The sequence below is a fragment of the Acetonema longum DSM 6540 genome, assembly GCF_000219125.1.
GTDB classification, from domain to species: domain Bacteria; phylum Bacillota; class Negativicutes; order Sporomusales; family Acetonemataceae; genus Acetonema; species Acetonema longum.
The window spans coordinates 1-50140 of the sequence record NZ_AFGF01000079.1 but is presented as its reverse complement, the minus strand read 5'-3'; the positions used below and the strand labels follow the sequence as shown (position 1 = coordinate 50140).

At 52.9% G+C, this 50140-nt stretch carries 54 protein-coding genes and 1 pseudogene; 3 read left to right on the top strand and 52 right to left on the bottom strand.

The window, feature by feature from the left end; genetic code table 11:
• Positions 1-167: 167 nt before the first annotated feature.
• From ALO_RS09520 to ALO_RS09270, 51 genes and pseudogenes are all read right to left on the bottom strand, one after another.
• Entirely contained in the window at positions 168-482 is a 315-nt protein-coding gene (locus tag ALO_RS09520; protein WP_004573287.1) for a biotin/lipoyl-containing protein, read from the bottom strand.
• Between the two features lie 133 nt (positions 483-615).
• A complete protein-coding gene (locus ALO_RS09515; RefSeq protein WP_004573286.1) occupies positions 616-2040 on the bottom strand; it encodes a phosphodiester glycosidase family protein in 1425 nt (474 codons plus the stop codon).
• A gap of 76 nt (positions 2041-2116) precedes the next feature.
• Complete coding sequence (locus tag ALO_RS09510) at positions 2117-2515, bottom strand: rod-binding protein (protein ID WP_004573285.1); 399 nt, start codon at positions 2513-2515, stop codon at positions 2117-2119.
• A gap of 136 nt (positions 2516-2651) precedes the next feature.
• Positions 2652-3758, bottom strand: a complete 1107-nt coding sequence (locus ALO_RS09505) for a flagellar basal body P-ring protein FlgI (RefSeq protein ID WP_004573284.1) — start codon at positions 3756-3758, stop codon at positions 2652-2654.
• A gap of 186 nt (positions 3759-3944) precedes the next feature.
• Positions 3945-4523, bottom strand: a complete 579-nt coding sequence (locus ALO_RS09500; protein ID WP_004573283.1) for a flagellar basal body L-ring protein FlgH — start codon at positions 4521-4523, stop codon at positions 3945-3947.
• 10 nt (positions 4524-4533) lie between these two features.
• Positions 4534-5517, bottom strand: a complete 984-nt coding sequence (gene flgA / locus ALO_RS20820) for a flagellar basal body P-ring formation chaperone FlgA (RefSeq protein ID WP_004573282.1) — start codon at positions 5515-5517, stop codon at positions 4534-4536.
• A gap of 7 nt (positions 5518-5524) precedes the next feature.
• Positions 5525-6313 carry a flagellar basal-body rod protein FlgG gene (gene flgG, locus ALO_RS09490; RefSeq protein ID WP_004573281.1) on the bottom strand — a complete coding sequence of 263 codons (789 nt, stop codon included), beginning with the start codon at positions 6311-6313 and terminating at the stop codon, positions 5525-5527.
• Positions 6314-6495: 182 nt separating this feature from the next.
• Complete coding sequence (gene flgF / locus ALO_RS09485) at positions 6496-7257, bottom strand: flagellar basal-body rod protein FlgF (RefSeq protein ID WP_004573280.1); 762 nt, start codon at positions 7255-7257, stop codon at positions 6496-6498.
• 15 nt (positions 7258-7272) lie between these two features.
• A complete protein-coding gene (gene mreB / locus ALO_RS09480) occupies positions 7273-8307 on the bottom strand; it encodes a rod shape-determining protein (protein WP_004573279.1) in 1035 nt (344 codons plus the stop codon).
• Positions 8308-8558: 251 nt separating this feature from the next.
• Entirely contained in the window at positions 8559-8825 is a 267-nt protein-coding gene (gene spoIIID / locus ALO_RS09475) for a sporulation transcriptional regulator SpoIIID (RefSeq protein WP_004573278.1), read from the bottom strand.
• A 235-nt stretch (positions 8826-9060) separates the two neighbouring features.
• Complete coding sequence (locus tag ALO_RS20815; RefSeq protein WP_004573277.1) at positions 9061-9813, bottom strand: M23 family metallopeptidase; 753 nt, start codon at positions 9811-9813, stop codon at positions 9061-9063.
• A 152-nt stretch (positions 9814-9965) separates the two neighbouring features.
• Positions 9966-10955: a stage II sporulation protein D gene (gene spoIID / locus ALO_RS09465; RefSeq protein WP_004573276.1), complete on the bottom strand. Its 990-nt coding sequence runs from the start codon at positions 10953-10955 to the stop codon at positions 9966-9968.
• Between the two features lie 132 nt (positions 10956-11087).
• A complete protein-coding gene (gene murA / locus ALO_RS09460; RefSeq protein ID WP_004573275.1) occupies positions 11088-12344 on the bottom strand; it encodes a UDP-N-acetylglucosamine 1-carboxyvinyltransferase in 1257 nt (418 codons plus the stop codon).
• A gap of 190 nt (positions 12345-12534) precedes the next feature.
• Complete coding sequence (locus tag ALO_RS20810) at positions 12535-13284, bottom strand: YwmB family TATA-box binding protein (RefSeq protein ID WP_004573274.1); 750 nt, start codon at positions 13282-13284, stop codon at positions 12535-12537.
• A gap of 161 nt (positions 13285-13445) precedes the next feature.
• Positions 13446-13856, bottom strand: coding sequence for a F0F1 ATP synthase subunit epsilon (locus ALO_RS09450; protein WP_004573273.1), 411 nt, complete (start codon positions 13854-13856; stop codon positions 13446-13448).
• 3 nt (positions 13857-13859) lie between these two features.
• The gene (gene atpD / locus ALO_RS09445) at positions 13860-15269 is read right to left on the bottom strand and encodes a F0F1 ATP synthase subunit beta (RefSeq protein ID WP_004573272.1); all 1410 of its coding nucleotides are present in this window, start codon (positions 15267-15269) and stop codon (positions 13860-13862) included.
• A gap of 10 nt (positions 15270-15279) precedes the next feature.
• Positions 15280-16134, bottom strand: a complete 855-nt coding sequence (gene atpG, locus ALO_RS09440) for an ATP synthase F1 subunit gamma (protein ID WP_004573271.1) — start codon at positions 16132-16134, stop codon at positions 15280-15282.
• Positions 16135-16140: 6 nt separating this feature from the next.
• The gene (gene atpA / locus ALO_RS09435) at positions 16141-17682 is read right to left on the bottom strand and encodes a F0F1 ATP synthase subunit alpha (protein WP_040293082.1); all 1542 of its coding nucleotides are present in this window, start codon (positions 17680-17682) and stop codon (positions 16141-16143) included.
• A 6-nt stretch (positions 17683-17688) separates the two neighbouring features.
• Positions 17689-18255: an ATP synthase F1 subunit delta gene (gene atpH / locus ALO_RS09430; protein WP_004573269.1), complete on the bottom strand. Its 567-nt coding sequence runs from the start codon at positions 18253-18255 to the stop codon at positions 17689-17691.
• Positions 18249-18764 carry a F0F1 ATP synthase subunit B gene (gene atpF, locus ALO_RS09425; RefSeq protein ID WP_004573268.1) on the bottom strand — a complete coding sequence of 172 codons (516 nt, stop codon included), beginning with the start codon at positions 18762-18764 and terminating at the stop codon, positions 18249-18251. Before atpF ends, atpH begins: the two co-directional genes overlap by 7 nt.
• Positions 18765-18875: 111 nt before the next feature.
• Positions 18876-19124 (bottom strand): ATP synthase F0 subunit C, encoded by a 249-nt coding sequence (gene atpE / locus ALO_RS09420; RefSeq protein WP_004573267.1) that lies wholly within the window; start codon positions 19122-19124, stop codon positions 18876-18878.
• Positions 19125-19183: 59 nt separating this feature from the next.
• Positions 19184-19861 (bottom strand): F0F1 ATP synthase subunit A, encoded by a 678-nt coding sequence (atpB, locus tag ALO_RS09415; RefSeq protein WP_004573266.1) that lies wholly within the window; start codon positions 19859-19861, stop codon positions 19184-19186.
• 6 nt (positions 19862-19867) lie between these two features.
• A complete protein-coding gene (locus ALO_RS09410; RefSeq protein ID WP_139025365.1) occupies positions 19868-20257 on the bottom strand; it encodes an ATP synthase subunit I in 390 nt (129 codons plus the stop codon).
• Positions 20258-20291: 34 nt separating this feature from the next.
• Positions 20292-20528, bottom strand: a complete 237-nt coding sequence (locus tag ALO_RS09405) for an AtpZ/AtpI family protein (protein ID WP_004573264.1) — start codon at positions 20526-20528, stop codon at positions 20292-20294.
• Positions 20529-20951: 423 nt separating this feature from the next.
• A complete protein-coding gene (gene wecB / locus ALO_RS09400; protein WP_004573263.1) occupies positions 20952-22112 on the bottom strand; it encodes a non-hydrolyzing UDP-N-acetylglucosamine 2-epimerase in 1161 nt (386 codons plus the stop codon).
• An 83-nt stretch (positions 22113-22195) separates the two neighbouring features.
• Positions 22196-23227: a glycosyltransferase family 4 protein gene (locus ALO_RS09395; protein ID WP_040293081.1), complete on the bottom strand. Its 1032-nt coding sequence runs from the start codon at positions 23225-23227 to the stop codon at positions 22196-22198.
• Between the two features lie 414 nt (positions 23228-23641).
• Positions 23642-24652 carry a hydrogenase expression/formation protein HypE gene (gene hypE, locus ALO_RS09390; RefSeq protein WP_040293080.1) on the bottom strand — a complete coding sequence of 337 codons (1011 nt, stop codon included), beginning with the start codon at positions 24650-24652 and terminating at the stop codon, positions 23642-23644.
• Between the two features lie 76 nt (positions 24653-24728).
• Complete coding sequence (hypD, locus tag ALO_RS09385) at positions 24729-25826, bottom strand: hydrogenase formation protein HypD (protein WP_004573260.1); 1098 nt, start codon at positions 25824-25826, stop codon at positions 24729-24731.
• Positions 25816-26037: a HypC/HybG/HupF family hydrogenase formation chaperone gene (locus ALO_RS09380; protein ID WP_004573259.1), complete on the bottom strand. Its 222-nt coding sequence runs from the start codon at positions 26035-26037 to the stop codon at positions 25816-25818. Before ALO_RS09380 ends, hypD begins: the two co-directional genes overlap by 11 nt.
• A gap of 2 nt (positions 26038-26039) precedes the next feature.
• Positions 26040-28322 carry a carbamoyltransferase HypF gene (hypF, locus tag ALO_RS09375; protein ID WP_004573258.1) on the bottom strand — a complete coding sequence of 761 codons (2283 nt, stop codon included), beginning with the start codon at positions 28320-28322 and terminating at the stop codon, positions 26040-26042.
• A complete protein-coding gene (locus ALO_RS09370; protein WP_004573257.1) occupies positions 28315-28797 on the bottom strand; it encodes a HyaD/HybD family hydrogenase maturation endopeptidase in 483 nt (160 codons plus the stop codon). Before ALO_RS09370 ends, hypF begins: the two co-directional genes overlap by 8 nt.
• 23 nt (positions 28798-28820) lie before the next feature.
• Positions 28821-29522, bottom strand: a complete 702-nt coding sequence (gene hypB / locus ALO_RS09365; protein WP_004573256.1) for a hydrogenase nickel incorporation protein HypB — start codon at positions 29520-29522, stop codon at positions 28821-28823.
• Positions 29523-29864 (bottom strand): hydrogenase maturation nickel metallochaperone HypA, encoded by a 342-nt coding sequence (gene hypA, locus ALO_RS09360; RefSeq protein ID WP_004573255.1) that lies wholly within the window; start codon positions 29862-29864, stop codon positions 29523-29525. It lies immediately after the preceding gene.
• A 5-nt stretch (positions 29865-29869) separates the two neighbouring features.
• Positions 29870-30106, bottom strand: a complete 237-nt coding sequence (locus ALO_RS09355) for a heavy-metal-associated domain-containing protein (RefSeq protein WP_004573254.1) — start codon at positions 30104-30106, stop codon at positions 29870-29872.
• Positions 30107-30135: 29 nt separating this feature from the next.
• The gene (gene cybH, locus ALO_RS09350) at positions 30136-30918 is read right to left on the bottom strand and encodes a Ni/Fe-hydrogenase, b-type cytochrome subunit (protein WP_004573253.1); all 783 of its coding nucleotides are present in this window, start codon (positions 30916-30918) and stop codon (positions 30136-30138) included.
• A gap of 11 nt (positions 30919-30929) precedes the next feature.
• Positions 30930-32810: a nickel-dependent hydrogenase large subunit gene (locus ALO_RS09345; protein ID WP_004573252.1), complete on the bottom strand. Its 1881-nt coding sequence runs from the start codon at positions 32808-32810 to the stop codon at positions 30930-30932.
• Positions 32807-33910, bottom strand: a complete 1104-nt coding sequence (locus ALO_RS09340) for a hydrogenase small subunit (RefSeq protein ID WP_004573251.1) — start codon at positions 33908-33910, stop codon at positions 32807-32809. The genes ALO_RS09345 and ALO_RS09340 overlap by 4 nt, the downstream gene beginning before the upstream one ends.
• Positions 33911-34384: 474 nt before the next feature.
• Complete coding sequence (locus ALO_RS09335; protein ID WP_004573250.1) at positions 34385-34858, bottom strand: deoxycytidylate deaminase; 474 nt, start codon at positions 34856-34858, stop codon at positions 34385-34387.
• A 19-nt stretch (positions 34859-34877) separates the two neighbouring features.
• A complete protein-coding gene (gene upp / locus ALO_RS09330; RefSeq protein WP_004573249.1) occupies positions 34878-35504 on the bottom strand; it encodes a uracil phosphoribosyltransferase in 627 nt (208 codons plus the stop codon).
• Between the two features lie 21 nt (positions 35505-35525).
• Complete coding sequence (locus ALO_RS09325; RefSeq protein WP_004573248.1) at positions 35526-36764, bottom strand: serine hydroxymethyltransferase; 1239 nt, start codon at positions 36762-36764, stop codon at positions 35526-35528.
• 250 nt (positions 36765-37014) lie between these two features.
• Positions 37015-37563: a TIGR01440 family protein gene (locus ALO_RS09320; RefSeq protein ID WP_004573247.1), complete on the bottom strand. Its 549-nt coding sequence runs from the start codon at positions 37561-37563 to the stop codon at positions 37015-37017.
• 265 nt (positions 37564-37828) lie between these two features.
• Positions 37829-38269, bottom strand: coding sequence for a ribose 5-phosphate isomerase B (gene rpiB, locus ALO_RS09315; RefSeq protein ID WP_004095220.1), 441 nt, complete (start codon positions 38267-38269; stop codon positions 37829-37831).
• A gap of 51 nt (positions 38270-38320) precedes the next feature.
• Complete coding sequence (locus ALO_RS09310; RefSeq protein WP_004095219.1) at positions 38321-38794, bottom strand: low molecular weight protein arginine phosphatase; 474 nt, start codon at positions 38792-38794, stop codon at positions 38321-38323.
• 28 nt (positions 38795-38822) lie between these two features.
• Complete coding sequence (locus tag ALO_RS09305; protein ID WP_004095218.1) at positions 38823-39422, bottom strand: manganese efflux pump MntP; 600 nt, start codon at positions 39420-39422, stop codon at positions 38823-38825.
• A 49-nt stretch (positions 39423-39471) separates the two neighbouring features.
• Entirely contained in the window at positions 39472-40521 is a 1050-nt protein-coding gene (locus ALO_RS09300; RefSeq protein ID WP_004095217.1) for an L-threonylcarbamoyladenylate synthase, read from the bottom strand.
• Between the two features lie 131 nt (positions 40522-40652).
• Complete coding sequence (gene prmC, locus ALO_RS09295) at positions 40653-41537, bottom strand: peptide chain release factor N(5)-glutamine methyltransferase (RefSeq protein WP_004095216.1); 885 nt, start codon at positions 41535-41537, stop codon at positions 40653-40655.
• Positions 41538-41541: 4 nt separating this feature from the next.
• Positions 41542-42604: pseudogene (prfA, locus tag ALO_RS09290) on the bottom strand (peptide chain release factor 1).
• Entirely contained in the window at positions 42597-43514 is a 918-nt protein-coding gene (locus tag ALO_RS09285; RefSeq protein ID WP_004095214.1) for a DUF1385 domain-containing protein, read from the bottom strand. Before ALO_RS09285 ends, prfA begins: the two are co-directional and overlap by 8 nt.
• Before the next feature lie 102 nt (positions 43515-43616).
• Positions 43617-43820: a 50S ribosomal protein L31 gene (gene rpmE / locus ALO_RS09280; protein ID WP_004095213.1), complete on the bottom strand. Its 204-nt coding sequence runs from the start codon at positions 43818-43820 to the stop codon at positions 43617-43619.
• A 114-nt stretch (positions 43821-43934) separates the two neighbouring features.
• The gene (locus ALO_RS09275; RefSeq protein ID WP_004095212.1) at positions 43935-44561 is read right to left on the bottom strand and encodes a hypothetical protein; all 627 of its coding nucleotides are present in this window, start codon (positions 44559-44561) and stop codon (positions 43935-43937) included.
• 92 nt (positions 44562-44653) lie between these two features.
• Positions 44654-44968, bottom strand: coding sequence for a hypothetical protein (locus ALO_RS09270; protein WP_004095211.1), 315 nt, complete (start codon positions 44966-44968; stop codon positions 44654-44656).
• A gap of 198 nt (positions 44969-45166) precedes the next feature.
• Between ALO_RS09270 and ALO_RS09265 the strand changes: the two genes are divergently transcribed.
• Genes ALO_RS09265 through ALO_RS09255 form a run of 3 tightly spaced genes read left to right on the top strand, consistent with a single transcriptional unit; the run spans position 45167 to position 49967 of the window.
• On the top strand, positions 45167-45778 hold the full coding sequence (locus tag ALO_RS09265; RefSeq protein ID WP_004095209.1) for a TetR/AcrR family transcriptional regulator: 612 nt from the start codon (positions 45167-45169) through the stop codon (positions 45776-45778).
• A gap of 14 nt (positions 45779-45792) precedes the next feature.
• The gene (locus ALO_RS09260; RefSeq protein ID WP_004095207.1) at positions 45793-46878 is read left to right on the top strand and encodes an efflux RND transporter periplasmic adaptor subunit; all 1086 of its coding nucleotides are present in this window, start codon (positions 45793-45795) and stop codon (positions 46876-46878) included.
• Positions 46879-46880: 2 nt separating this feature from the next.
• Positions 46881-49967 carry an efflux RND transporter permease subunit gene (locus ALO_RS09255; RefSeq protein WP_040293071.1) on the top strand — a complete coding sequence of 1029 codons (3087 nt, stop codon included), beginning with the start codon at positions 46881-46883 and terminating at the stop codon, positions 49965-49967.
• On the opposite strand, the gene ALO_RS23115 is transcribed toward ALO_RS09255, so the two are convergent.
• Positions 49939-50140, bottom strand: a 202-nt coding sequence (locus tag ALO_RS23115; protein ID WP_238528244.1) for a hypothetical protein, incomplete at its 5' end; no start/stop codon positions are given. The two genes, ALO_RS09255 and ALO_RS23115, sit on opposite strands and share 29 nt — an antisense overlap.

Here is a 50140-nt window from a genome sequence, read left to right as displayed (position 1 = left end):
CGCGGGTACGTCGATACTAGAAAGATGCGAAGCATCGTGAGATCAGGAAGAAAGTAGGTCGCTTTTCGGCGTAGTCACAGCAAAATATCTATTGCCTAGAATCCGAAAAGAGGCGCTTCTGACTGAGCCCGCCCGCAGGAGGCTGAAGTGATGCAGATGGGCCTTCTTCAACGGTTCCCTTTACTGGGCTCTATGCGGACTGCAATCGTCCCCTGCCGGACATCTTGGCCCGGCTTGACGAGGATTTCTCTCACTACACCGTCTACGGTAGCCCGCACGGCGGGTGAAGGCCCGACAATGGTATTGACGACAACCAGGACATCGCCTTCCTTTACGGCAGAGCCAGGACCGACAACAGCATGCACTTTGCCGGACAGTACACTGCGTTGGTCCACCAGAACGCCGGCAGCTGAGACCCAGGCGCTAACCAAGATGATCATCAGAATACTGACGATCAAAAGCCTCTTTTGGTTGCGGGACATCGCATCTACCTCCCCGGCGCGCTCTCGTAACGAGAGGATGCGCCTGCATTATTGAGACGCTACAGGTACAGATCCTGGATATAATACATCGTATCGTGATCTATCGTCTTATTTTCATTATACCTGATTCACGCTAAATAGCAAGTTTATGCGGCACAACCAGCAACCCGCTGCCTACCCGGCGTTCTTTGCCATCCGAGGGTTTATTCATTACTTTTTGGTTGACAAGGATCTCACTGGAACCGCCGCCGTCCAGGTTCATGGCATGGACAGCGCCCAGTTCCTGCATCAGTATGGCCAGTTCCAGCAAGCTGAAGCCAACGCTGCGGCTCTGCCGGCCATCCACCACTACTAACAGGATTTTGCCATCCGGTTTGACGCCTATCGCTGTCCGCGGCGCCCTGCCGCCAGCCACATCGGCGCCAAATTCTTCGATTTTAGTGGTCAGGTAGATACTGCTGTCCTTGACCAGCATCGGTCCGGCTCCCAGGACATGGATGGTTTCATCCCACTGTTTGCCCAGAGTTTGGCTGATGTGGATTCGATCACCTACATTTAAATGGGCCAGTTTTTTCGCAGCTGTGCCATGAGCTGACAGAACCACCCCATTGGTGGGAATGGAAGAATTACCGTTTTGAATGGATACAACCGTTTCGGCAATAATCGTGTATTCAGCGCCGGAGTTGCTGGTACGGGTAGTTTGTCCATAATGGCGGTTATAGAGAATCAGCTCATTGTCCGGGCGCTGATAGTTGACCCCGTTGATAGCAACCAGAGTGCCTTCGGGCAACATGGCTGTTCCCTGATAGTTCACCTGATCAATAATCACGCTGCCGTCATTTAAGATCCCCGCTGCCGTACGCGGCCGGCGCGGCGTGCTGATGATTTCCCCGTCTATTTTCAATAGCCCGATAATCTCGCCGTTAGGGGCGAAATAGGAGCCGTTGACTGCTGCTATCGCATTATGGCGGTTGCTGATTTGGGTCAGTGGTTCTGTTCCCGGAATCATATCATTGGACAGAGCTGGCTTTAAAGCGAATCCGGCCTTGGGATCCAGTTCCAGGATGTAAATGCCCACAGGGCCTTCGGTCCGGCCCCGCACCCAGGAAGTATGGGTAAGGCCAGGTTGGATCTCATCCTGGTTTTTATGTTCATAAATTTTGGCAAGGTCAATGACCAGACGGTCCGGGTTGGTCAGGGTAAACACCTTGGGCGCCGCCACCAGTTTGCAATCGATGACGAAGCGAAGTTTGCCGGGCTCAGGATGACCTATCCGAATGCCTTGGATAAACGGATCCTGCAGACTCATCTGGGTGACGCCCGAATCGTTCACAGCACCGTCAATATCCACGACAATCCGGACCGGATTTGTCAATTGCATCACCTTATAAGTCGGTTTTCCGTTCAAATCAAAAACAACGCGCACCGATTCCGCTGACTCGGTAAACCGGATTTGCTGCAGGGCCAGCTGCTCGGGCGCAGCCCAGCCGGTAACCGCCAGCAAAAACATACATACTATCATTTGAATAAGAATCCATTTTTTGTGCAGTCGCACCATTCTATGTAATCCTCCCGTCTGAAAATCATAATAAATATTTGGGTCGTTCCCCGCATTCTATTAAGAAAGCCAGGCACTACCGTTGTGCCTGGCCCTTGTTAGATACGGTTACGCCGTTTAAGCTAAGCTGGCGGTATAACATATCCCCGAAGCCCGTTCCCCCTGCATGCGCCATGTTTTTTGTCATTTCAGCATCCAGCATGGAACGAAAAATTTCTTCCTGGGAGGTGTCCCCCAACAGGCTGGACTTTTGCACCGTTGCCCGCATGGATTTCATCATCATATTCAGGAAGACGGCTTCCATCTCCTGGCAGGCCTCTTTCAATCGGGGATCTTGTTGGGGGTCTGTCCTTTTCTCCTGCTTGGCGACCGCCGCGTCCAAGTGCTGTTTAAATCCTGCGGCACTGTTTTCTTCTATTGTTTGCCTGCCGGCAAACAAGCCTTCGTTGCCAAGGCCAAGACCGTTAATTTTCATATATCTCACCCGCTATTATAATTTCCTCTGCGAGGTTGCTGCAGGCGCGACGAGGATACGCCGCGCCGCATACGGAGTGGTATGCAAGCAAGTAACCGCAGGAGCAACAACGCAGATGGGCATTTTGCAGCAGCCTTTACATAATTTGAATTTCAGCATGCAACGCACCGGCTGCTTTCATCGCCTGCAAAATCGCGATTACATCCCGGGAAGTGGCGCCCACAGCATTCAAGGCATTTACCACATCTCCCACATTGGCCGTTGAGGGAAGAACTATAAAACTGGCCGGTTTGTCGGAGACAGTTATCTGCTGCTGCTCAGTGACTACTGTTTCGCCGTCTGAAAAAGGAGCTGGCTGGGAAACCTCCGGACGGTTGACAATGCGGACATTCAGACTGCCCTGGGCCACCGCCACTTCGCTGACAGCCACATGGGACCCCATAACAACTGTGCCAGTCCGTTCATTAATCACAACTTTAGCGACGCTGTCCGGTCTTACATATAATTCTTCAAGGGCAGCAACAAATCCTACTACATTTTGCTGGTAATAGTTAGGTATTGTTACAGCTACTGTTCCCGGATCCCGGGCTTGGGATATCGGTCCAAAACGACTTTCCACCGCTTCGGCGATCCGGTTGGCCGTGGTAAAGTCCGGTTGACGGAGACTTAGGGCAATCGTACCGTTGGCGCCGATTTGATTGGGAACTTCCTGCTCTACAATCGCTCCGGAGGGAACCGAGCCAACCGTGGGAAAATTCTTTTGGGTACGGGAACCACCGCCACTCACGGAAAATCCCCCGATAGACAAGGCTCCCTGGGCGACAGCATAAACTTGTCCATTGGCAGCCTTCAGAGGCGCCTGTAAAAGAGTCCCGCCCTGGAGACTCTTGGCATCTCCGATGGAAGACACGGCAATGTCAATGGTATCTCCCGGCTTGGCAAAAGGCGGTAATTCAGCCGTAATCATAACAGCCGCCATATTTTTCGGCCGAAGGTTATCCATGGGAGCAGTGATGCCGAAAGACTTCAGCATACTGGCAATAGACTGAATGGTATATTCCGCCTTATCGCTGTCGCCGGTCCCAGCCAAACCCACCACCAGTCCATAACCAACCAGCTGATTGCTCCTGACCCCCTGCACTTTGGCCAGATCCTTGATCCGGGTATTTACCGGCGCAGCCAGTGCGGCAGTCAGGCTGACTGCCAGCATCGCGATCAGCGATAAACATAATACTTTACGCATAGGCGTCTCGCCTCCAGTCCCTAAGAGACCGTTGAAAAAGGCCCATCTGCTTCGTTGTTCCTGCGGGCGGGCGTTCGACGTACCCTATGAACGCACAGTCTTACGCCCGTCCTCGTCACGCCTTGCACCTGAACCTTTTTGAACGGTCTCAGATTCGAGGCTGCAGATGAGTTTTGCAACAGATTCCTAGAATAAGAAATTAAAGAGTTGGGTCAGCACTCCCTGCTTCTGCTTTCTGGCAATGGGGCCGGACCCTTCAATATTGATTTCGGCGTTAGCTACATAAGTGGATAAAACCGTATTATCGGCAGTAACATCTTCCGGCCGCACCGTGCCGTTGATCAGGATTCGCTGTTCTTCACCGTGCTGCTTGATAGTTTGCTTGCCGCTCAAGACCAGATTGCCATTAGGCTTAATTTCGACAACCTGGACGGTGAGTCTGGCCATAACGGCGTTCTTGTTGGAAATGGAGCCTTTGGTGGCGAAGCTGTCCTTTGAATTGGCGCCAAAACCAGGCAGGAAATCCAAATCGCCCGTACCAGACATGGACATGCTGGATTCTTTGGAATTCGCGGCATCACCACTCCGCAGAGCCGTCATGCTTTCGCTGACAATAATGGTGATGGTGTCCCCCACGGCGTGAGCCTTGCGGTCAGTAAACAGAGTGCCTTTATCCACCCATAAAGATGTAGCACCACACAAGGCGGGAAAGAGAAGTATCAGCAGGCTGACCGTCAGAGTCAATCTTATTTTTGCCTGGTTCACGACTGTCACCTCAGTTCGTTTGATAGGTTAAAACTTGCACCATACCTGCGCTGATCACCTTAGCGGCAACAACCCGCTGGGAGCTTTGGTTGCGGACCTGAATGACCTGCCCGTTCCGACCGTCCTGCAACGCCACGCCTGCGGCAGTAATCTCAATGCCGGCAACTCGTCCCACAATGGTAACCGGGCTGTTGCGTTTCACCTGAACGGGCTGATTCAGCAGGGAAGCAGTAAGAACAGTGCCGGTCATCAGGGTCCGTTTGACCTCCAGTCCGATCACTTTTTCCATATCCGTAATATAATCGGCAGTAAGCCTGCCCACATCCCGCCGTTCCAGCTGAAGTTTTTCAGCCGTCAGCACTTCATGGGCTTTTATCGGCCGGACAGTAACCACTATCGGGGCGAATCTGCGAACGGTGCATTTTAACGGAATACGCTGATATAACGTACCTTCATGCTGCACTAAGAGATAGAAAGACATGGGTGTACTATAACGAATTGACGCGGGAATCTGAACATCAAAAGAAAAGGTTCCCGTCGGAGCCAACCTATCACCCACAGGATCAAGCAGGGTAACTTCAACATCCTCGGAAGCATCTATTACCAACTTTTTTTTCAGACCCGCCAGCGCCGCCTTTTGGAGCCTGTCGCCGGCAAGCAGCTGCGAGGCAGTTGTCACCTGAAATTCCGGTGGCACCTGCCAGACAATACCGTCATAGTCAGCCTGGGCAGCCTGCAATCTAATTCCCAGCAGTTCCCGGGTGAACAGGGTACGCTGCCCCGGGGCCGGCGCAGGTCCCAATTTAATTCTGCTCAGATATTTTATCCGCTGATTGTCAGGGCCCTTGATGGCGGCGATTTCTCCCAGGGTAATGTCCGGCCCTTTCACTATCGATTCGGCCGCGACCGTAATCGCAGTCGCACTATTAGCCCAGACCGTTTTCGGGACAATCAGCGCCATAAAAGCAACCAGCAGCAGCCATCTTTTAATCATACCCTGCCTAGCGTTTCAGCTGAGCTACCTGGGAAAGCATCTCATCAGAGGTGGTGATCGCTTTACTATTCATTTCATAGGCCCGCTGAGCCACGATCATATTCACCATTTCTTCCACGATCTGGACGTTGGACATTTCCAGGTACTGCTGCGCTATGCTGCCGGCACCCTCAGATCCGGGATTGGAAACCACCGGTGTTCCGGAGGCGGCAGTTTCCCGCAGCAGGTTGCGTCCTATATTTTCCAATCCGGCAGGATTGATAAACCGGGCCACTTCCAATTGTCCCAGTTCTTGGGGATCTACCTGTCCGGATATCTTGGCCGTTACAACACCGTTGGGAGAAATGCTGATCTCGGTAGCGTTGTCAGGAATGGTAAGTTCCGGTTCCAGCAAATATCCTTCCGATGTAACCAGCCTGCCGTCAGAATCCTTTTTGAAGGCGCCGTCCCGGGTATAGGCCACTGTGCCGTCCTCCATCATAATTTGAAAGAAGCCTTCGCCTTCAATGGCCACATCCAGTGGGTTGCCGGTATTTTGCAGATTACCTACGGTGTAGATTTTTTGTGTAGCCGCCTGCCGCACACCGTGGCCAATCTGAATGCCGGTGGGAATCTGAGTATCCTCGCCGCTGTTTGCCCCAGCCGCACGGACGGTTGCATACATCAAATCCTGAAAATCGCTGCGGCTTTTCTTATAGCCGGTCGTATTCACGTTAGCCAGGTTATTGGAAATAACATCGATGTTTGCCTGCTGAGCGGCCATGCCTGACCCGGCAGTCCATAAAGAACGCATCATAGTGTATCATTACCCCCATTTCATTATCCTTGTCCTACTGTTTGGCCGCGTCGGTCAATCGGCGGCCAGGAGGCTTCCCGCAAGGGGTCCGGCCTCCCATCTATGCTAAAGTATATCAGGGTTTTTTCAATATTTATGTAGTACTATTTACTCATTATGAGATGAGCCAGTGAAGCCGGGCATTACACCCTCCCGACTTCGTTAGCCGCCTTGTCAAGCAGTGTATCATGGGTTTGGACGACTTTGGCGCTGATTTCATAAGCGCGATAACCGGTGATCATGTTCACCATTTCGGTGACAACATTGACATTGGAGCCTTCAAGCATGCCCTGCTGGATGATACCGGAAGCCTGCGCCGGCGGCTGTTCCCCTTCATAGACGTAGAGACTGTCGCCGATTTTACGCAACTGTTTCTCATTGTCAAATTCGACAAACTGAAGCTGGCCTACTTCTATGGCTTCAGCCTGATCATCATCAGTCAGAGTGACCCGTACAGAGCCATTTTGTCCAATTATCGTCGAACCGTCCAATTGGATGGCGCCCCCCTGTCCCAGCACCCGGTAGCCATCCTGGGTCACCAATTGCCCCAGGCTGTCGCGGGTGAAATTGCCATTTCGGGTGTAGCAGACGCCGGTCGGAGTTTCCACGGCAAAAAAGCCTTTGCCTTCGATAGCCAGGTCCAAAGGATTGCCGGTCACACGGGTAACCCCCATGTCATGCATAGTGACTACCTCGTCTACCTGCACACCCACGCCCAGCCGGCCAATATTCTCTTCCTGGCCGTCATTGATCCGTTTAATCAAAAGGCTGGCAAAATCTTTATTCACCGCCACATCCTTCTTATAACCGGTAGTGTTGGCGTTAGCCAAGTTATTGGCGGTTACATCGGTACGGAGCGATTCTGCCAGCATGCCTGAAGCTGAACTGTAAACGCCTCTAATCATATCTTATCACTCCTTTTACATGCTTACCCCTTTATTGGAGTTAATAGAAGTCAGACTGTCCTGCAGACTTTCCAGGGCATCCAGCGCTTTACCCGTGCCCAATGCCACACAGGAAAGAGGATCGTCGGCCAAATAAGTAGGAATTCCCGTCTCCAGCTGAATGAGCTTGTCCAACCCGTTTAAAAGCGAACCGCCGCCGGTCATGACCATGCCCCGGTCGACAATATCCGCTGCCAGTTCAGGCGGAGTCCGCTCCAGCACGGCTTTAACGGTGTCCACAATACCCTGAATGGATTCAGCCAATGCTTCTTTAGTCTCGGCTGAGCTGATCCTCATGGTTTTGGGGAGTCCCGAAATCAAATCCCGGCCCCGAATCTCGACCACCTCGTTGCGGTCGGGAGGATAGGCCGTGCCGCAATTGATTTTTATTTCTTCGGCAGTACGTTCGCCAATCATCATGTTATATTCTTTTTTGATATAGCGGATAATGGATTCATCAAATTTGTCGCCGCCCACCCGCAATGACTCGCTTAAAACAATGCCGCCCAAGCTGAGTACAGCTACATCGGTAGTGCCGCCGCCGATATCAATAACCATGGAGCCGCAGGGCTGTGAAATATCCAATCCCGCGCCCAGAGCCGCTGCCAGCGGTTCTTCAATCAAAAAGGTCTTTCTGGCACCAGCCTGCATCGCCGCCTCCAGAACCGCACGTTTCTCCACCGTGGTAACGCCTGACGGAATGCAGATCATGATCCGCGGCTTGCCAAACCAGCTACTTCCGGATATTTTTTGCAGAAAATATCGCAGCATATTTTCTGTGGTGTCATAATCGGCGATGACACCTTCACGCAGCGGACGAATGGCTACGATATTTCCCGGGGTACGTCCCAGCATTCTGCGGGCTTCCTCTCCGATGGCCAATATGCGATTAGTATCCCGATCCATTGCGACAACAGAGGGTTCACGCAGTACGATACCTTTTCCCTTCACATACACGAGTACGTTGGCGGTTCCTAAGTCTACGCCAATGTCAGTTGTCATCCCGAACATGAAAAATCCCCTTTCACTACTGGTATGGTTTGTCCGCCGCTAGTCCAAAAAATTAGAGCAAATAGTAGCAACATGTAGACTAAGAAAACATTGTTTTTCGGAAATTTCGCAGTCAAACAGCCTTCTATGTAGTCGAGTCGAAAATCAATCTGTTTTCTTATTACGAGATGCTTCACATCTCTTTAGATTGGCGATTGAATAATACCAGTATCAATCTAGAAAAATAATTCTACATTTTACCTAAAATTCCTCTAATTTTCGCAGGTCGGTTTTCCTTCTTTATATTTTTTTCTCGTGGCTTCACCGCCGCGAATGTGACGTTCAGCCTTATTGGTCTCCAATACCGACTTGACATGCTGGGCCATATGCTCATTAATTGTCGGCAACCGCTCAATCATATCTTTATGCACCGTGCTTTTGCTGACTCCGAATACGGTTGCTGTCTGCCGGACAGTGTGCTTGCTGCCCAAAATATGATTTCCAATGTCCAGAACCCGTTTTCTTATATAGTCTTTCATATCATCGACTCCCCTCGCCGCTGTTTATCGGTACAATATATGCGGACAAAAGGAATTCATGCCAGGAGGTCGTTGAAAAAGGCTCATCTGCGTTGTACAGTCTCACGCGCGTCCCCGGCCTTCCCAGCATCTGAACCTTTTTGAACGACCCTCATATTCGAGGCTGAAGATATTTTTATTTACAAAAAAACAAAATGGCCTTAGCTGCTTTTCAGCCAAAACCATTTTTAGCTCATCAATTTCCAATGACTTCCCGAGGGTTGAGATACTCCCCGTTTTCTTTGATGCCAATATGTAAATGATTGCCCGGTTCGGTGAAACATTCTCCGGTTAAGCCCACCGCCTGTCCGGCGGTCAGTTTCTGCCCCTGTTTCACGAAGGCTTCGGACAGGGAACCGTAGAGCACCTGATAAGGTCCGGATTTCACCACCACTGTCAGTCCGGTCCGGGGATCGTCGCTGATTGTTTCCACTGTACCGTTGAATGCGGCTTTCACCGGTTCTTTCCCCTGGGTCAGGATATCCACTCCGGGATGATAGCGCCAATCTTTGAAGGCAGAGTGATACTGCCAGCCATAATCCAGGCCCGGAGAGCCTTTAACCGGACAAATTCCCTTTTCCGGCACCGAAGACGCCTTGGATGCCGGTTTTTCAACAGAAGCCGCTGGCGGCGGCTTAGCGGCCAGAAGATCCGCCGGTTCCTGCCCCGGAATCAAGCCGGTGACAGAGTGACTGCTCAACGCCTCGTTTTTGGTCACAGCCACTCCCGACTGAACCGCCCCTTGCTGCGCCGGTAAACCGGTTTGTTCTTTCTCCGATTGGCCGTTGGAGAGTTGGATACCGCTGACGACGGCGACTGTAAATATCAGAGCGATGAGAACCAGACCGGTAGCCGTAACGTCCCGCCGGCGCTCAAAGGCTGTAATAGCCGCCAGAATGCGTTTTTTCTTTGCTTGCCAATAATGAACAGGCCATAGTCTGTTGGACATACGATCACCTCTGAGGTGATTCTGCCCAGAATATGCCTGCCTTAAACATAGACCGTTGAAAAAGGCTCGTCTGCGTCACTTCAGCCTCCCACGGGCGGGTTCAGTCAGAAAGCGTCTCTCTCACCTAGCATCTGAACCTTTCTGAGCGGATATCAATGTAACTTTTCAATTACAACACCCGTATAGAAATAGGTCAATATTTCATTAAATGTTCTGCCGTCTTTGGCCATGCCGTTAGCGCCGTACTGGCTCAGTCCCACGCCGTGACCGTAGCCTTGGGTAACGAATTCCAGACCTGCCGGCTTTGGCTGAATGCTGAACCGGGTTGAGCGCAATTGCAGCTTTTCCCGTAAAGCCTGGCCGCTGAAAGTAGTCTCTCCGATCCGCACCCGATCCACTCGCCCGGACTCGGTGGATGATAGTACCTGGGCAATATTTTTGGCGTCGCTTTGGCTGACGGTTACGGTTTTAGTGTCAGTGCCCAGGCGTTTGTCAATGTCCTCCCAGGGAATCAGCCGGTTTTCGCTATAGCGGGGGGCATCCTTATCCCAAGCGCTGGGGACGCTTTGCAGATAGGGGTGGTCCGTCCCCCACACCTCTTTGGCGCTGGCGGTGCGCTCACTGCTGGTAGAATGAAACACGGCCTGGATGGGTTTCCCCTGGTAGGTCAGAATCATGCCCTGGGTTTCTTCCACTGCTTTATTGATCTTGGGCCAATACTTCTGAAAGCCCAGGAAGCCCCAACGGGCTTTCATCTTAGCCTCATCGGCCCATCCCTGGCCCAGACGCGGATCGGTGGTAACATCAGCCCCGGGACGGTCAGCCAAGCCCGCTCCGCCCATAGAGACCATGTTTTGCACCGCATAGGTCCGGGCTGCCACTGCCTGGGCCTTCAAGGCTTCCGGATGAAACTCGGCCGGCATTTCAGCCGCGACTACTCCCTTTACATACTCTTCCAGGTTCATAGCTTTGATCTCATCTGTTTCATGCAGATAGACCCGAACCGTCATTCCATCCTCCTTCTTCGGCGCCGGTCTTTCAGCCTGTACCCAGGCCGGACCGCTGAAAAAAATAATGATGAAAAGCGGCACAATAATTACCAGGAATGCCACACTGACGATCGCCAACGCAAAGCTCCGCATTGTCTCCCTCCGCATTGTACAAGTATATATCTATATCTATGCGGACAAAGTGTGGCATATGCCATAAATTAAAGAAAGGGACGCTGCGGCGTCCCTGCACTCTTGCTTGCCATATATTCATGAAATAAGTTCTTAATCATCCACCCGGGTAATATCGGCGCCCAGGGACTGGAATTTTTCCACCAGCTTTTCATAACCCCGGTCGATATGGTGCAGATGACCGATTTCGGTCTGTCCGCTGGCTACCAACCCGGCCAGTACCAAGGCAGCTCCGGCTCTGAGGTCAGTGGCTTTTACCGGACAGCCGGTAAGGTGGCTGACTCCTTCGATGACGGCGCTGCGGCCGTCGATTTTTATGTTAGCTCCCATGCGCTTGAGTTCATCCACATGCATGAACCGGTTCTCGAATACGGTTTCAGTAACCACGCCGGTGCCTTTGGCCACAGTCAGCATGGCCATGAACTGGGCCTGCATATCAGTGGGAAATCCGGGATAAGGCAGTGTTTTGATGTCTACGGATTTAAAATCGGCGCTGCCTTTGACCCGGATGCCGGTTACGTCTTCTTCGATATAGACGCCAGCTTCCTTCAGCTTGGCAACGACCGGTTTCAGGTGTTCACTGATTACATTTTCCAGACGTACATCACCACCGGTCATGGCAGCGGCCACCATATAGGTGCCGGCTTCGATCCGGTCGGGGATGACCGGGTGAGTCATGCCCCGGAGTTCTGTTACACCTTCGATTTTGATAACGTTGGTGCCTGCCCCCCTGATTCGGGCGCCCATAGCGTTTAGATAGGTGGCCAGATCCACGATTTCCGGCTCTTCCGCCGGGTTTTCCAGGATGGTCTGACCTTTGGCCAGACTGGCGGCCATGATGATGTTTTCAGTGGCTCCTACGCTAGGGAAATCCAGGTAAATCCTGGCGCCGGTCAATCCGCGAGGCGCACGGGCCTCAATGCTGCCATGCCCCATCACGATTTCAGCGCCTAAGGCTTCAAATCCTTTTAAATGCAGGTCAATGGGCCGGGTACCGATGGCGCAGCCTCCCGGCAGGGAGATAACCGCCCGGCCAAGACGAGCCAGCAAGGGACCCATCACCAAAAAAGAGGCTCTCATTTTCCGGACCAATTCATACGACGCTTCACAGCTTTTGATATCATGGGAGTCGATGACAAGTGATGAATGAGTTCGATTCACTGAAACTCCAAGCTGTACAAGCACTTCGGCAAATGTTCTCACGTCCTCCAGGTCAGGAATCTCCTCCAGAACGCTGGTCGAGGATCCCAGAAGGGAAGCAGCGATAATGGGCAGTACGGCATTTTTCGCTCCGCTGACCTTAACGGTCCCGGTCAGTTTTCTGCCGCCCCTGATGACTAATCTCTCCACAAGTAGCTCCTCCTACAACTGTAGCGCCTTGCGTCACCTAAAGCATGGATTATTTTGCAGTCTTTTTCCGCAGCGCGTCGTTGTCGTCGCCTTACATATGTCCGATATGCTCGGCTTCTTCGCCTCGCATTGCAAAAAAAATCCTCGCAAACTAATCCCCTGTTTTAAATGACGCAAGGTGCTCGCACTGCTAATACTCCCTGGTAATGACCGGGGAGCCGATGGTAATGTAAGTTCGGTTGTCATACGGACTGTAGCGCATTGCCAGATTAACGTTAATCCGGCGGCCTTCCACTGTCAGCCAGTCCTGGAGCAACGGCGAATATCCGGTGATACTCACAGTGCCGCCATCACACATGGTGGAAACAACCGTCGCATCCAGGACGTTCAGGACGGTATGAAATCGCTTCGTCCATTCGTCCCTCTCTAGTTTACCATCAAGCCAGCCAACCAGGCAAGTGCTTATGCGCGGTAACCCCCCCATATCTTTAATGATTTGCTCCGCCTTATTTTCCCATTCGCTAAAATTCTCTCCAGGATTTGCTGCCAGAATATTAATTACGATATATCGTTCCGGTGCTGCCGGCAGCCCGACAATCTGGACTGCTGCCGTCACCTGCGCGTGATCATTCCTGTATTCCGCCCTGATCATCCGCTGAGTCTGATCCAAATGACGGCTGACAGAATACTGCTTCCGATCCAGGTTCAGTTTTCCCATGGCAGCATGAACTGTCTCTTCCAAGTCCCTGTTCTCGCTCCCGGCATGCAAGGCTATTTGGGCCCAGCCATTAACATGGGCTTCCTGCACGTGTACCCCGGCGGTGCGCATACTATCCGCCAGCAGCCGGCTGCTAAAAGCCGTCCGATACGATAAGCCGCTTACCCACAGTAAGGAAACCACGGCCAATAGAGTAACAAACCACATTTCCCGACGCCCCATGGTTCTCCCGCCTTTACTCCCCTGTTGGCACGCCGTCTCGGCGCGCTGTATACGGTAATCCTATTTTCAGTGTTTCCAACATTTGGGGGAGTTATGCGTCAGGCTGCAGATGAACAAAACAGGCTGAACTTTGTCAACCTGTTCTAATCACAATATGATTTTTATTTTTCGGCTCCGGCGACTCTCAGACGCACCAAAGCACGCTGTAAAGCCAGTTCAGCCCTGACGACGTCAATATCGGAGCGATCGCCATTTAACCGGGATTCGGCGCGGGCTTTGGCGCCCCGAGCCCTCTCCGGGTCAATTTCAGCGGGAAGTTCGGCGCAACCGGCCAGGATTGTAACCTTGTCCGGCTGCACTTCCATAAATCCATTGCACAGTGAAACCTGATACTCTGTTTCATCCGCCCGTTTGATCTTCAAAGGCCAAATCGCCAAAGAGGTGATCAGCGGAGCGTGTCCGGGCAGAATGCCGATGTCGCCGTCAACAGCGCGGGCCACAACCATCGTGGCCTCTTCCGACAGCAGGACGCGTTCAGGGGTTACAATGTCCAGGCGAAAGGTCTTGGCCATTTGTTATTCCCCCTTCATTTTGCGCGCCTTTTCCACCGCTTCATCAATGGTACCTACCATATAAAACGCACTTTCCGGCAGGTCATCATGCATACCGCTTAAAATCTCCTTAAAGCCGCGAATCGTCTCAGACAGCGGCACATACTTGCCGGGAGAGCCGGTAAACACTTCGGCTACAAAGAAGGGCTGGCTCAGGAATCTCTGCACCCTGCGGGCGCGGGCCACGGTGAGTTTGTCTTCGTCAGACAGCTCTTCCATACCCAAAATGGCGATGATGTCCTGGAGTTCCTTGTAACGTTGCAGTACTTCCTGCACGCCGCGGGCAACCTGATAGTGCTCCTGACCGAGAATGTTGGGGTCCAGGATCCGGGAGGTGGAGTCCAGAGGGTCCACAGCCGGATAAATGCCCAGTTCGGAGATCTGACGGGACAGAACCGTAGTGGCGTCCAGGTGAGCGAATGTCGCTGCCGGAGCCGGGTCAGTCAAGTCGTCAGCCGGTACATAAACTGCCTGCACCGAAGTGATGGAACCGGTTTTGGTGGAGGTAATCCGCTCCTGCAAAGCGCCTACGTCGGTACCGAGAGTAGGCTGATATCCTACGGCGGAGGGCATGCGGCCCAAGAGAGCCGATACTTCAGAGCCGGCCTGGATAAAACGGAAAATATTATCGACAAAGAGCAGTACATCCTGACCGCCAACGTCACGGAAATATTCCGCCATGGTCAAACCGGTCAGACCTACCCGCATACGGGCTCCAGGCGGTTCATTCATCTGGCCGAACACCAGGGCGGTCTTTTCGATAACGCCGGATTCGGTCATTTCCATCCAGAGATCATTTCCTTCACGGGTACGTTCGCCTACGCCGGCAAATACCGAATAGCCGCCGTGCTCAGTGGCGATATTGCGGATCAGTTCCTGAATCAAAACGGTTTTGCCTACACCGGCTCCGCCGAACAGACCGATCTTGCCGCCTTTGGCATAGGGAGCAATCAGGTCTACGACTTTAATACCGGTTTCCAAAATGTTCGGAGTGGTCTCCTGCTGTTCAAACGTAGGAGCCGGACGATGAATCGGCCAATAATCTTCCGCCACGACTTTGTCGGGCTTGTTATCCACCGGTTCTCCCAGTACGTTAAACACCCGTCCCAGGGTTCCTTTGCCTACAGGTATTTTCACCGGCATGCCGGTGTCGGTGGCCTGCATGCCGCGCACCAGACCGTCTGTTGAACTCATGGCAACACAACGCACAGTGTTGTCGCCCAAATGCTGCATTACTTCCGCCGTCAGGCTGACCTTGACGTCCCCTGTTTGGCCTTCGATTTTAACGGCGTTGTATATGGCAGGCAATTGCTCCGGCGCGAACTCAACGTCGACAACCGGCCCAATGACTTGTATCACTCTACCGATATTCACAGGTACCTCCTTATTTCAAGGCCTCGGCACCGCCCACAATTTCTGTAATCTCGCGGGTAATGGTGGCTTGGCGGACTTTGTTATAGTTCAGAGTCAGTTGCGAGATCAGTTCCTGGGCATTGTCAGTGGCCGATCCCATGGCTATCATCCGGGCGCCTAATTCACTGGCTGCAGCCTGCTGCAGCGCACCGTAAATTGTGGTTTCCAGATACTTTGGCAACAGCGTCTCCAGCACTGCCTCGGCGGAAGGCTCGAAAATGTATTCCTGCATGCCGGGCTGAGACTCAGCCGCTTCCGGCGCCGCCAGGGGCAGCAGTTTTACCGTTGCCGGCGTAAAATGGGCCGGAGAAAAAAACTGGGTATAGACGATATGGATCTCGTCGTATTCACCGGCCAGGTAGGCTTGGGTCAGTTCCCGGGTCAGCATGACCGCATGCTGGTAGGTGGGTTTATCGGAAAAGCCGGTATATTCCCGCTCCACCGGATAATCGCGGCGTTTGAAGTAGTCCCGGGCCTTGCGGCCGACTGTGGCCAAGCCGATATCCTGACGTCCCTTCACCTGAGCCAGGGCTTCTTTGATCACATTGGAAGAATAGGCTCCGGCCAGGCCTTTGTCAGCGGCAATGACCAGATAGCCCACTTTTTTTACCTCACGGGCAGCCAGCAGAGGATGCTGCACCTCACCGGCATGAGCGGCTACACTGGCCAAAATTCCGTGTATTTTCTCCATGTAGGGCTTGCCGGCCATGGCCCGTTCCTGAGCCCGGCGGAGGCGGGCCGCCGCTACCATTTTCATGGCTTTGGTAATCTGCTGAATATTTTTTACACTGCGGATCCGACGGCGTATTTCCCGTGCACTAGGCATCTAGCATCACCTCGCCGCTTCTTGTGCCAGTGATTGAGGGTTGGTCACAAAGGTATCCTTGAACTCCTGAATCGCCTTTTTCAGAGCTGCCTCGGTGTCGGCATCCATGGCTTTCTTCTCGCGAATGATTTTGACGATCTCATTGTATTGGGTCCGCAGGAATTTCAGGTAATCCGCTTCAAATTTATTAATCATGTCTACCGGCACATCATCCAGATAGCCGTTGACACCGGCATAAATCGAAAGGACTTGCTCTTCAATGGGGTAAGGAGCGTATTGAGGCTGCTTCAAAAGTTCCGTCATGCGCTGGCCCCGCTCTAGTAAAGCCTTGGTAGCCTTATCCAGGTCGGAACCGAACTGGGCAAAAGCGGCCAATTCCCGGTATTGGGCCAAATCCAGGCGCAGACGGCCTGCTACCTGCTTGGTGGCTTTGATTTGAGCCGACCCGCCGACACGGGAAACTGAGATGCCGACGTTGATGGCCGGACGGATACCGGCGTAGAAGAGCTCGCTTTCCAGGAAGATCTGACCGTCGGTGATCGAAATCACGTTAGTGGGGATATAGGCCGAAACATCGCCGGCCAGAGTCTCTATGACCGGCAGGGCGGTAATGGAACCGCCGCCCAGGGCATCAGAGAGCTTGGCGGCCCGTTCCAAGAGACGGGAGTGTAAATAAAACACGTCGCCGGGGTAGGCTTCCCGTCCGGGAGGCCGGCGCAGCAAAAGCGACATAGCCCGATATGCCTGAGCATGCTTGGAGAGGTCGTCATACACACACAGCGCATGGCCGCCTTTGTACATAAAGTACTCGCCCATGGTAACGCCGGCATAAGGAGCCAGATATTGCAGCGGCGCACTGTCAGCGGCGGTAGCGGCTACGATAATGGTATATTCCATAGCGCCGGCCTGCTCCAGAGTATGAACCACCCGGGCCACAGTGGAGGCTTTTTGGCCGATAGCCACATAAATGCAAATAACGCCCTGACCTTTTTGATTAATAATCGTGTCAATGGCAATGGCCGTCTTGCCGGTGCCCCGGTCACCGATGATCAGCTCGCGTTGGCCGCGGCCGATAGGAATCATGGCGTCAATCGCCTTGATTCCGGTTTGTAGCGGTTCTTTAACCGACTGACGGTCGGCAATGCCGGGAGCCCGGTACTCAACCGGACGGAATTCGGTGGTATTAATCGGTCCTTTGCCATCAATGGGCTGGCCCAAGGCGTTGACTACCCGGCCCACCATAGCTTCTCCCACCGGAACCTGCATGATGCGCCCGGTGCGGCGCACGGTAGCGCCTTCTTTGATAGCAGTTTCGCCGCCCAAGATAACGGCACCCACATTGTCTTCCTCCAGGTTGAGGATCATGCCGTATACATTGTTGTCAAACTCCAACAGTTCACCGGCCATGGCCCGTTGTAGACCGTGAATATGGGCGATACCGTCGCCAACTTCGATTACTGTACCCACATCATCTACATTGAGGTCGACCTGGTAGCGCTCGATTTGCTGTTTAATAATCGCCGTGATTTCTTCCGGCCTTAGTTTCATACTCACCTAGCTTGTCACCCCAATCTTCGTCAATTGCGTGTTGGACAGTGCGGTTTCTAGTGATTTCAGCCGGCGGGCTATGCTGCCGTCAATCAGGCTGTCGCCGATCTTTACGACTACGCCGCTGATCAGGCTCTTGTCCACACTGGTTTTCAAAATTACGGTTTTACCGGTCATTTTGCCTAGCTTAACCGCCAAAGCAGTTTCTTGCTGCGAGTTTAACGGCATGGCGGTCTTGATTTCGGCCTCGATCATATTGCGGGCCGCGTTGGCCAACTGAGTATAGGCGTCAATCATGTCCGGCAAAGCGTTGATCCGGCGTTTGTCCACCAAAAGCAACAGAAAATTCAGGACAAAATCATGAAGATCAGCTTTAAAAATCTTCATAATCGTGTCTTTTTTCACCTCAGCCGGCACCTGGTAATGATACAGCAGGGTAGCTAAATCCTTATACTGCTCCGCAGTTTTCCGGACGATCCCCAATTCCTGCTCCACTTCATCCAGCAAATCCTTTTCCTTAGCCAGTTCGCAAAGGGCCTGGGCGTATTTCGTCGCTAATTGACCGCCTAGCATGACAGTCCACCCTGTTTGTCGTCCAATTTAGCGATAAAGTCATCCACCAGCTTGGCATTGACATCGCTGTTCAGATTCTGACTGATGATTTTGCCGGCGGCAGCAATGGAAATGGCCACCACCTCATTACGGATTTCATGTAAAGCCTGCTGTCTCTCCCGGACGATTTGCTCCTGAGCGCTCTTCAAGAGACGCTCGTGTTCGGCACGGGCAGCGGTCAGAATCTCATCCTTGGTCTGGTCAGCCAGCTTGATGGCCTTTTCCACAATAGCCTGGGCTTCCACCCGGGCTTCGGCCAAGTGCTTCTGATACTCAGCTTTCAGCTCGGCAGCCGCAACGCGGTTCTGCTCGGCTGAATCGATATCAGCGGCAATCTTGGCTTTACGCTCGTCAATGATCTGAATCAGAGGCTTCCAGGCCACTTTGGCCAACAATAACAGCAAAAGCAGAAAATTTATAATTTGCGCTATGAGCGTCGGATTTATAGAAAATAACGATGTTTCTTCCATTACCGAGGGTTCTCCCCTTTCTTACCTATTATGCGTGTTAAAGAAGCGACGGCGCGGAACCGTTGCCACAGTCCCGCAACAGCCCGCCGCTCCACACGACATAATAATTACTTAAATGAACGGATTGGCAAACACCAGTGCGAGAGCAATAACCGCAGCAATAATGGGTATCGACTCAATCAAACCTATCCCGATTAACATGGTCATCAGAATATCGTTCTTTGCCTCTGGTTGTCTGGCCACGCTTTCAACCGCCTTGGTAACAACACTAGCGTCACCTTTAGCGGCGGAGTTGGCGGCAACAGTGACACAAAGTGCGGCAGCCAGTGCGGAAGCCACAGCAATATAAACTTTCTCCACAGTAGTCTCCTCCTTTCCTTAAATCAATTCAGAATGGGACGGTAAAACTATATCAATGATTAGTGGTGGTCTTTGAAAGCGCCTGACAGGCTGACGATGGACAATATGGTAAAGATCAGCGCCTGCACTATGCCGACAAATACGCTGAACGCCAGCCAGGCGGTAGGAGCAACCCAAGGCACCAGCATGGACAGGATAATTAAAAGAATCTCACCGGCAAGAATATTGCCGAATAGACGCAAGGACATGGTCAAAGGCTTTGAAATTTCTTCCATAAGATTAATGGGCAAAAAAACCCAATGGGGCTGAAATAAATGACCAAAATGGGAGATGCCGTTTCGTGACGCGCCGATCACGTGCACCGACAAAGCAATCATAACCGCCATTCCCAGAGTTGTATTCAGGTCAACGGTAGGCGAGGAAAATCCTCCCGGAACCAGACCCAGCCAGTTGGCAAACATCAGGTATAAAAAGAGCGTGATAATCAGAGGGGCAATCGGCTTGGCCTTGGGGCCCGCCGTCTTTTCCAGCTGGTCGATCAGGCCTTCTACCACCATTTCGATAAAGACCTGCCAGCGCCGTTTGGGCACTCCTCTTTCCAGGCCGCGGGTAGCGATAAACACTACCAGAATCACCGCTGCCATAGTAATCCAGGTCATAATCAGGGTGTCCATGTGAAAAATCAGACCGCCCAGCGTAACTACCGTATGTTGTCCTATATGTTCGGTACCATGCATTTGTTTTTACTCACCCCTTTCATACTGTTTTTTTTCTTTCACGTTATCACAATGATTCGGAAAGCTGCGGAAGTAAAAAATGACGGCTCTGATCACAAGCAGAGTCTGAAACAGAAAAAAACCCGCCAGAGCAGCCAGAAAATTGATTTGAGCAAACAGTACCGACAGGACCAGCAGCAGGACTGCCACTGACATTCTGACTATCCAGCCGGACTGCACCGAAGCCACAGCCCGTTCAGGCGGCAAGACAGCGCTTTTTTTGAGCTGATGGCTCAATAACAAGCCATTGGACATACCTGCCGCTACCCCCAGAACAAATCCCGGCGCCAACCGGGAAAACCCGGCCACAGTTAAAAGCAGTGCAATTGCCCCGCCAGTCAGCATCATCTGTAGCATAATTTCTTTTACAGTAAGAAAAAAATCCTGTTCTTCAACGATGCCGCATCTTACCCTTCTTATCTTTGATAACAAGCTTGACTACCGACCACATGGCAGCGGAAAATCCCAGCAATGCCCCGGCAGCTGTGGCCCAAGGCCGGCTATCCAGCCAACCGTCAATCGCCCGGCCGGCCAAGACCCCTACGAGGAGATTGGCCGCAAACATGACGCTGATATTGCCAGCAGCCGCCAAGAGAGTCCAATAGGACCGTTTGTCCTCATCGTCCATCTGCCTCACCTCTGCCAAACTTTCCATAACTTTATAGTAGCCCGTTATCAGTTATTTTATCAAAACTCAGCACCAATGAAAAGTTTGCATTAATTAATTATTCAATTCATTTAATCAATCGAATCAGTTCAATTCTGAAATTTAGAATCCCTATAATATTCCTACAAAAAACAATGAGGCTTATTTTGTCCAATACAAAACAAACCCCCGGTTGTACCCAATTCGCCTGTTCAAAGGCCAGCAGCTACGTCCGTTTTACCGACATTCCCCCGACATTTCCGTTAGGGGCTATTGCCCGTAGCGCTTCGTCTTATAGGAATCTCTTGCATGTTATGTTTTTCTCTTACTTAACTATTTTAGATATTCGTTATACTTTTGCATATTCCTGCTTAGTCTAACAAGATAGTCGAAAATAATACAGTTTTAGTTTGTTTGGCAGGCGAAAGGCGCCGGTTGAGTGTCAATTAGTCCATAACGAAAGAGAATGGCTTTGACAATGCGAGAGGCCGTCAAACCATCGCCATAGGGATTGCATGCCTCGGCCATCATCCGGTAGTAAGCCGGATCAGACAATAACCGGGCTGTTTCACGATATACCGTCTCGCAGGATGTGCCAACCAGCTTCACTGTTCCGGCTGCCAGAGCTTCCGGCCGTTCGGTGGTATCCCTGAGTACCAGAACCGGCTTGCCCAAAGCCGGCGCCTCTTCCTGAATACCGCCTGAATCCGTCAGTATCAGGTAAGATCGGGCTATAGCATTGGCAAAGGGCTGATATTCCAGGGGATCAATCAGGTGCACCCGGGGATTATTCCCCAGCTCGGCCTGCACCACTTCCCGCACCCGGGGATTCCTATGCACCGGGAAGACCATTTCCACATCAGAAAATTCGGCCGTAATCCGGGCCAAGGCCCGATATACATGCCGCATAGGTTCGCCCAAATTTTCCCGGCGATGAGTGGTCACCAGAATGATCCGCTTCGCGGCAAAAGGAATGCGCGCTAAAGGATCGCAAAAGGTATACCGGGGGTCCACAGTGGCTTTTAAAGCATCAATGACCGTATTGCCGGTAACATAAATCGTATCCGGATTTACCGCTTCAGCCAGCAGATTGGCCTTGGCTGTAGCAGTGGGAGCAAAATGCATATCTGTCAGGGAACCGGTCAGTTTCCGGTTCATTTCCTCCGGATAGGGTGAATATTTATTCCCGGTGCGCAGTCCCGCCTCCACATGCCCTACCGGGATTTGGTGGTAAAACGCCGCCAAAGCGGCTACAAAAGTGGTGGTCGTATCGCCATGAACCAAAACAATAGAAGGCTTTTCTGACGCCAGTACGGCATTCAGACCGTTAAGAGACCGGCAGGTAATGTCAAACAGGGTTTGGCCCTGGCACATAATATCCAGATCATAGTTCGGTCTAATCTGAAACAGCCGCAGGACCTGATCCAGCATCTCCCGGTGCTGAGCCGTCACTGCTACTATCGGTTGGATCCACTCAGGATATTTCGCCAGTTCCAGCACCACCGGCGCCATTTTGATGGCTTCCGGCCGGGTGCCGAATATCGTCATGACTTTTAATTTCGCCAAACTCTCCCACTCCCTGACACAAAAAATAGATCATACAGGAACGGCGGGCAAACGCCCGCCGATAGATGAAAAGCGAAAAAAGCTCAATGGGTTCCCAAAGAATTGGAGCCTTTTAATACGCCGATCTTTTTGGCGCCAAGAACGGCTGATCCTAATAACGCCAGTAGGATCAACGCGGCGGATACTTGATTGACCAGTGTCAGTATGATGGCGCTGACGCCAAGGCAGCCGCTGATCAAATACATCAAGAGAACCGCCTGGCGCTGGGACAGCCCCATGGCCAGCAATCGGTGATGGAGATGACCTTTATCTGGCTTAAAGATAGGTTGTCCGCTTAAATAACGGCGTATGATGGCAAAGGCCGTATCCATAATCGGCAGCCCAAGGGCTACCGCCGGCACCACCAGAGCAATGGTAGCGGCGCTTTTCACCGTACCCAGAACCGAAACTGCCGCCAGCATATAGCCAAGGAACATACTGCCGGTATCACCCATAAAGATTTTTGCCGGATTGAAATTGTGCTGAAGAAATCCCAGAGCACTGCCAGCCAAAGCCGCGGTCAAAATTGCTACCGTCCAAAAGTTCTGCTGGGCTGCTACCAAGAGAATAGTAAGGGAAGCGATAGTGGATACACCGGCAGCCAACCCATCCAATCCGTCAATCAGATTCAAGGTGTTAGTCAGGCCCACCACCCAGAAGATGGTCAGAGGGATGGACAAATAGCTTAAATAAATTATATCGCCAAACGGATTCGTCAGCCATTCAATACGAATCCCGAACAGCACCAGTACTGCGGCAGCGGCAATTTGTCCCAGCAGTTTCGCCCTGGGGGAAATCTGCTTCATGTCGTCAACAATACCTACTGCCAAAATCACGGTACCGCCCAGCATCAGGCTAAGAATCTCCCGGTTTACGTACAAACTGGCCAGGCAAGCCAGAATAAACCCTGCATAAATCGCCAGACCGCCCATTCGTGGGATGGGTCTGGTATGCACTTTGCGTGCGTCCGGCGCATCCATGGCGCCGACCCGGACCGCCAATTCTTTTACATAAGGAGTTAATAAATACGTCGCCATCAAGGCTACGGTAAAGGCCAGAACATATACTTCTAACATGAAATGTTGCACCTCGTTTCTAACAAAACCCATTGTAGCTCATCCCATGAGTCGTGTCAATGCGAATCCTGCGACATAATATTCGCTGTTAGCGCTTGTCATGGCTAGTTTTGTCACCAACGGGAAACTATATGCACCATTCATCGGCAATGCTTTCATTTTAGCACAATTCTGCCGCCTTGTATATCCATCTTACAGCCATGCCGGCAGTTTAGTATAATTTTTCCAAATCAAATGTTTAATTATTTTGAACTGTACGGGGAAGTAATCCTTGGGCGTTTTCAAAAGCATGTGGGGGTTTACGCCCACACACTACCGGGAAATCCTACAAAAAAATATCTATCTATACATATATAATAAAAAGCTTTCGGAAACTTAACCTCCGGAAGCTTTTTGTTACATCTTTTATTGGACCTAACAAATTCGGGGAAGCTGATCGGCTACCGGCATATCCAAAAGCCTGATGCCGCCGATTAAGGTCCGCAGACCGACCTGTCCCGCCGGAGAGTCGGTAACCTTACCGATAATACCGGCCTCTTTGCCGTATTTATGCCCTTTCAAAATAGCCAGCAGCCGTTCACTGGCCTGAGGCTGGGAAAAAATTATCATTTTCCCCTCGTTGGCCAGATAAAGCGGATCAAAGCCAAGGATGTCACACGCCGCCGCTACCTCGGGCTGAACCGGAATCGCCGCTTCTTCGACGAGAATCCCTACAGCCGCCTGTTGGGCGATTTCATTAAGGGTTGTCGCCAGGCCGCCCCTGGTGGGATCGCGAAGTACGGCAACATCGGGAACAGCCGACAACAGTTCTTTTACCAGTCCATTTAAGGGCGCACAGTCACTGGTCACTGTTTGCGGCAGTACCAGGCCATGGCGCAGAGCCATAATCGCTACCGCATGATTACCCACCGGACCGCTGAGTATGATGTCCTGTCCCGGCCGAACCCGCGTCGGAGATATGCCGGTCCCATCGATGACCGCGCCAATGCCGGCGGTATTGATATAGATGCCGTCAACCGCACCTTTTTCCACCACCTTGGTGTCTCCGGTGACAATAGCAACACCCGCTTCCGAAGCAGCTGCCTGCATGGACTCGACAATCCGGATCAGGTCGGCAACCGGAAACCCCTCTTCGATAATAAATCCGGCGGAAAGGTAGTGGGGATCGGCGCCGCACATGGCCAGATCATTGACCGTGCCGCAAACCGCCAGCTTGCCGATGTTACCGCCGGCAAAAAACAAGGGCTTTACCACATAAGAATCGGTAGTAAATGCCAGTTTAACTCCCGGCATGTTAATCCTGGCGCCGTCATGGAGTTCATTCAGCGCTGCGTTGGCGAAAGCGGGCAGCATCACGCCTGTCACCAGATCATGGCTCAACTTGCCGCCGCTGCCGTGGGCCAGCCGAATCCGTTTATCATTTATATCATTCATATTATTCATACCTGCCACCTTCCACACTGCAGAAAAACACGCACTACCAGGATGTTAACCACACTATTCAAACTTGCCACTTTCCTGCTCCATATTTATACCAGGCCGCGCAGGTTCCTTCCACCGATACCATGCAGGATCCCACCGGATGCTCGGGAACGCAGGCTTTACCAAATAACAAACAGTCGGCTGGTTTAATGATGCCGCGCAAAACCTCACCGCACCGGCAGGCAGCCTGTTCGGAGGCCTTTTCCACCTGAAGCGGCAAAGCGGCCAAAGCGTTAAAACGACGATACCTGTCATTGACTCCCAGTCCCGAAGCCGGGATAACCCCCATGCCCCGCCAGGCCGCATCGACAGTTTCATAGACTTGGGTTAGTACCTGCCGCGCCGCCGGATTGCCTTCATGTCTGACGATACGGCGGTATTGGTTTTCCACTATGGCCGTGCTGGCATGGATCTGCCTGGCCAGCATGTATACCGACTGCAGGATGTCCAGGGGATCAAACCCGGCAATGACCCCCGGCAGGTGATATTTCTCTGCCAGGAAGCAATAAGGCTGTTCTCCGATCATTGCGCTCACATTCCCCGGCAATAAAAAGCCGTCCACCCTGACCTCCCGGTCGGCAAGCAGGGCACTGAGAGCCGGCGGCACCAGCTTATGCGCCGACAGCACGTAAAAATTCGCAAGGCCGCGTCTCTCGGCCTCCAGCACGGTAGCGGCAGCCAGGGGGGCCGTTGTCTCGAATCCGACCGCCAGAAAAATAATCTTCTTTTCAGGATGGGCGGCGGCAATATCCAGGCTTTCCAGGGGTGAATAAACAATCCGAATGTCAGAACCGGCCGCCTTTTCCGCGGCCAGGCTGGACGCCGACCCCGGCACCCGCAGCATGTCGCCGAAAGTGGTGATGATAACGTCTGGCAAGCGGCTATAGGCCACAGCAGTGTCGAGATAATCGTTGGGCGTGACGCACACCGGGCAGCCCGGCCCGCTGACCAGTTCCACCTGAGGCGGCAGCAGTTGACGGATGCCTGCCCGGAAAATGGCTACAGTATGGGTGCCGCACACTTCCATCAGTCGCACTGGTTTGGTGATCAGCCGATCAATTTCTCCGGTAAAAAATGCGGCGGCTTGCCGCATTGTCTCCTGCCGGTTATTCAGCATAGCCGGCCAATTCCTTAAGCAACTCCGTAGTACGCCGGGCTTCTTCCTGGTCTACCTTCTGAATGGCAAAACCGGCATGCACCAGGACAAAATCCCCGATTGTCACGTCAGGCAAGAGCATCAGGCTGATTTGACGGGTGATCCCGCCGACTTCCACCGTGGCTAAAAGATCAATGATATCGATAACCTTTGCCGGCACCGCTAGACACATTTTTATCTGCTCCTTTCGATCGCGACCGCCGCCTGGCCCAGGCATAAGCCGCCGTCATTGGTTGGCACCTGGCGGTGTATCAGTACGGTAAAATCTTTTTCCAGCAATCCGGCGACTTGCCGCAAAAGGGTCATATTCTGAAAAACGCCGCCGCTCAAGGCCACTTTGCGAATGCCCGTTGTTTTACTTAACCGCCGGGTCATATCGGTGATGGCCGCCGCCAGGGTTGTATGAAACGCCGCCGCCAGTTCGGCTGTTCCGCGCCCCTGCCCTATGGCCTGCACCATAGCGGCGAAGGTGGGTCGAAAGTCCAGTTCCCGGACGTTGCCGGCGGTGATATCATAAGGCAGAGTGTCCCCACGAGCGCCGGTTGCCGCCAGTTCGAGTTCTACCGCCGCCTGGCCTTCGTAATGGATATGGGTCCGGATACCGAGAATGGCCGCCGCAATATCGAACAGCCTCCCGGCACTGGAAGTGAGCGGGGCATTGATTCCTTTCGCCGCCGCCTGGATGGTCATTTGCCAGCCCTCCGGAAGCAATCGGGCCAGAGGTATGTCCAGATTCACAAAATCTGCATTATACAGTTCCTGGAGCATCCAGGCCGCCGGCCGCCAGGGCTCTTTAATGGCCCGGCTCGCGCCCGGCAGCGGCAAATACCGGCAGTGGGCCAGACGAGTAAATTCCCGGCAGTCGGCCAGCAAGAATTCACCGCCCCACAGGTGTCCGTCACTGCCGTAGCCGGTCCCGTCAAAGGCAATGCCGATAACCGGTTCCTCCAGGCCATGTTCGGCCAGGACGGAAGCGATATGGGCGTGATGGTGCTGCACGGCGATCCGGGGAAGATTCCAATGATCAGCATATTTCGTCGACAAGTATTCGGGATGTAAATCACAGGCCACGACTTCCGGCCGGATGCCCAACAGACCTTGGCAGTGTCCGATGGTTGCTTTATAAGATTCAAAGGCAGCCATATTCTCCAGGTCGCCCATATGGACGCTGACGAAGGCTTGGTCTCCTTTAGTCAAACAAAAGGCATTCTTCAGTTCGCCGCCGCAGGCCAATACCGGTGGACCTGGCCGTACCAGGCGGATTGGAGCCGGGGCCAGGCCCCGGCTCCGGCGCAGGATATAGGGTTTATCATTAAATATCCGGACCACTGAGTCATCGGCCCGGTAATGAATTTCGCGGTTGTGAATCAGAAAATAGTCGGCAATCCCCGCCAGTCTGGCTATGGCATCCCCATCAGTATAAGCTATCGGCTCGTCGCTGCTATTGCCGCTGGTCATGACCCAGACATCCTCAGGCGCCAGCAACAGCCAATGCACAGGCGCATAGGGCAGCATCACGCCAAGACAAGGATTGCCCGGCGCTACCGCCTCAGCCAGGCTGTAACCGGCTGTCTTGGCCAGTAAAACAATCGGACGAACAGCGCCGGTAAGAAAAGTTTCTTCCGCCTGTGACACCAGGCAGTGCCGCCGGACAGACTCCAGGCTGCCGCCCATCACGGCAAAAGGCTTATCTTCGCGAATCTTTCTGGTCCGTAAAAGTGTCACCGCTTGTTGGTTCATTGCATCGCAAACCAGGTGATAGCCGCCGATTCCTTTGACAGCCACAATGGCGCCGTTTTTAAGAAGACGCCGCGCCTCTGTTAAGGGCTGGCCCGCCGCTTCTTGGCCATCGGAGTTGAGCAGGCGATACCGGGGCCCGCACACCGGACAGGCATTGGGTTGGGCGTGAAACCGCCGGTTGGCAGGATCATCATACTCGGCCTGACAGGCCGGACACATGGCAAAGGGGTCCATAGTGGTACGCATCCGATCATAGGGAACACCGGTAATAATAGTATAACGGGGACCGCAGTTAGTACAATTGGTAAAAGGGTAACCGAACCGCCGGTTATTGGGGTCGGCCATTTCCCGGCGACAGTCGGGGCAGGTAGCAATATCCGGGGATATAGTTGCTGAATGAGTGACAGATATCAGGCTTGATTTAATTTCAAATTGTGTTTCGCCTTTTAACGGCAGCGCTATGATCATCATATCCGCAATCACGGCCAATGGTGGCGCCTCGGCTGTCAAGCCCGCCACAAATTCCCGCAGGGCATGACTCGCTCCCTCAGCTTCGATCCTAACCCCAGCCCCGTCATTCAGCACCCAACCCCTTAAATGATGCCGCCGCGCCAGATTATACACAAAGGGGCGGAACCCCACCCCCTGCACAATCCCGGCAATATGAATCCCGATCCGCTCAATGTTTCCCAGCGTGGCACCGGTCTCCTCAACCATTTTCCCACACCTCTGCCTGCCAGCCTTTGAGCTGAGCGATAACCGCCGCTATGGCCGGTTCGATCATAGCGACAACGGCGGGCGTCAGATCGAGACCCAGGTCAAGGACTGCCGGCTGCACTCCGATGATGACCACTTCCTCAACCGGCTCATCCAATACTTTGAGCGCGGCCAGCACATCTTTCAGGCCCAATTCGTGCAGTGATACCTTATCCTGAAAATAGGCCTGGACGGCCTCGCCGGTCAGGCGGTAGAAACTGCCGGGCGGCTGGCCGCCGTCAATGGCATCGATGACCAACAGCCGGGCAGACCCGGTAATAAAGTGCAGTAGCTCCATGCCCAGGGTACCGCCATCCAGAACCTGCACGGGTTCGGTAAACCGGTAACGCCGCTGCAGTTCCTCAATAACTCTGACGCCAAAGCCTTCATCCTGCAGCAGAATGTTGCCGATGCCCAACACTGTTATCCGTTTCACCGTTTTTATCTCCTATCTGTGTGTCATCCAAATTTGCCCTGACCGGCAGTGAATCGGCTTGGGGCCAGTCCCGCCCTTTTATGGGCTGTCTGCCGTTTTAGCCACTCTGTCCAGTCATTCAATCCGGCGCCAGTCCGGCAGGAAACAGGAGCAATAACAACCGCCGGGTTAAGACTGACAATATCTTCGGTTGCCCCCGCCATATCAAAACTGGTGTAAGGCAACAAATCAATCTTATTCAAAATCACTATCCCGGCTTCTTTAAAGACAAGCGGATATTTCAGCGGTTTATCCTCGCCCTCGGTAATGCTCAGGACCGTAGCTCTGGCGTCTTCACCTATATTAAATTCGGCCGGGCAGACTAAATTGCCGACATTTTCAATGATAATCAGATCAAGCCCGCTTAAGTCCAGCTTGGTTATGGCCTCTTGCACCATGTTCGCATCCAGATGACAACCGCCGCTGGTATTGATCTGGACCACCGGCGCTCCATGCCGGGCGATGCGGTCGGCATCCTTGGAAGTAAACAGGTCCCCCTCAATCACAGCCAGGCGCAGTTCGTTCCCCAATGCCGCAATCGTGTGTTCCAAGAGGGATGTTTTGCCGGATCCGGGGGATCCCATTAAGTTCAACGCGAAAATGTTATAACTGGACAAGAGAGCATTGATTTCGGCGGCAATTTGATCGTTTTTGCCCAGAATATTTTCTTTCACCTGAATTTCCAATTAGTCTACCTCCAGATAGTCCACTCTGAGTTCCCGGCCGGAGATGACCGCCACTTTGGCCGAGCCGCAGGCTGAGCAAAGAAACCGGTACCCTTCCACGTCAAACTTCCGCCCGCAATCCTGACACTCAGCCACCAGAGGCACACCGGTGATGGCCAGTTCAGCTTCAGCCGCTATGGTGCCTTGGGCAACCGTACTGAAACAAAAGCGCAGTGCTTCCGGTTCCACTCCGGTCATTTGCCCGATCAAAAGGTTTATTTTTGTTACTTTTTTCGCCTGATGACCAGCCGCGTTATCCAGCGTGATATCCAATACGCCTTGCGCAATCGCCATTTCGTGCATTTTGCTTAAACGACGGCCTGCAGGCCGCGCTCCGCCAATTTTGCGGTGATGTCGGACGGCGAGATCCGGGCCGGATTGTAATCAACGGTTGTCTGTCCGTCATGGGCATGAACGTGGACATGATATACTCCCGGTAATCCCAACAAACTCTTTTCCACTTCTTTGGCATTGCCAAAACCATTCACGATAAGCTTGATTTGCGTATTGCCGCCGCTAGGCCCGCAGCCGCAGAACTTACACATGAGAAATCCCCCCATTATTTAATGTGACGTCAATCTGTTGCCGGCGCAGCCTTGTTAGCGGAGTACGCAGGGGAAGCATCGCCCGGTTGCTCGACGCGATCAGGCCGTTCCTCCGCTTCATCCGCGATTTCTTTCAGGTCCACAGGTTCATGGCGCAGAAACTTCACTCCCGAGAACATGCTGGATATTTCCCCTTCCCGTTCTATAAAGTCGGCCCGCACCACCATATAGATATGGCCGATGGCAGACAGCATAATCATCCAAGCCGCATAATGATGAATGAGATGAACATAGTATTCACCACCCAGCCAGTCGTTCCAGGGCCCGAAGATTTTGGCGCCCCAACTGTCCGGGTTGACCATATAGTACATGGCGAAACCGGTAATGATTTCAATCGCTATCAGGGCATACAGGGCCACGTAGGAAGTCCGGGCCAGGGGATTTCTCAGGTAAGGTTTATGCTGGGGCAACAGAAATAAATAGTGAAGGGTCACTTCCTTCGCGCCCAGCCAGTATTCTTTGGTCCAGAAACGGGGAAACAGGCGGTCTCCCTTGTTCATGATAAAGCCGTAAATCCGCAAAATAAAGGAGCCGACAAAAACATACGCCGTGATAAAATGAATATACCGGATGGTTTCCATGGACAGAGTCTGGCGGAAGGCGTAAGTCGGCTCAATGCCCTGACTGCCGATGAAAAACGGGTTGCCGATATACAAACCGGTAAAGAAGAGAATGGGGACGCTGTACGCCATGATCCAGTGAAATATCCGCAGCCAAGGACTGAAAACATAATATTCTTTCGAACTGTTCATTGCTTTCCCTCCTATAGCTTTATGTAGGGATCAGTGTGCACAATACTAAGCTTGTTGCCCTGAACGTCATACAGGTGAGTCGCACAGGCGAGACATGGGTCAAAAGAACGAATAGCTTTTAGAACTTCCAGGGGTTTGTCGGCGATTTTAATTTTGGTATCGATCATACTGGCTTCATAGGCCCCATAACCGGCTTGGTCGTCCCGAGGGCAGGCGTTCCAGGTGGTAGGGACGATGGCCTGATAGTTGGCGGTTTTTCCGTCTTTGATAACAATCCAGTGTCCGAGGGCGCCCCGGGGGGCTTCGTGGAGGCCAATACCTCTGGCCTCTTTGGACCAGGTGGCTGGTTCCCATTTAGCGGTATTGGCCACGGCAGTGTCACCGCTCTTGATGTTTTTGATAAGTTTGTCGAAGTAATATTTGTTGATGTAAGCCCAGAGCTGGGCCTCCAGGCCGCGGACAGCCGTTCGTCCGACGGTGGTCGGCATCCATACCTCAGGCGGCGCGTTAAGGACTTTGGATACGGCTTCGATTTGGTCAACAATCATTTTTTCAGCCCAGGTCGGCTCAATCAGGCCTTTTTTCACCTTGGTATAGATAATGATGTAACGGGCCAAAGGACCGACTTCGGCCGTTTTTCCCCGCCATTTTGGCGTCTTGATCCAGGAGTACTTGCCTTGTTCGTCAAGATTCTTCCATTCTTTTCCGGCGGTATATTGGGGCTCGGTCGCTCCGGCCCAGGGATGGACGTCCTGGCCGGGTTCGGGATAAGTGTACCAGGAATGCTCGACGCCTTCTGCGAGAATGGCCGGGTCGGCATAATCCTTGCCTTCCAGGTTGAAGTACTCGGCTTTGGCCAGGCCTTGACCGAAATTTTCGACGACGCCGTTGCTGCGCAGCAGAAGTTTTTTATGAAAATCACCGTTGGTGATGCCGGTGTAGGGCTCGTCAGGAAAGTCACCGTAGCCCAGCACCCGTTCCTTGGCCAAACCGCCGCCGTCCACGTAGCCTTTTTTTACGTAAATGTCACCAATGGCCAGCAGGTCGGGCAGGTAGAAATAATTGACCAGGTTGAGGGTCAAATTGATCGATGTATCGACGACCGCCAACCGCTCGGTGTTGATCGGAGCATTCATATCATTCATGGAAATGGAAGAAGGCATACCGCCGACGATGAAATGCGGATGAGGATTCTTCCCGCCGAAGACGACATGAGAGACCACCAGTTCCCGCTGGCGATCCAGCATGTTCAGATAATGGGCCACAGCCATGAGGTGAACTTCCGGCGGCAAGAGGTTATAGTCGGGATGGTCCCACCACTGGCCGGCGAAGATGCCAAGTTGGCCGCTCTCGACGATTTTCCTGACTTTGTCCTGGATGGTTTTAAAATATAAGGTGGTTGCCTTGGGAAAGTCCTTGGGATAGGCGTCGGTATCCAATTCCACCGGACCGGCCAGCGGCAGGCGGTATTTCTCCAATACGGCGTTTTGCAGCGCAGCGACAGCCGCCGGATCGGCCTTAAGGGCTTCCACCGGGCTGACCCAGTCCAGGGCATGCAAGTGGTAAAAATGAACCAGGTGATCGTGGATATTCTGACTGGCAGCCATAATATTGCGGATGTAGTTGGCATTTTTCGGGATCTCAATGCCCAGGGCGTCTTCCACCGCCCGCAGCGATGCCAGGGAATGGACGGTTGTACACACGCCGCAGATGCGTTGGACATATGCCCAGACATCACGGGGATCCCGGTCTTTTACAATCAATTCGATGCCGCGCCAGGCAGTGCCGCTGGACAGAGCATCCTGAACCTTGCCGCTGGCTTCGTCTACTTTTATTTCCACCCGAAGGTGTCCCTCAATCCGGGTAACGGGATCAACTACCACTCGTTTCATGCTTCCGGCCTCCTTACGTTGTCAGCTTGTTCGTTGGTTTGTCGCGATTTTTTCTGGGCTACTGACAGGGCGGCATGAACCGCAACAGCGGCTGTGGCTGCACCGGCAACGACGGCGCCTACCATGTCGGCGTTGGCATTCGTGCCCGGAACGGGAATGTTGGGCAGTCTCTCATAGAAGGGATCTTGATCCCAAAAATTCTTGCTGCTGCAGCCAATGCAGCCGTGACCGGACTGAATGGGGTAGGATAACCCGTTCCACCAGCGCAGATTGCCGCAGGAGTTATAGGTTTCCGGTCCGCGGCAGCCGAGTTTATACAGACACCAGCCGGCTTTAGCCCCGGCGTCGTCAAATCTCTCCGCGAACATGCCGGAATCAAAGAATGGCCGGCGGTAACAGGTATCGTGAATGCGGTTGCCGAAAAACTGCTTGGGCCGGCCTTGGCTGTCAAGAGGCGGCAATTGGCTGAACAGCGCGTAGTGCATTACGACGGCGGTCATAACTTCGGGGATGGGAGGACAGCCCGGGACTTTAACAATGGGTTTGCCGCGCACAACATCGCTCACAGCCACCGATTTCGTGGGGTTGGGCCCGGCGGCCTGGATGCCGCCCCAAGCGGCGCAGGAACCATATTCAATAATAGCGGCGGCACCGGCAGCCGCTTCTTTAAGCACTGTCAGGAACGGCCAGCCACCCACCATGCAGTGGATACCGTTATCGGCGGTAGGCACACCGCCTTCGACAGCCAGAATGTATTGACCGGCGTACTTTTTCATGGTCTCCTGCAGGTGATGTTCAAATGGCTCACCGGCAGCAGCCGCCAGGGTGTCGGAGTATTCGAGGGAGATCATGTTAAGGATAAGGTCCGAAGCCATCGGCGAAACCGATCGGATAAAAGCTTCATCACAGCCGGTGCATTCGTGGCCATGGAGCCAGATGACGACCGGCAGGGCTTTTTTTTCGGCGGCTTCTACCACTTGGCGCACCATGGCCGCCGGTAATCCCATCAGGGCGGTAAGGGCTGTGCAGGTCTTGAGAAAAGAGCGGCGACTCATGCTTTTTTGCTCAAATAAATCCCATAAAGAAGTCCCTGTTGTCATGTGTTAACTTGCCCCCTTATGTACTATAATACAGTGCAAATTGCAACTCACGTTGTTTCCATTGTAATAAACATTTATTATTTATGCAAGACTCAAACCACGTCCAATCGCGAACGAAGTCTTGTTTTACAAGGATTAAACTGGTTAGTCCTTCATGTGTTATGTAATCATTTTATTGTATTAATATTCAATTGTGACAGTTCTATATGAATAAGTGTTAAACGATCACAATCCTCATCCGAATCGTATTGTGAAAGGATGAAATAGTGGTTGATTGCAAATTGGCATAATATTAGAATGGCATAAATAATACTGTGTAAAATATTTCACATTCCAGCGGATATTTGATCCGATTGGTCAATAATTTTTCGATATTTCAAAAAGAAAGCGGCAAAATATTAAAAATACCAAAAGGGCATTGCAATCCTGTGTTAAACCAAGACTTGCAATGCCCTTTTCAAAGTTTTATATATTCTACCGTTTATCTGACGAGGTAAATTTCGGTAATTCAAGGCAATAGCACTCCAACCCGGCTTCCTGAGCCAAGGTGACCGCCAGTTCATCCGGATAAGGATAGTGAAACACCACCCGCTTGATCCCGGCGTTGATAATCATCTTGGTACAGGCAGAACAGGGCTGATGAGTGCAATACAAGGTCGCCCCTTCAATCGTTACGCCGTAAAGGGCCCCCTGGATGATGGCGTTCTGCTCGGCATGCAGTCCCCGGCACAGCTCATGTCTCTGCCCGGAAGGAATTCCTTGAGCCTCACGCAGGCAGCCGGCATCCAGACAATGGACCAGCCCCTGAGGAGCGCCGTTGTAGCCGGTGGTCAGAACCCGCTTGCCCTTGACGATCACTGCTCCTACCTGGCGGCGGCAGCAAGTGGAACGAGTAGCCACCACCCGGGTGATTTCCATAAAATATTCATCCCATGTCGGACGCGCCATGCCACCACATCCCCTTTGGCTATTTCGTCCCGAAAATCCGGTCGCCGGCATCCCCCAGCCCCGGCACGATGTAGCCATGGTCGTTGAGCTTCTCGTCCACTGCGGCTGTATAGATCTCTACATCAGGGTGGCTTGCGTTGACGACCTGGACGCCTTCAGGAGCAGCTACCAGGCACATCAGTTTAATCGACTTGGCGCCTCTGGCTTTGAGCATGTCGATGGTGGCCTTGCTGGAGCCGCCGGTGGCCAGCATGGGATCAATGATGATAAAATCCCGTTCAGCCACATCGGTAGGCAGTTTGCAGTAGTATTCCACCGGCTGGAGAGTTTCCGGATTGCGGTATACGCCCATGTGGCCCACTTTAGCGGCCGGAATCAGCCGCAGTACGCCGTTGACCATCCCCAGGCCGGCCCGCAGGATGGGTACAACTCCCAATTTTTTGCCGGCCAGCATTTTGCAGCGACATTTCGCCACCGGCGTTTCGACCTCAGTCTCTTCCAGCGGCAGATTGCGGGTCAGTTCGTAAGCCATCAGCATGGCCACTTCCTCCAGAAGTTCCCGGAACTCCTTGGGCCCGGTCTTAACATCCCGGATCAGGGATAGTTTGTGTTGAATCAACGGATGGTCAATAATGTGAACTTGCATATGATTCCTCCTCATATCTTGTTAACCGGCATACAGGGGATATTTGCCGCACAGCTCCCGGACCATTTTTCCGGCTTTGGCGTGGATGATCTCATTTTCCGGGTTATGCAGGGCCAGGGAAATAATTTCACCAATGACCGCCATATCCTGCTGCTTCATTCCACGGGAGGTCACTGCCGCCGTGCCGATACGAATGCCGCTGGTGACAAAAGGGCTGGCCGGATCAAAAGGAATGGCGTTTTTATTGACAGTAACGCCGGCTTCATCCAGGATTTTTTCCGCCTGTTTACCCGTCAAATTCTGCTTGCGTACATCGACCAGCATCAGATGATTGTCGGTGCCGCCGGATACCAGGTCGAAGCCTGCCTCCAGCAGTTTAGCGGCCAGGGCCTGGGCATTGCTCACAATCTGCTGCTGATACTCTTGGAATTCTCCGCTCAGAGCCTCCTTCAGCGCCACGGCCTTAGCAGCGATGATATGCATCAGAGGACCGCCCTGGATGCCGGGAAAAATAGCCTTGTCGATGGCTTTGGCATACTCTTCCCGGCAGAGGATCATTCCGCCGCGGGGTCCCCGCAGTGTCTTATGGGTAGTCGTAGTGACAATATCGGCGTAAGGCACCGGGCTCGGATGCAGTCCGGCCGCTACCAAGCCGGCGATGTGAGCCATATCCACCATCAGCATAGATCCGGCCTCTTTAGCGATGGCCCCCAGTTTATCGAATTCAATCCGCCGGGGATACGCGCTGGCGCCGGCTACGATCATTTTGGGCTTATGTTCGAGAGCCAGACGGCGTACCTCATCATAATCAATCCGGTGGGAATCAGAGGTTACACCGTAGGGAATGATGTTAAAATATTTACCGGAAATGTTCACCGGGCTGCCGTGGGTCAGGTGTCCGCCATGGGCCAGATTCATACCTAAAATGGTATCGCCGGGATTCAGAAAGGCAAAATAGACCGCCGTATTGGCCTGGGCGCCGGAGTGAGGCTGCACGTTGACATGCTCGGCCCCAAACAGCTTCTTGGCTCGTTCGATGGCCAGCTTTTCTACGATATCCACATGCTCGCAGCCGCCGTAGTAACGGTTGCCGGGATAGCCTTCGGCATATTTATTGGTAAGCACCGAACCTTGGGCCTCTAATACGGCTTTGGAAACAAAGTTTTCCGATGCAATCAGTTCCAATTTGTTCTGCTGGCGGGAAAGCTCCAGTTCGATTGCTTTAGCCACTTCCGGGTCAAAGATAGCAAGTGTTGACATGTGTTATCCCCCTCTTTTTACCCATTAGATTATCTAGTATCCTGTTGTAAAACCCATCTGCAGCCTCGAAACAGGGACCGTTCAAAAAGATCCGGATGCTAGGTAAGAGCAACGCCTGCGTTGCGTACTGGAAGAAAACAAATCACTTTTCGGTGTAGTCACAGCAAAATAGACCACTGCATACGAAACCGAAAAGAGATGTTTTCTGAATGAGTCCGCAGGAGGCTGAAGTGACTCAGATGGGCCTTTTTCAACGGTCACCGTAGATGGCTCGTGCGCCGCCGATTAACTTCGGACGGGTTTTGGCGGCAGTCACATAAGCCTGGCCCAGATATTTCTCCGTCAGTCGCAGGGGCACTGCCACCCGTTTTAGATGCATGCCGATCAGAGTACTGCCGATATCCAGCCCGGCATGGGCCTGGATCGTCTCCACCACCACCGGCTGTCTGAAACATTTTATCGCCTGTGCTGCCAAGGCACCGCCGGCATGAGGCACAGGCACCACGCTGACCGGCTCCAGGGGGTAGTGTGAAAGAATGTCCTTCTCCACCACCAGGGCGCGATTTAAATGCTCGCAGCACTGTATTGCCAAAAATAAGCCCCGCTCCCGGCAGGCGGTTATCAGATTGTCTAAAATCGACGCCGCCACCTGATCAGAGCCGGCAGTGCCGATTTTTTCTCCCCGCACCTCGCTGGTGCTGCAGCCCACCACCAGGATCTGCCCCGGTTCCAGACCGGCCAAAGCAATCAGTTCCTGCGCAATAGCCGCCGCCTGTTGGTTAAGATTGTCCAATTCCATGCTAAACCCCTCTTTCACTGCACTTTCTTAAGCCTCGAACCGAGAACCGTTCAAAAAGGTTCAGATGCTAGGTAAGAGCAACGCCTGCGTTGCCGTACTGAAGGAATTTAGGGGACTTTTCGGCTTATGAGAAATCACTCGCTACTGCCTATCTCCCGAAAAGTCACAAATTCTGATGCAGCACGACGAGGACGGGCGTGAGATTGTACGTTGGCAGGTACGTCGAACGCCCGCCCGCAGGAGTAACGACGCAGATGGGCCTTTTTCAACGGTTCTGTTCCATGTCGGTGATTTTACAAACCCGGTTCTCGTGCCGGCCACCGGTGAATTCGCTTTTCAGCCAGGTTTCCACGATCATCAGCGCCAGACCCTGTCCTATCACCCGCTCGCCCATGGCCAGGATGTTGGCGTCATTATGTTCCCGGGACATTTTTGCGGAAAAAACGTCATGACAGAGCGCCGCCCGGATGCCTTTCATCTTATTAGCGGCAATAGAGATGCCAATGCCGGTGCCGCAAATGAGAATCCCCCGTTCGCATTCGCCGGCCGCTACAGCCTGAGCCACGGTTTTGGCAATATCGGGATAATCCACCGAGTCGACGGAATGTGTGCCAAAATCACAAAATCCTATTTGGTTGGCTGCAAGATATTCCTTAATCGCTTCCTTAAGCCGGAACCCTCCATGATCGCTGCCAATAGCCAGCATTCGACACTCCTCCAAGCAATATAATGTGGCTTGTCCTAAAAAAATTTCTTCCTATTGATGTGGTTTTCCTGCCCGCTCCATAATCTTTTCCCATGCCTTATCCAGCAAGCTTTCGATTTGACAGGCGCAAGCCCGGTACACTGCCAGGGATTGTCCCACCGGATCAGGAACATCCCATCCCTCGCCGGAAAATTCAGCCAGGGTATAGGTTTTATCCCTGGCAGAGGGCGCCAATCGCAGTAAATTGGCCTTATGCCCTTGGGTCATAGTCAGAATCAAGTCTGCAGCGCCGATCCATTCCGGGGTCACCTGCCGGGAAAGGTGCCGGCTCAAATCCAGATTTCTTTCCTGCATGACGGCAACAGCCTCATCCGCAGCGGCATATTCACCGCCGGCGGCAATCCCGGCCGACAGCACTTTAATGTTGTCTTCCTGCCCGGCAGCTCTGATCTTGTCCCGCAGAACAGCCTCAGCCATGGGGCTGCGGCAGGTATTGCCGGTGCAAACCAGTAAAATGCGCAGCATGGATACCACCCCTTAATCTATGTATTTCCTATTCATAAAAAAGAGAAACCAGCAAGTGCGCCCCCAGAATAAACAGGACCAAGCCGCCTATCAGTCCGGCTTTATCCCCCAGGAATCGGCCAATGCGCCGGCCCAAACCCAAACCCGCCACCGCAATCGAGAAAATCACGATACCCAGAACCAAACTTAATATCCACAAATTAACATCCATCATGCCCATGCTGAATCCTGCGGCCAGGGCATCCACACTGACACCGGCGGCAATGGCCAGCAGCGTCATTCCTTCCAGGGACCGGGGTCCGCACAGGCTCTCTTCGTCTCCCTTCACCACGCACCAAAGCATCTGGGCACCCAGGGCCATCAGCACCAGGGCGCCGGTCACGTGAGCCACATAGCTGACGATCACCGGATTATCGGCGTGATAGGTTCCGTAGTGTTCCACGAACCCTCCCAGCCAGTGCCCGGCATGATAGCCGATCAGAATCATGATGATGTGAAATACGGCAAAAACGATCGCCGCGATAAATATAATCCGTCGGCGGATCCGCTGCATCCCAATGGGCACAGCAACCGAAAATAAATCCGTTCCCAGTGCCATGCTCAAAACGACCAATTCCAATAAGCTCATCTTGCTCACCTCACTTCAATATATATGTGAGATAAGGCTGTATCAGAATTTACTCCCGAATAATGTCATAGCCTGCGGCTTTGCGCATGCGGTTCATGACTGCCAGTCCCAGTCCCTTGTCGGCAATGCCTTCGGCAAAGATCACATCCACCGGGGTATTGTCAAATTGACGCAGGCAGTCATACAGCCGGGCTGCAATCATATCCGGCCGGCTGCGGGGTCCATAGACGGCGCTGACCACCCCGTCAGGCAAACGTTCCGCTGTCTCACCGGAGACCAAAGCCCCCACCACCTGTCCTGTTGCCTGAGCCTCGGCAATGTACCGCTCCAGGATAACCGGCATCGCCGAATCCGTAGCTTCCACCAGCCTCATGGGAGCACTGGGGGCATAATGAGTGTATTTCATGCCGGGAGAGCGGGGAACTGTGGTATGTAAGCCCGACAGAGCCGGGGCAGCTTCTACCTCTCCAAGTACCTCCAGCAGCATTTCCAGAGTAATACCGCCCGGTCTTAAGAGTGTAGGCACCGGCGTGGTGCAGTCTACCACAGTGGATTCCACGCCGATTCGGCAGGGACCGGCATCCAATACCATATCAATTTTACCATCCAGGTCGCTCAATACAGCTTTGGCATTGGCCGGACTGGGGCGACCGGAGGTATTGGCACTGGGGGCGGCAACCGGAACGCCGGCGGCGCTGATCAGTCTCCTGGCCACCAAGGAGTCAGGCAGGCGGATAGCCACAGTATTCAATCCGCCGGTTACAACCAAAGGAACGAGGTCTGACTTCTCCAGCACAACGGTGAGAGGGCCGGGCCAAAAGCGCTGCATCAAGGCGGCGGCATTGGGTGTAACGGTTTTGACCAGCCGCTCGGCTTCCTCCGTGGCGGCAATATGTAAAATCAGCGGATTGTCCCCGGGCCGTCCTTTGGCGGCAAAAATGCTCCGGACGGCTTCCGGGTCAAGACCGTTGCCGCCCAATCCATACACTGTTTCTGTGGGAAAGGCCGCCAGTCTGCCCCGGCGGATCACTTCGGCCGCCAGATCAATGGCGTTTTGCTCCGGGTCTTGGGGGTTAACATAGATGTAACGTGTTTTCATATATCATAGGGGGACCGTTGAAAAAGGCTCATCTGCGTTGTTCTTACCTAGCATCTGAACCTTTTTGGACGGTCCCAGATTCTAGACCACAGATAATTTTTCAACAAAGTCCTATATCTTCCTTTCAATATTTATTTACCAATTATTAGAACCATAACCCGCTCAATGCCGGCGAGGTCCTTGAGTACGTCGGTCACGGTCCAGCCTGATTCCCGGGCAAGCCGGCTGATGTCTTCCGACTGACCCGCTCCGATTTCCCAGGCCAGAAAGCCTTCCGGCTGCAGATAGCCGGCGGCCTCTTGCAGGATCAGGCGGTAAAAATCCAGACCATCCCTGCCGCCGGCTAAAGCGGTTCGGGGTTCCTTTCCCACTTCCGGCGCGAGAACCGGAATGTCTTCATCTTTAATGTAAGGAGGATTGGACAGGATGGCGTCAAACCCTCCGGCTGGCTTATCCGGTTCTCCCAGCGCCGTCAGCAAATTGCTCTCCCGGAAGGTTACCCGTTCCGCCACTCCCAGCCGGTCGGCGTTGTCCCGGGCCACTGCCAAAGCCTGGGGAGAAATATCCACGGCCAGACCGGTTGCCGCAGGCAATAGTTTTAAGACACTGAGAATAATAGCGCCGCTGCCGGTGCCAATGTCTAAGATCGCAGGATTCTGACAGCCTTCAAGCCGCTTTAAAACGGTTTCCACCAGCAGTTCAGTTTCCGGCCGTGGGATGAGCACCGCCGGATTTACGGCAAACTCCAGTCCCATGAACTCCTTGCGTCCCAGAATATAAGCTACCGGCAGCCGCATAACCCGTTTTTTCACATAATCCCGGTAACGGTCTAATTCCTGCTGCTGCAGGGGCTGATCAAAATTCACGTACAGCCGCAGCCGATCCAGCTTTACAATATCAGAAAGCAGTACTTCAGCATCCAGGCGCGGATTCTCCACGCCTTTTTCGCTGAAATACTGCTTGGTCCACTGGAGAATTTCCCCGATCGTCCAATTGTTTTTCTTCGCGTCGCTCACTTTTTTACTCCATTTGTTTCATTCGTTCACTTTGGTAGTACGTAATTAGACCCTGAATCAATTCCTCCAGGTCACCGTTCAAGATAAAATCCAGTTTGTGCAGAGTCAAACCAATCCGGTGGTCGGTGACCCTTCCCTGCGGGAAGTTGTAGGTACGGATACGCTCGCTGCGGTCGCCTGTGCCTACCTGGCTTTTTCTGGCCGCAGCTTCCTCGGCCCGCTGGGATTCCTGGGCAATTTCCAAAACTTTGGCCGAGGACCCTCATAGCCTTATCCCGGTTTTTCAACTGGGATTTCTCATCCTGGCACTGTACTACCACGCCGGTAGGCAGATGGGTAATCCGGACGGCCGACTCGGTTTTATTGATATGCTGACCGCCGGCGCCGGAAGCGCAATAGGTATCAATCCGCAGGTCATTGGGGCTGATGTCTACCTCTACCTCTTCAGCTTCAGGCATCACTGCCACGGTGATGGTGGAGGTATGAATGCGGCCGTTGGCCTCGGTTTCAGGCACCCGCTGCACCCGGTGCACGCCGCTTTCATATTTCATTTTGCTGTATACCCCGTCACCTTCGATCAGAAAAATGACTTCTTTAAACCCGCCCAGACCGGTAGGGTTAGCGTCGAGAACCTCAGTGCGCCAGCCCTGGGTGTCGGCATAACGGGTATACATGCGGAACATATCACCGGCGAAAAGAGCCGCTTCATCGCCGCCGGCCCCGCCACGAATCTCCACGATGACATTCTTCTCGTCGTTAGGGTCCCGAGGCAGGAGCAGAATATGCAATTCCTGCTCTAATTCTTCATTGCGGCTTTTCAAGTCTTCGAATTCTGCTTGAGCCATTTCCCGCAGTTCCGGATCGCTTTCTTTCAGCATTTCCCGGGTATTGGTCAGATCTTTTTGCATTTGCTTATATTCACGGAACTTGGCGACCACACCGGTCAGCTTGGAGTGAGCCTTGGTATGCTTCTGCCAGGTATCCATATCCTGCATGACAGCCGGATTGCTAATCAAGCCTTCCAACTCTAAATACTTGTCTTCAATAGCTTGTAATTTTTCAAGCATCGCTATTCACCCCTGGATTGGCTCGATTTGAATCCCTGTCAGGTACAACGGTTTCCGCCGGTTTGACGGCTTCCAGGGCCCGGATGGCTACTTCGATCTGGCTGTCATCCGGTTCCCGGGTGGTCAGATACTGCAACCACAACCCAGGCGTTACGATACAGGCTACCAGCCGGTTTTGACTGCGTCCGGCAAAGCGGATGATCTCGTAGGATATCCCGGCCACCAGCGGCATCAAGAGGATCCGGGACAGGATGCGCCAGAATAAACTAGGCCATCCAAGAAAAGCAAAGGTAATGATGCTGATTACCATCACAATCAGAAGAAAATTGGTGCCACAACGAGGATGCAGGCGGCTGTAGCCCCGGACATGCTCCGGGTCCAGCGGTGCTCCGGCTTCATAAGCATGGATGGTTTTATGCTCAGCGCCATGATAGGCAAAAACCCGTTGAATATCTTTCATTTGAGAAATAGCAACGATATAGGCGAGAAAAATGACCAGTCTGAGCAGTCCTTCAAACAGATTCAGGAGGAAGGGATCGCTGACGGCACTATAAATATATTTGGCCGCAAAGGTAGGAATGGCGATAAACAGCAGAACTGCCAGCCCCAGAGCAAACAGCATGGTTAAGACGATCTCTTTGGTAGAAAGCTGCTCCCCCTCTTCTCCCGCCGCCTGAGCGGAAAAGGAAAGGGCCTTGAGACCGTATACAAGCGATTCGGCCAAAGAAACCACGCCACGCAGCATGGGCTTTTTTAAGACAGGAAAGCGGTCGGTAATGGATGTGAATACGTCTTTTTGCAGGATAATCTCTCCGGACGGTTCCCGCACGGCAGTGGCGATTTCTTTCGGGCCACGCATCATCACGCCTTCAATCACCGCCTGACCGCCGATATAGACTTTAGGTTTCACGATGGCTTTCTTCCTCTCAAATTTCTAATGTATATAAATAGAGCAGAGCATTTCTGCTCTGCCTTTAGGTTTTTGGCGTAAAAAAGTATAGAGATAGGCAAATTAGCCTTCCTGGCCGTAACGTTTGTTGAATTTCTCGATACGACCGCGAGCCGCCATATTACGCTGTTGTCCTGTGAAAAAAGGATGACAGGCGGAACATACGTCTACACGCAATTCTTTTTTTACCGAACCGGTTGTAAAGGTATTGCCGCAACCACATATCACTTTGGCTTCACCATATTGGGGGTGAATTTTTTCTTTCATTCTATGCTGCACCTCGCTTTGCTCAAACCACTCTCACGTTTAATGATTATATCACATGAAAGGAAGCCGCGCAACCTAAACTTTGTAAAAGTTTGCGATGCAGACGATCCTTTTTCAACGGCCCCCGGAGGTGGCCATGGCCCGGCTTAGCATCGGCCCCCAGTAGCGACGGTCACTGTCGGGACAGACCAGCATCACTTCGGTCACCCGAGTGTCGGTAACCAGCATATAGGTTTTGATAAATACCGAAGAGGCGCCTTCGTAACCCAGGTCCGCCCGCATGGAAAAGGCCCAGGCCCGGCGGTTGCCAATAGGGGCGGTCTCGGTCGGATAAAAGTTTAACAACTTGCCGCCGTTTTGCGCCAGATAACGGGTCATATACCGCTTGACGGCATCTCCGACCTGAGCGGCCTGTCCGCTCTGCGGGCGGGCGGTGGTGGTGAACAGGGACTTGTCCACTCCCAGACTAGCGGGTGGATATTCGGAGGCCGTCAAGCGGGCGGTGCGGGAGACTGCCTTACCCTTATCCTGGTCTTGGCCTGCCAAATCCCAGGCCGGACCGGTAGTGCTTTTAAGAGGGGTGAGATTAATGTCCCCCGGCAGTTTTACATAGCCGATATTCGGCATGATCAGAATCTTTTCCGGAGCCGCATCGGCTGAACTGCCGGCTGTAACAGCAGCAAGAATGAAAAGCAACAGTAAAAAGTTTCTGAGTATCCTCGACATGTAGAGATACTGCAAAAGAAATTCCCCCTTCCGTGAAATTTGTCAAATTTGGATGATGTATGTATCACTTAAATTCCACATCTATTTCCATATTTCCTGCCGCAGCATTATTTCCGGCAAGGCCGGCAGACCGGTTTCCAACCCAGTGCCTGCCTCTGAACCCTGGATTCCAGCCTGCCAAGACTTTGTTTCAGAGTATCCATCTGGGATTGCAGATTTTGCTCTTGATGCCGGTCCGATTCGGCCCCCGGGGACGCATCAGACCAATCGCCGGCCTGGGCAGTTGAACTACCGGCTACGCTGCAGATAGTCAGGAGAAAGTGCAGCAATTGATTCAGTTCAGCCGGTTTTTTTTGCCGGGCCAGCAGCAAGCCGATGAAAACCGCTGCCAGGGTCTGCTGTTGCCCGTCCCGCCACGCCATAGGAGCCACCTCTTTTTTAGATTACTATATGCCTTATCACTCGATTCGGCAACTTCAAACCACTCTAAATGGCAGATGAAATCATTTTAGTGTTCCGCTTTCTCTATTGACGCTTGGAAACCAAGATACTATAATGGTTTATGGAGTAATTAACCAACCTTAGCGAATAAACTTAACGAATAAAGCAGGTGATTACATATGGAAACAGACGAACTAAAAAATTTGATTTTGGATAAAGCCAAAGAACGGTTTGACCGTTTTGGTTTCAAAAAAACCACGATGGATGAAATCAGTCACGACTGTAAAATTTCCAAGAAGACTATTTATGAGCATTTCAAAGACAAAGAGGATCTGTTTATCTCCCTGTTTATCCGGGAAAGCCGTCAGGTCCGGGATCTGATCTTCGCCGGCATCAGTCACATTCCGGACCCTTTGGAACGGTTAATTGAGTTAATCCGGTCCGCCATCGCCTACTTTCGTCAGGATAACTTTCTAACCCGGCTGTTAAAAGACGATGATGCCTTGTTCTCAGCCTTTTTAACCGTCAAATATCATGTCATTCTGGAGGAAGAGCTCATTTCCCTGATCGCGACCATCATTGCCGAAGGAAAAGCCCAGGGAAAACTTCGGAATGTGGATGAAAAGGTCGTTGCCTATGTCGGGTTAAAACTGTTTCAGAGCTTTAGTTATATGCGGACCATGCCCATTTCCCCGGAAAAAGATGAACAGGGGTATTATACGGATGCCCTCATTGACTTTATGCTCCACGGCCTGGTAAAAAAAGATGAAGCCTTGCCAGGCCAACAGTAAAGGGGGAATCTAAGATGCGATTCATTCAGGCCAGAAGCTACGCGGCAATTGGTCTTTTGGCCATGCTTCTGCCGCTGACCGGCTGCTCAAAAACCGTGCCGGCCCAGGAGGTCATACCCACCGTCCGCGCCCAGGCCATCAGCCTGGTCCAGACAACGCCAAGCGCCAGTTATTCCGGTGATGTCCGGGGAAGATACGAAACCCAGCTGGCCTTTCAGGTCGGCGGAAAAATTATTAAACGGGATATAGAGCTGGGCAGTGCTGTCAAAGCCGGCGACCGCCTTTTGGAGATTGATCCCCAGGATATTCAGCAGGCTGTTAACGCCTATGCAGCCCAACTGGCCTCCGCCCGGTCTCAGTTAAACCTGGCCAAAAGCAACCTGGAACGGTTCCGGCAGCTGTATGAGCAAAATGCCGTCAGCCGCCTGCAGTTTGATCAGTATCAGAGTGCTTACGACTCGGCGGAAGCGGCTTTCCGCCAGGCCTCGGCCCAATATGCCCAAGGGACTAACCAACTGGGGTATAGTACGCTATATGCCGACACGTCGGGAGTCGTTGCCGGTATCCATGCCGAAACCGGTCAAATAGTCGGCGCCGGTCAGGCTGTTGTCACCCTGGTCCGGAACGGAGAAAGAGAAATCGCCATTGATATCCCGGAAAATCGGGTGGAAGAGCTCCGGGATGCCGGACAGATCCGTATTTCCTTCTGGGCTCTGCCTGATGTGGTGATTGACGGCCGGCTGCGGGAAATCTCGCCGGTAGCTGACAAGGCATCCCGCACCTATAAGGCCCGCATCGCCTTGGTGGACCCGCCATCCTCGGTTCAGTTGGGCATGACTGCCAGCGTGGAGATCCTCAGCAGCAACGACCGGTCAGCTGTATTTGTTCCCCTGTCATCCATTTACCAAACCGGCGACACCCCCCATGTCTGGGTCATCAACAGCGATCAAGTTTCCCTGCGGCCTGTCAAAATCGGCGCTTTTGGCGATGAAACCGTCCAAATCCTCGACGGGTTAAAAGACGGGGAAACCATCGTCACCGCCGGGGTCCATAAACTGCGGGAAGGACAAAAGGTTCGCATAACCGGTGACAAGCCGTGAGTCTGAAAAATATCAATTTAACGGAATGGTCCTTGCGCCATCAGCAGCTGGTTTACTATTTCATTCTGGTGATCTTTGTAATGGGGATCTTCTCCTATCAGCAACTGGGTCGCATGGAGGATCCGGATTTTGTCATCCGGCAAATGATTGTCTCAGTGGCCTGGCCGGGGGCGGCCGCCCGTGAGATGGAGGAACAGGTCACTGACAAAATCGAGAAAAAATTGCAGAATACACCGGGCCTGGATTATCTCCGAAGCTACTCCAAGCCGGGGCAGGCCGTAATTTATGTGACTCTGCAGGAATCTTTCCCGGAAAAAGATATCCGGCCTACCTGGCTTGAAGTGCGCAATATGGTCAACGACATAAAAGATACCCTGCCTCAGGGGGTTTACGGCCCTTACTTCAATGACCGCTTTGACGATGTGTACGGCTGCATTTACGCCCTCACCGCCGATGGTTTCAGCTATGAGGAAATGCGGGAACAGGCGGAAAGAATCCGCCGCATCCTGCTGGGAGTCTCGGCTGTGAAAAAAGTGGAACTAATTGGAGTGCAGCCGGAGAAAATATACATTGAAATGGAAAGCGAAAAACTGGCCCAGATGAAACTGGACACTAACCTTATTATCAGTGCGATCCAGGCGCAAAACGCCAAGACGCCGGCCGGCATGGTAGAAACCATCTCCGATAATGTCTATTTACGGGTCAGCGGCAGTTTTGAGGACCTGGAGAATATCAGGGATCTGCCGATCCGGGCCAATGACCGCACCTTCCGGTTGGGAGATATAGCAAAAGTCCGGCGCAGCTACGCCGATCCCATGGAACCGAAAATGTTTTTCAACGGCCAACCGGCCATCGGTATCGCCGTATCCATGGAGAAGGGCGGCAATATCCTGTCCCTGGGGGAAGCTCTGGATAAAACTGTCGGCCAGGTTAAACAGGAACTGCCTCTGGGACTGGAAATCAGTCAGGTATCCAACCAGCCTCTGGTGGTTAAGGATTCCATCAATCAGTTTGTCCGTTCTCTGGCCGAAGCCATTATCATCGTGCTGGTGGTCAGCTTTCTGAGCCTGGGGCTGCGCTCCGGCGCGGTGGTGGCCCTTTCCATTCCCCTGGTCATTGCCGGTATTTTCGCCGCCATGAAAACACTGGGAATTGACCTGCACAAGGTTTCCCTGGGAGCTTTGATCATTGCCCTGGGGCTGTTGGTGGACGATGCCATTATTGCCATCGAAATGATGACCGTAAAGCTGGAACAGGGCTGGGACCGGTTTGAGGCGGCATGCTACGCCTATAATGCCACAGCCTTTCCCATGCTGACCGGAACGCTGATTACCTGCGCCGGCTTTATCCCCATCGGCTTTTCCCAGGGGGCGGCGGCGGAGTTTACCCGCAGCCTGTTTACGGTCATGACGGTGGCTCTGCTGTTGTCCTGGTTTGTCTCAGTACTGGTGGTCCCCCTGCTGGGGTATCATTTAATCCAGCTGAAACCGTCAGCATCCCCTGGGCAGAATCACGAACATGACGTGTATGACACCAAGTTTTACCGGCTGTTTCGCCGGGTGCTCACTTGGTGCCTGGACCACCGGAAGCTGGTGTTGATCCTGACGTTGGTTTGTTTTGCCGGTTCTATCTTTTTGCTGCAGTTCATCCGGCAGGAATTCTTTCCACCGTCTGTTCGCCCTGAATTAATTGTGGAAATGACACTGCCGGAAGGCGCATCCCTTAAAGCTACTTCTGAAGCGGCGCAAAAACTGTCTCAGGAACTGGAAGGCGATGCAAGCATCGATAATTACAGCTATTATGTGGGCCAGGGAGCGCCCCGGTTCGTACTGACCACCGAACCTAAACTGCCGGCTGCGAACTATGCCCAGTTTGTCATTGTGGCCAAAGACCTGACCGATCGGGATGCACTAAATCAAAAAATCACGGATCTTTTTGCCAGCCGGTTTGAAAATGTGAGAGGCCATATCAGCCTGATTCAGACCGGGCCTCCTTCCCCTTATCCGGTCATGCTGCGAGTCAGTGGCTATGAGCCGGATAAGGTGCGCCAGATCGCCCAGCAGGCAGGCAACATCATGACCGGCAATCCGCACCTGTCAAATATCCATTTTGACTGGCAGGAAAAGAATAAAGTCATACAGCTGGATGTTGATCAGGACAAGGCCCGTCTCTTAGGCATCAGCAGCCAAAACCTGGCCTTGACCCTGCAGACCCAAGTATCTGGCGCTTCGGTAGCCGAATTCTATCAGAAAGACAAAACCGTAAGCATGGTCTTTCGCCTGGAAGGACAAAACCGCAAAGACCTGGCTCAGATCAAGGACCTGCCCATTCCTCTTCCCAGCGGCCAGGTCGTCCCTCTGGAGCAGATTGCCCGAATCAGTTACGGGGCGGAAGAGGGATTGATCTGGCGGCGGGATCTGAAGCCGACAATCACTGTCCAGGCTGACGTAGCCGACGGGATCACCGGCAATGACGCCACTCAACAAGTTTACCAGAGCCTGAAGGAATTGCGGGATAAACTGCCTTTGGGCTATAGCATCGATATCGGCGGCTCCCTGGAGAGCAGTAAAAAGTCCATGACCTACCTGATGCAGCCGGTTCCAATGATGATCATCGTGATTATTACCCTGTTAATGCTGCAGCTGCAGAAAATGTCCCTGATGATTTTGACAGCTTTAACCGCGCCGCTGGGGATCATCGGAGTCAGCGGCTTCATGCTGCTGACGGGGCGTCCCATGGGCTTTGTGGCTGAATTGGGCATTTTGGCCCTGAGCGGCATGATCATCCGCAACTCGGTTATTCTGATCGACCAGATTGAACAGCACATCCAGGCCGGTGAAACGCCCTGGGATGCGATCATCGACTCCGCCGTGCTGCGATTCCGTCCCATCATGTTGACCGCCGCCGCCGCCATTTTAGGCATGGTACCTCTCCTGCCCAGCAACTTCTGGGGCCCCATGGCTGTGGCCATTGCCGGCGGACTGTTCGGCGCCACCGTCCTGACGCTGCTGGTACTGCCGACGATGTATGCAGCCTGGTTCAGAGTAGACAGAAAGGAGATCAAAGGCCCCACCGGCAGAACCGTTTAATCCGGATAAAGCCTAACAAGTCACAAATTCGAAACAATAGGAAATCCCCTTGCCGCAATGTGCCCAGAACCAATAAAAACGGACTTTGCAAGAAAGCCCCCAGACGTAGGATAATGACTACGACTGGGGGCTTTTTCATGGGGGGATCGCCGGGGGGAATCGCCGGGACGGTT

What these genes read in the sequence shown, in the direction of transcription:
- ALO_RS09520 (WP_004573287.1), bottom strand. Translation starts at nt 482, where the DNA reads ATGTCCCGCAACCAAAAGAGGCTTTTGATCGTCAGTATTCTGATGATC.
- ALO_RS09515 (WP_004573286.1), bottom strand. Translation starts at nt 2,040, where the DNA reads ATGGTGCGACTGCACAAAAAATGGATTCTTATTCAAATGATAGTATGT.
- ALO_RS09510 (WP_004573285.1), bottom strand. Translation starts at nt 2,515, where the DNA reads ATGAAAATTAACGGTCTTGGCCTTGGCAACGAAGGCTTGTTTGCCGGC.
- ALO_RS09505 (WP_004573284.1), bottom strand. Translation starts at nt 3,758, where the DNA reads ATGCGTAAAGTATTATGTTTATCGCTGATCGCGATGCTGGCAGTCAGC.
- flgA (WP_004573282.1), bottom strand. Translation starts at nt 5,517, where the DNA reads ATGATTAAAAGATGGCTGCTGCTGGTTGCTTTTATGGCGCTGATTGTC.
- flgG (WP_004573281.1), bottom strand. Translation starts at nt 6,313, where the DNA reads ATGATGCGTTCTTTATGGACTGCCGGGTCAGGCATGGCCGCTCAGCAG.
- flgF (WP_004573280.1), bottom strand. Translation starts at nt 7,257, where the DNA reads ATGATTAGAGGCGTTTACAGTTCAGCTTCAGGCATGCTGGCAGAATCG.
- mreB (WP_004573279.1), bottom strand. Translation starts at nt 8,307, where the DNA reads ATGTTCGGGATGACAACTGACATTGGCGTAGACTTAGGAACCGCCAAC.
- spoIIID (WP_004573278.1), bottom strand. Translation starts at nt 8,825, where the DNA reads ATGAAAGACTATATAAGAAAACGGGTTCTGGACATTGGAAATCATATT.
- ALO_RS20815 (WP_004573277.1), bottom strand. Translation starts at nt 9,813, where the DNA reads ATGTCCAACAGACTATGGCCTGTTCATTATTGGCAAGCAAAGAAAAAA.
- spoIID (WP_004573276.1), bottom strand. Translation starts at nt 10,955, where the DNA reads ATGCGGAGCTTTGCGTTGGCGATCGTCAGTGTGGCATTCCTGGTAATT.
- ALO_RS20810 (WP_004573274.1), bottom strand. Translation starts at nt 13,284, where the DNA reads ATGGGGCGTCGGGAAATGTGGTTTGTTACTCTATTGGCCGTGGTTTCC.
- ALO_RS09450 (WP_004573273.1), bottom strand. Translation starts at nt 13,856, where the DNA reads ATGGCCAAGACCTTTCGCCTGGACATTGTAACCCCTGAACGCGTCCTG.
- atpG (WP_004573271.1), bottom strand. Translation starts at nt 16,134, where the DNA reads ATGCCTAGTGCACGGGAAATACGCCGTCGGATCCGCAGTGTAAAAAAT.
- atpA (WP_040293082.1), bottom strand. Translation starts at nt 17,682, where the DNA reads ATGAAACTAAGGCCGGAAGAAATCACGGCGATTATTAAACAGCAAATC.
- atpH (WP_004573269.1), bottom strand. Translation starts at nt 18,255, where the DNA reads ATGCTAGGCGGTCAATTAGCGACGAAATACGCCCAGGCCCTTTGCGAA.
- atpF (WP_004573268.1), bottom strand. Translation starts at nt 18,764, where the DNA reads ATGGAAGAAACATCGTTATTTTCTATAAATCCGACGCTCATAGCGCAA.
- atpB (WP_004573266.1), bottom strand. Translation starts at nt 19,861, where the DNA reads ATGCATGGTACCGAACATATAGGACAACATACGGTAGTTACGCTGGGC.
- ALO_RS09410 (WP_139025365.1), bottom strand. Translation starts at nt 20,257, where the DNA reads ATGCTACAGATGATGCTGACTGGCGGGGCAATTGCACTGCTTTTAACT.
- ALO_RS09405 (WP_004573264.1), bottom strand. Translation starts at nt 20,528, where the DNA reads ATGGACGATGAGGACAAACGGTCCTATTGGACTCTCTTGGCGGCTGCT.
- ALO_RS09395 (WP_040293081.1), bottom strand. Translation starts at nt 23,227, where the DNA reads ATGTTAGAAGTATATGTTCTGGCCTTTACCGTAGCCTTGATGGCGACG.
- hypD (WP_004573260.1), bottom strand. Translation starts at nt 25,826, where the DNA reads ATGCTGAATAACCGGCAGGAGACAATGCGGCAAGCCGCCGCATTTTTT.
- ALO_RS09380 (WP_004573259.1), bottom strand. Translation starts at nt 26,037, where the DNA reads ATGTGTCTAGCGGTGCCGGCAAAGGTTATCGATATCATTGATCTTTTA.
- hypF (WP_004573258.1), bottom strand. Translation starts at nt 28,322, where the DNA reads ATGGTTGAGGAGACCGGTGCCACGCTGGGAAACATTGAGCGGATCGGG.
- hypA (WP_004573255.1), bottom strand. Translation starts at nt 29,864, where the DNA reads ATGCACGAAATGGCGATTGCGCAAGGCGTATTGGATATCACGCTGGAT.
- ALO_RS09355 (WP_004573254.1), bottom strand. Translation starts at nt 30,106, where the DNA reads ATGTGTAAGTTCTGCGGCTGCGGGCCTAGCGGCGGCAATACGCAAATC.
- cybH (WP_004573253.1), bottom strand. Translation starts at nt 30,918, where the DNA reads ATGAACAGTTCGAAAGAATATTATGTTTTCAGTCCTTGGCTGCGGATA.
- ALO_RS09345 (WP_004573252.1), bottom strand. Translation starts at nt 32,810, where the DNA reads ATGAAACGAGTGGTAGTTGATCCCGTTACCCGGATTGAGGGACACCTT.
- ALO_RS09340 (WP_004573251.1), bottom strand. Translation starts at nt 33,910, where the DNA reads ATGACAACAGGGACTTCTTTATGGGATTTATTTGAGCAAAAAAGCATG.
- ALO_RS09335 (WP_004573250.1), bottom strand. Translation starts at nt 34,858, where the DNA reads ATGGCGCGTCCGACATGGGATGAATATTTTATGGAAATCACCCGGGTG.
- upp (WP_004573249.1), bottom strand. Translation starts at nt 35,504, where the DNA reads ATGCAAGTTCACATTATTGACCATCCGTTGATTCAACACAAACTATCC.
- ALO_RS09325 (WP_004573248.1), bottom strand. Translation starts at nt 36,764, where the DNA reads ATGTCAACACTTGCTATCTTTGACCCGGAAGTGGCTAAAGCAATCGAA.
- ALO_RS09320 (WP_004573247.1), bottom strand. Translation starts at nt 37,563, where the DNA reads ATGGAATTGGACAATCTTAACCAACAGGCGGCGGCTATTGCGCAGGAA.
- rpiB (WP_004095220.1), bottom strand. Translation starts at nt 38,269, where the DNA reads ATGCTGGCTATTGGCAGCGATCATGGAGGGTTCCGGCTTAAGGAAGCG.
- ALO_RS09310 (WP_004095219.1), bottom strand. Translation starts at nt 38,794, where the DNA reads ATGCTGCGCATTTTACTGGTTTGCACCGGCAATACCTGCCGCAGCCCC.
- ALO_RS09305 (WP_004095218.1), bottom strand. Translation starts at nt 39,422, where the DNA reads ATGAGCTTATTGGAATTGGTCGTTTTGAGCATGGCACTGGGAACGGAT.
- ALO_RS09300 (WP_004095217.1), bottom strand. Translation starts at nt 40,521, where the DNA reads ATGAAAACACGTTACATCTATGTTAACCCCCAAGACCCGGAGCAAAAC.
- rpmE (WP_004095213.1), bottom strand. Translation starts at nt 43,820, where the DNA reads ATGAAAGAAAAAATTCACCCCCAATATGGTGAAGCCAAAGTGATATGT.
- ALO_RS09270 (WP_004095211.1), bottom strand. Translation starts at nt 44,968, where the DNA reads ATGGCGTGGCGGGACGGGCAACAGCAGACCCTGGCAGCGGTTTTCATC.
- ALO_RS09265 (WP_004095209.1), top strand. Translation starts at nt 45,167, where the DNA reads ATGGAAACAGACGAACTAAAAAATTTGATTTTGGATAAAGCCAAAGAA.
- ALO_RS09260 (WP_004095207.1), top strand. Translation starts at nt 45,793, where the DNA reads ATGCGATTCATTCAGGCCAGAAGCTACGCGGCAATTGGTCTTTTGGCC.